The 54,881-nt window shown below is 73.3% G+C and carries 53 protein-coding genes and 1 riboswitch; of the genes, 26 read left to right on the forward strand and 27 right to left on the reverse strand.

From position 1 onward, the window contains the following. Positions 1-466: 466 nt before the first annotated feature. Both ACH4K4_RS34405 and ACH4K4_RS34410 read right to left on the reverse strand, forming a co-directional pair. On the reverse strand, positions 467-1,384 hold the full coding sequence (locus ACH4K4_RS34405) for a DUF3027 domain-containing protein (protein ID WP_398173023.1): 918 nt from the start codon (positions 1,382-1,384) through the stop codon (positions 467-469). Positions 1,385-1,747: 363 nt separating this feature from the next. After that, positions 1,748-2,023: a hypothetical protein gene (locus tag ACH4K4_RS34410; RefSeq protein WP_398173168.1), complete on the reverse strand. Its 276-nt coding sequence runs from the start codon at positions 2,021-2,023 to the stop codon at positions 1,748-1,750. Between ACH4K4_RS34410 and ACH4K4_RS34415 the strand changes: the two genes are divergently transcribed. Genes ACH4K4_RS34415 through ACH4K4_RS34430 form a run of 4 tightly spaced genes read left to right on the forward strand, consistent with a single transcriptional unit; the run spans position 2,010 to position 5,463 of the window. Next, positions 2,010-3,281 carry an MFS transporter gene (locus ACH4K4_RS34415; RefSeq protein ID WP_398173160.1) on the forward strand — a complete coding sequence of 424 codons (1,272 nt, stop codon included), beginning with the start codon at positions 2,010-2,012 and terminating at the stop codon, positions 3,279-3,281. The two genes, ACH4K4_RS34410 and ACH4K4_RS34415, sit on opposite strands and share 14 nt — an antisense overlap. 26 nt (positions 3,282-3,307) lie before the next feature. Further along, a complete protein-coding gene (locus tag ACH4K4_RS34420; RefSeq protein WP_398173025.1) occupies positions 3,308-3,820 on the forward strand; it encodes a DUF2771 domain-containing protein in 513 nt (170 codons plus the stop codon). A 36-nt stretch (positions 3,821-3,856) separates the two neighbouring features. Next, the gene (locus ACH4K4_RS34425; protein ID WP_398173027.1) at positions 3,857-4,615 is read left to right on the forward strand and encodes a futalosine hydrolase; all 759 of its coding nucleotides are present in this window, start codon (positions 3,857-3,859) and stop codon (positions 4,613-4,615) included. Beyond that, positions 4,612-5,463 (forward strand): 1,4-dihydroxy-6-naphthoate synthase, encoded by an 852-nt coding sequence (locus tag ACH4K4_RS34430; protein WP_398173029.1) that lies wholly within the window; start codon positions 4,612-4,614, stop codon positions 5,461-5,463. The genes ACH4K4_RS34425 and ACH4K4_RS34430 overlap by 4 nt, the downstream gene beginning before the upstream one ends. A 30-nt stretch (positions 5,464-5,493) precedes the next feature. Here ACH4K4_RS34430 and ACH4K4_RS34435 read toward each other — a convergent pair whose 3' ends face one another. Next, a complete protein-coding gene (locus tag ACH4K4_RS34435; protein ID WP_398173031.1) occupies positions 5,494-5,877 on the reverse strand; it encodes a cold-shock protein in 384 nt (127 codons plus the stop codon). 191 nt (positions 5,878-6,068) lie between these two features. On the opposite strand from ACH4K4_RS34435, the gene ACH4K4_RS34440 reads away from it, so the two are divergent. Then, complete coding sequence (locus tag ACH4K4_RS34440) at positions 6,069-6,308, forward strand: hypothetical protein (RefSeq protein ID WP_398173033.1); 240 nt, start codon at positions 6,069-6,071, stop codon at positions 6,306-6,308. Between the two features lie 5 nt (positions 6,309-6,313). Here the strand turns inward: ACH4K4_RS34440 and ACH4K4_RS34445 are convergent, their stop codons facing one another. Further along, positions 6,314-6,997 (reverse strand): HAD family hydrolase, encoded by a 684-nt coding sequence (locus tag ACH4K4_RS34445; RefSeq protein ID WP_398173035.1) that lies wholly within the window; start codon positions 6,995-6,997, stop codon positions 6,314-6,316. A 104-nt stretch (positions 6,998-7,101) separates the two neighbouring features. On the opposite strand from ACH4K4_RS34445, the gene ACH4K4_RS34450 reads away from it, so the two are divergent. The 4 genes from ACH4K4_RS34450 to ACH4K4_RS34465 all read left to right on the forward strand — a co-directional run bounded on the left by ACH4K4_RS34450 (position 7,102) and on the right by ACH4K4_RS34465 (position 11,198). Next, complete coding sequence (locus tag ACH4K4_RS34450; RefSeq protein ID WP_398173037.1) at positions 7,102-8,130, forward strand: FecCD family ABC transporter permease; 1,029 nt, start codon at positions 7,102-7,104, stop codon at positions 8,128-8,130. Then, positions 8,127-9,215, forward strand: a complete 1,089-nt coding sequence (locus ACH4K4_RS34455) for a FecCD family ABC transporter permease (RefSeq protein WP_398173039.1) — start codon at positions 8,127-8,129, stop codon at positions 9,213-9,215. The genes ACH4K4_RS34450 and ACH4K4_RS34455 overlap by 4 nt, the downstream gene beginning before the upstream one ends. Before the next feature lie 80 nt (positions 9,216-9,295). Next, the gene (locus ACH4K4_RS34460) at positions 9,296-10,096 is read left to right on the forward strand and encodes an ABC transporter ATP-binding protein (protein WP_398173162.1); all 801 of its coding nucleotides are present in this window, start codon (positions 9,296-9,298) and stop codon (positions 10,094-10,096) included. Between the two features lie 31 nt (positions 10,097-10,127). Then, the gene (locus ACH4K4_RS34465; RefSeq protein WP_398173041.1) at positions 10,128-11,198 is read left to right on the forward strand and encodes an ABC transporter substrate-binding protein; all 1,071 of its coding nucleotides are present in this window, start codon (positions 10,128-10,130) and stop codon (positions 11,196-11,198) included. A 39-nt stretch (positions 11,199-11,237) separates the two neighbouring features. On the opposite strand, the gene ACH4K4_RS34470 is transcribed toward ACH4K4_RS34465, so the two are convergent. Beyond that, on the reverse strand, positions 11,238-12,476 hold the full coding sequence (locus ACH4K4_RS34470) for a hypothetical protein (protein WP_398173043.1): 1,239 nt from the start codon (positions 12,474-12,476) through the stop codon (positions 11,238-11,240). A 199-nt stretch (positions 12,477-12,675) separates the two neighbouring features. Between ACH4K4_RS34470 and ACH4K4_RS34475 the strand changes: the two genes are divergently transcribed. Continuing rightward, positions 12,676-15,264 carry a helicase-associated domain-containing protein gene (locus tag ACH4K4_RS34475; RefSeq protein WP_398173045.1) on the forward strand — a complete coding sequence of 863 codons (2,589 nt, stop codon included), beginning with the start codon at positions 12,676-12,678 and terminating at the stop codon, positions 15,262-15,264. 42 nt (positions 15,265-15,306) lie between these two features. On the opposite strand, the gene ACH4K4_RS34480 is transcribed toward ACH4K4_RS34475, so the two are convergent. Continuing rightward, complete coding sequence (locus ACH4K4_RS34480) at positions 15,307-15,531, reverse strand: hypothetical protein (RefSeq protein WP_398173047.1); 225 nt, start codon at positions 15,529-15,531, stop codon at positions 15,307-15,309. Positions 15,532-15,609: 78 nt separating this feature from the next. On the opposite strand from ACH4K4_RS34480, the gene ACH4K4_RS34485 reads away from it, so the two are divergent. Together ACH4K4_RS34485 and ACH4K4_RS34490 are read left to right on the forward strand one after the other, a co-directional pair. Beyond that, positions 15,610-16,602 carry a hypothetical protein gene (locus ACH4K4_RS34485; RefSeq protein ID WP_398173049.1) on the forward strand — a complete coding sequence of 331 codons (993 nt, stop codon included), beginning with the start codon at positions 15,610-15,612 and terminating at the stop codon, positions 16,600-16,602. Positions 16,603-16,774: 172 nt separating this feature from the next. Beyond that, positions 16,775-18,418: a DNA repair helicase XPB gene (locus ACH4K4_RS34490; protein WP_398173051.1), complete on the forward strand. Its 1,644-nt coding sequence runs from the start codon at positions 16,775-16,777 to the stop codon at positions 18,416-18,418. Positions 18,419-18,464: 46 nt separating this feature from the next. Here the strand turns inward: ACH4K4_RS34490 and ACH4K4_RS34495 are convergent, their stop codons facing one another. Both ACH4K4_RS34495 and ACH4K4_RS34500 read right to left on the reverse strand, forming a co-directional pair. Next, a complete protein-coding gene (locus tag ACH4K4_RS34495) occupies positions 18,465-19,799 on the reverse strand; it encodes a glycosyltransferase 87 family protein (protein ID WP_398173053.1) in 1,335 nt (444 codons plus the stop codon). Positions 19,800-19,995: 196 nt separating this feature from the next. Continuing rightward, positions 19,996-20,187 carry a hypothetical protein gene (locus ACH4K4_RS34500; protein ID WP_398173055.1) on the reverse strand — a complete coding sequence of 64 codons (192 nt, stop codon included), beginning with the start codon at positions 20,185-20,187 and terminating at the stop codon, positions 19,996-19,998. 329 nt (positions 20,188-20,516) lie between these two features. Between ACH4K4_RS34500 and ACH4K4_RS34505 the strand changes: the two genes are divergently transcribed. Continuing rightward, positions 20,517-22,628 carry a HelD family protein gene (locus ACH4K4_RS34505; RefSeq protein WP_398173057.1) on the forward strand — a complete coding sequence of 704 codons (2,112 nt, stop codon included), beginning with the start codon at positions 20,517-20,519 and terminating at the stop codon, positions 22,626-22,628. 27 nt (positions 22,629-22,655) lie between these two features. On the opposite strand, the gene ACH4K4_RS34510 is transcribed toward ACH4K4_RS34505, so the two are convergent. Further along, positions 22,656-23,360, reverse strand: coding sequence for a copper homeostasis protein CutC (locus ACH4K4_RS34510; protein ID WP_398173059.1), 705 nt, complete (start codon positions 23,358-23,360; stop codon positions 22,656-22,658). Positions 23,361-23,636: 276 nt separating this feature from the next. Here ACH4K4_RS34510 and ACH4K4_RS34515 point away from each other — a divergent pair, with 276 nt between their 5' ends. Further along, positions 23,637-24,368, forward strand: coding sequence for a hypothetical protein (locus ACH4K4_RS34515; RefSeq protein WP_398173061.1), 732 nt, complete (start codon positions 23,637-23,639; stop codon positions 24,366-24,368). Here the strand turns inward: ACH4K4_RS34515 and ACH4K4_RS34520 are convergent. Then, positions 24,355-25,161 (reverse strand): cytochrome c oxidase assembly protein, encoded by an 807-nt coding sequence (locus ACH4K4_RS34520; protein WP_398173063.1) that lies wholly within the window; start codon positions 25,159-25,161, stop codon positions 24,355-24,357. The two genes, ACH4K4_RS34515 and ACH4K4_RS34520, sit on opposite strands and share 14 nt — an antisense overlap. After that, positions 25,158-25,628 carry a DUF2243 domain-containing protein gene (locus tag ACH4K4_RS34525; RefSeq protein WP_398173065.1) on the reverse strand — a complete coding sequence of 157 codons (471 nt, stop codon included), beginning with the start codon at positions 25,626-25,628 and terminating at the stop codon, positions 25,158-25,160. Before ACH4K4_RS34525 ends, ACH4K4_RS34520 begins: the two co-directional genes overlap by 4 nt. A 198-nt stretch (positions 25,629-25,826) precedes the next feature. On the opposite strand from ACH4K4_RS34525, the gene ACH4K4_RS34530 reads away from it, so the two are divergent. Continuing rightward, positions 25,827-27,050: a Cmx/CmrA family chloramphenicol efflux MFS transporter gene (locus tag ACH4K4_RS34530; RefSeq protein WP_398173067.1), complete on the forward strand. Its 1,224-nt coding sequence runs from the start codon at positions 25,827-25,829 to the stop codon at positions 27,048-27,050. A gap of 82 nt (positions 27,051-27,132) precedes the next feature. On the opposite strand, the gene ACH4K4_RS34535 is transcribed toward ACH4K4_RS34530, so the two are convergent. Together ACH4K4_RS34535 and ACH4K4_RS34540 are read right to left on the reverse strand one after the other, a co-directional pair. Beyond that, positions 27,133-27,405 (reverse strand): DUF4031 domain-containing protein, encoded by a 273-nt coding sequence (locus ACH4K4_RS34535; protein WP_398173069.1) that lies wholly within the window; start codon positions 27,403-27,405, stop codon positions 27,133-27,135. Between the two features lies 1 nt (position 27,406). Continuing rightward, the gene (locus ACH4K4_RS34540) at positions 27,407-27,769 is read right to left on the reverse strand and encodes a hypothetical protein (protein ID WP_398173071.1); all 363 of its coding nucleotides are present in this window, start codon (positions 27,767-27,769) and stop codon (positions 27,407-27,409) included. 123 nt (positions 27,770-27,892) lie between these two features. Here ACH4K4_RS34540 and ACH4K4_RS34545 point away from each other — a divergent pair, with 123 nt between their 5' ends. The 3 genes from ACH4K4_RS34545 (at position 27,893) to ACH4K4_RS34555 (ending at position 31,440) form a co-directional block, all read left to right on the forward strand. Then, on the forward strand, positions 27,893-28,840 hold the full coding sequence (locus tag ACH4K4_RS34545; protein WP_398173073.1) for a MurR/RpiR family transcriptional regulator: 948 nt from the start codon (positions 27,893-27,895) through the stop codon (positions 28,838-28,840). Positions 28,841-28,906: 66 nt separating this feature from the next. Continuing rightward, the gene (gene murQ, locus ACH4K4_RS34550; RefSeq protein WP_398173075.1) at positions 28,907-29,866 is read left to right on the forward strand and encodes an N-acetylmuramic acid 6-phosphate etherase; all 960 of its coding nucleotides are present in this window, start codon (positions 28,907-28,909) and stop codon (positions 29,864-29,866) included. A 62-nt stretch (positions 29,867-29,928) separates the two neighbouring features. Then, positions 29,929-31,440: a PTS transporter subunit EIIC gene (locus ACH4K4_RS34555; protein ID WP_398173077.1), complete on the forward strand. Its 1,512-nt coding sequence runs from the start codon at positions 29,929-29,931 to the stop codon at positions 31,438-31,440. Positions 31,441-31,485: 45 nt separating this feature from the next. Here the strand turns inward: ACH4K4_RS34555 and ACH4K4_RS34560 are convergent, their stop codons facing one another. The 6 genes from ACH4K4_RS34560 to thrC form a co-directional block, all read right to left on the reverse strand. Next, on the reverse strand, positions 31,486-31,977 hold the full coding sequence (locus ACH4K4_RS34560; protein WP_398173079.1) for a Uma2 family endonuclease: 492 nt from the start codon (positions 31,975-31,977) through the stop codon (positions 31,486-31,488). Between the two features lie 127 nt (positions 31,978-32,104). Then, entirely contained in the window at positions 32,105-32,917 is an 813-nt protein-coding gene (locus ACH4K4_RS34565) for an SDR family NAD(P)-dependent oxidoreductase (protein ID WP_398173084.1), read from the reverse strand. A 153-nt stretch (positions 32,918-33,070) separates the two neighbouring features. Beyond that, the gene (gene groL, locus ACH4K4_RS34570) at positions 33,071-34,696 is read right to left on the reverse strand and encodes a chaperonin GroEL (RefSeq protein ID WP_030254570.1); all 1,626 of its coding nucleotides are present in this window, start codon (positions 34,694-34,696) and stop codon (positions 33,071-33,073) included. A 374-nt stretch (positions 34,697-35,070) separates the two neighbouring features. Next, positions 35,071-35,274, reverse strand: a complete 204-nt coding sequence (locus ACH4K4_RS34575; RefSeq protein WP_003986833.1) for a cold-shock protein — start codon at positions 35,272-35,274, stop codon at positions 35,071-35,073. Between the two features lie 433 nt (positions 35,275-35,707). Continuing rightward, positions 35,708-35,986 (reverse strand): MoaD/ThiS family protein, encoded by a 279-nt coding sequence (locus tag ACH4K4_RS34580; protein ID WP_398173086.1) that lies wholly within the window; start codon positions 35,984-35,986, stop codon positions 35,708-35,710. Positions 35,987-36,103: 117 nt separating this feature from the next. Further along, positions 36,104-37,393, reverse strand: a complete 1,290-nt coding sequence (thrC, locus tag ACH4K4_RS34585) for a threonine synthase (protein ID WP_398173088.1) — start codon at positions 37,391-37,393, stop codon at positions 36,104-36,106. Between the two features lie 17 nt (positions 37,394-37,410). After that, a riboswitch (SAM riboswitch) is annotated at positions 37,411-37,568 on the reverse strand. 163 nt (positions 37,569-37,731) lie between these two features. Between thrC and ACH4K4_RS34590 the strand changes: the two genes are divergently transcribed. Further along, on the forward strand, positions 37,732-38,679 hold the full coding sequence (locus ACH4K4_RS34590) for a glucosyl-3-phosphoglycerate synthase (RefSeq protein ID WP_398173090.1): 948 nt from the start codon (positions 37,732-37,734) through the stop codon (positions 38,677-38,679). Positions 38,680-38,766: 87 nt separating this feature from the next. After that, entirely contained in the window at positions 38,767-40,221 is a 1,455-nt protein-coding gene (locus tag ACH4K4_RS34595; protein ID WP_398173092.1) for a trehalose-6-phosphate synthase, read from the forward strand. 13 nt (positions 40,222-40,234) lie between these two features. Here the strand turns inward: ACH4K4_RS34595 and otsB are convergent, their stop codons facing one another. The 3 genes from otsB to ACH4K4_RS34610 all read right to left on the reverse strand — a co-directional run bounded on the left by otsB (position 40,235) and on the right by ACH4K4_RS34610 (position 42,754). Further along, positions 40,235-41,092: a trehalose-phosphatase gene (otsB, locus tag ACH4K4_RS34600; protein WP_398173094.1), complete on the reverse strand. Its 858-nt coding sequence runs from the start codon at positions 41,090-41,092 to the stop codon at positions 40,235-40,237. 89 nt (positions 41,093-41,181) lie between these two features. Continuing rightward, positions 41,182-41,451, reverse strand: a complete 270-nt coding sequence (locus ACH4K4_RS34605; RefSeq protein WP_398173164.1) for a DUF3263 domain-containing protein — start codon at positions 41,449-41,451, stop codon at positions 41,182-41,184. 79 nt (positions 41,452-41,530) lie between these two features. Further along, on the reverse strand, positions 41,531-42,754 hold the full coding sequence (locus ACH4K4_RS34610) for an extracellular solute-binding protein (protein ID WP_398173096.1): 1,224 nt from the start codon (positions 42,752-42,754) through the stop codon (positions 41,531-41,533). 308 nt (positions 42,755-43,062) lie between these two features. Here ACH4K4_RS34610 and ACH4K4_RS34615 point away from each other — a divergent pair, with 308 nt between their 5' ends. The 3 genes from ACH4K4_RS34615 (at position 43,063) to ACH4K4_RS34625 (ending at position 46,416) form a co-directional block, all read left to right on the forward strand. Beyond that, a complete protein-coding gene (locus ACH4K4_RS34615; RefSeq protein WP_398173098.1) occupies positions 43,063-43,995 on the forward strand; it encodes an ROK family protein in 933 nt (310 codons plus the stop codon). After that, the gene (gene nagA / locus ACH4K4_RS34620; RefSeq protein ID WP_398173100.1) at positions 43,995-45,206 is read left to right on the forward strand and encodes an N-acetylglucosamine-6-phosphate deacetylase; all 1,212 of its coding nucleotides are present in this window, start codon (positions 43,995-43,997) and stop codon (positions 45,204-45,206) included. The genes ACH4K4_RS34615 and nagA overlap by 1 nt, the downstream gene beginning before the upstream one ends. A 283-nt stretch (positions 45,207-45,489) precedes the next feature. Next, positions 45,490-46,416, forward strand: coding sequence for a 1-phosphofructokinase family hexose kinase (locus ACH4K4_RS34625; RefSeq protein ID WP_398173102.1), 927 nt, complete (start codon positions 45,490-45,492; stop codon positions 46,414-46,416). A gap of 24 nt (positions 46,417-46,440) precedes the next feature. Here the strand turns inward: ACH4K4_RS34625 and ACH4K4_RS34630 are convergent, their stop codons facing one another. Further along, positions 46,441-47,367, reverse strand: coding sequence for a carbohydrate-binding protein (locus ACH4K4_RS34630; RefSeq protein ID WP_398173104.1), 927 nt, complete (start codon positions 47,365-47,367; stop codon positions 46,441-46,443). 235 nt (positions 47,368-47,602) lie between these two features. Then, positions 47,603-49,291 (reverse strand): diguanylate cyclase CdgB, encoded by a 1,689-nt coding sequence (gene cdgB / locus ACH4K4_RS34635; protein WP_398173106.1) that lies wholly within the window; start codon positions 49,289-49,291, stop codon positions 47,603-47,605. 302 nt (positions 49,292-49,593) lie between these two features. On the opposite strand from cdgB, the gene ACH4K4_RS34640 reads away from it, so the two are divergent. Beyond that, a complete protein-coding gene (locus tag ACH4K4_RS34640) occupies positions 49,594-50,196 on the forward strand; it encodes a flavin reductase family protein (protein WP_398173108.1) in 603 nt (200 codons plus the stop codon). 158 nt (positions 50,197-50,354) lie between these two features. Here the strand turns inward: ACH4K4_RS34640 and arfB are convergent, their stop codons facing one another. Further along, positions 50,355-50,792, reverse strand: a complete 438-nt coding sequence (arfB, locus tag ACH4K4_RS34645) for an alternative ribosome rescue aminoacyl-tRNA hydrolase ArfB (protein WP_398173110.1) — start codon at positions 50,790-50,792, stop codon at positions 50,355-50,357. Positions 50,793-51,018: 226 nt separating this feature from the next. Here arfB and ACH4K4_RS34650 point away from each other — a divergent pair, with 226 nt between their 5' ends. Continuing rightward, on the forward strand, positions 51,019-51,594 hold the full coding sequence (locus ACH4K4_RS34650) for a TerD family protein (RefSeq protein ID WP_030022317.1): 576 nt from the start codon (positions 51,019-51,021) through the stop codon (positions 51,592-51,594). 168 nt (positions 51,595-51,762) lie between these two features. Here the strand turns inward: ACH4K4_RS34650 and ACH4K4_RS34655 are convergent, their stop codons facing one another. Beyond that, positions 51,763-53,106, reverse strand: coding sequence for an SGNH/GDSL hydrolase family protein (locus ACH4K4_RS34655; protein WP_398173112.1), 1,344 nt, complete (start codon positions 53,104-53,106; stop codon positions 51,763-51,765). Positions 53,107-53,433: 327 nt separating this feature from the next. On the opposite strand from ACH4K4_RS34655, the gene ACH4K4_RS34660 reads away from it, so the two are divergent. Next, positions 53,434-53,931, forward strand: coding sequence for a hypothetical protein (locus tag ACH4K4_RS34660; protein WP_398173114.1), 498 nt, complete (start codon positions 53,434-53,436; stop codon positions 53,929-53,931). A gap of 187 nt (positions 53,932-54,118) precedes the next feature. Here ACH4K4_RS34660 and ACH4K4_RS34665 read toward each other — a convergent pair whose 3' ends face one another. Continuing rightward, positions 54,119-54,820: a pentapeptide repeat-containing protein gene (locus ACH4K4_RS34665; RefSeq protein ID WP_398173166.1), complete on the reverse strand. Its 702-nt coding sequence runs from the start codon at positions 54,818-54,820 to the stop codon at positions 54,119-54,121. Between the last annotated feature and the right edge of the window lie 61 nt (positions 54,821-54,881).

Raw genomic sequence — 54,881 nt, forward strand, 5'->3', positions numbered from 1 at the left:
GGCTCGACTGGTACAACTACCACCGACCCCACACCGGCATCGGCGGCCACACCCCAGCCAGCCGCGTCACCAACCTCCTCAAACAACACACCTAGGGCCCGGTGGGTGGGGGCCGGGCCCCGGGCCCGGTAGGCGGCTACCCCGCCGCCGTGGCCGAGGCCCCCGGGTGGCGGTTGCATTGCCGCACCTGGTTGCTGCGCTGCTGGTGGTTTTTCTTCTTCCCCCACCCCCACCGCGCGGGGGTGCAAAACCGGCCGGAGGGGACGCGTAGGGGGGTGTCCCCGCAGCCGACAGCTCGCTCCTGCCAGGTTCAGTGTTCAAGGCATGGTTCTCGCGAGTGCGGTGTGGGGGTCCCCCCGGCCGGAGGCTGGGGGAGAGTCACCCCCCTGCGCGGCCCCGGCCCCACCACCAAACCAGTGCAACCCCGCGCGAAGCGCGACGCGCAAACCCGCGCGCACAGCGCGCCTCAGCTGTGGCCGAACTCCTCCGCCGGCCCCGCCTCCTCCACGGACCCTCCCGTCCGGTCAGGACGAAGCGGCAACGGATCGACAATGGTCTCGTCGATAACGGGAGCCGCCGGCCGCGGAGGCTTGGGCATGACGGCGGCCTCGGAGTGGCCCCCGCAGCCGTAGCCGAGGGACACCACGTGGCCGTCCGCGGGACCGAACTCGTTGGCGCAGATGCCGAACGCCTGGCGCAGGGAGCCGTCCAGCGGGACCAGGAAGCCGCAGGAGACGCAGTTGGCGGGGGCGGCCTGGGCCATCGCGGTCTTGGGGCCGTACGCCTCGTCCCAGCGGTCCGCCGCCGCGTGCAGGCCGTAGCGGGAGAGGACGCGGGCGCGTCGCATGCCCAGTTCCTCGGCGACCGCGGCGATGCTGCCGCGGGTGGTCGTGTCGGGCTGGTCGGCGGGCGAGCCGGGGACGACGTCGGCGTCCTCCGCGTCGGCGAGCTCGGCGACGCCGGTCGGTACCTGGGCTTCGTCCGGCCCGCCGGCGGCCTCCTGGGCCGCCTCCACGTAGCCGGGTTCCAGCCGGATGTCTTCGGCCTCGGTGGGCAGCAGGTCGCCGGGGCCCATGTCGCCGGGGCGCAGCCGTTCGCTCCAGGGCACCCACTCGGGGGCGAGCAGCGCGTCGGGGCCGGGGAGCAGGACGGACTCGTCGAGGGTGACGTGTTTGGCGCGGGAGGCGCGGGCGACGGTCACGGCCCAGCGCCAGCCCCGGTAGCCGGGCTCCTTGCATTCGAACAGGTGGGTGACGACGCGGTCCCCGTCGGCGACGGCGTCGACGTGCTCGCCGACCGTCCCGGGCAGCGCGGCCTCCTCGGCCGCCGTGCGGGCAAGGTCGACCGCCTCGGCGCACAGGCGGTCAGGGGTACGGCTTCGCATCGCAGCACTCACAAGAATCGATTCTCTCTTCCACGCCGTCTCACGAGTGCGCCAGCCGGAGCTGTCCTGTCCTGTCCGGACGACCGGCGTGCCGGGGGCGGGCGGAGCGGACCTGGGGACCGCGTCGACGTCCGCGCCCGATCATCTCGGTCGAGCGCACCTATTACGAACCATTCTGAAGGATCGCGGCAAGGCGCGCGGCCAAGAACGACCGCCGGTGGCGCGCTACACACGCTACCCCTTCAACGGTGTACGACCCCTCGGCGGGAGCGGCAAATGTCACGGGCAGCGGCCGCCGGCCGTGGCGCCCGGCGCGGGAAGCGGCGGAAAGAGCCATGTCCCGGGCGAGTTGGGGCAGTATTTTCACGTGGCTGCCGGACGGGCGTCGAGAAAGCCGAGGCTGCCGCGGATGTCGCGGGCGTCGCGGATCTCCAGGGCGAGGTCTTCGAAGGCGGCCCGGGGCCCGCGGATCGCCAAGGCTTCGCGTATCTCCACCGGCCCGCGTGTCCCCAAGGGAACGCGGGTCTCGACGGCGTCCACGAAACCCGGCGGGGGCCGGGCGGGGCGCGCGTGCCGGGCGGCCGGCCGGGCGCTGCGGCGCCCGTTCGCGGCGGCGGGGCGCGGCATACGGCGCGCCACGCACGCGCACGGTGCGGGCGAGTCGGGTCTCGGCAAGCTGATCGAGTTGCACGCGGTGAACTCGGCCGGCGACATGATGATCACGGTGGCGCTGGCGTCGACCGTGTTCTTCTCCGTGCCGACGGACCAGGCGCGCGGCCGGGTGGCGCTCTACCTGGCGGTGACGATGGCGCCGTTCGCGCTGCTGGCGCCGGTGATCGGGCCGCTGCTGGACCGGGTGCCGCACGGCCGCAGGGCGGCGATGGCGGGCTCGATGCTGGCCCGTGCGCTGCTCGCGCTGACCATGGCGGGCGCGGTCGCGGGTGGCGGTCTCGAGCTGTATCCGGCGGCACTGGGCGTATTGGTGTCTTCGAAGGCGTACGGGGTGGTGCGGAGCGCCGTCGTCCCGCGCCTCCTGCCGCCCCGGATCTCTTTGGTGAAGGCGAATTCGCGGGTGACGCTGGCGGGGCTGCTGGCGACGGGGGCGGCGGCCCCGGTGGGCGGGGCGCTGCATCTGGTCGGGCCGGAGTGGCCGCTGTACGGGGCGTTCACGGTGTTCGTGGCGGGTACGCTCCTATCGTTCTCGCTGCCGCACAAGGTGGACTCGGCGAAGGGCGAGGGGCGGGCGCTGCTGGCGTCGGAGGAGGCCGGTGAGCGCCCCGCGGGGCGCCGTCCCGGGCTGCGGACGGTGGGGCCTTCCGTGCTGCACGGCCTCCAGGCCAATGCCGCGCTGCGGTCGCTGTCCGGGCTGCTGACGTTCTTCCTGGCTTTCTTGTTGCGGGAGCATCCGCTGGGCGGGCTGGGGCCGCAGGTGTCGCTGGGGCTGGTGGCGGTCGCGGCCGGGGCGGGCAACGCGCTGGGGACGGCGGTCGGCGCCTGGCTGCGGGCCCGAGCGCCCGAGCTGATCATCGCGGTGGTGCTGGGGCTGGCCCTGGCGGTCACGGTCACCGCTGCGGCCTTCTACGCGGTGCTGGCGCTCGTGGTGGTGACGGCCGCCGGGGCGGCGGCGGGGCTGTGCCAGGCGCTGGCGAAGCTGTCGCTGGACGCGGTGATCCAGCGCGATGTGCCGGAGCAGGTCCGTACGTCCGCCTTCGCCCGTTCCGAGACGGCGCTACAGCTGTCCTGGGTGGTCGGCGGCGCCGTCGGCATCATGCTGCCGCTCAACGGGACGGTGGGGATGGCGGTCGCCGCGACCCTGGTGGCGACGGGCGCGCTGCTGGCCGTACGCGGCCTGCTGGGAGCGGCGCGGCACGGCGCGCCCCACCCTCGTGTGGCGTGACGGGGGCCGACCGATAGCCTGCCCGCATGACCGCGTTCTCTTCTTGGGGCACAGGCCGCCGCGCCGCTGCCGCCCTCGGTGCCGTGTCCCTGGGACTCGTCACCCTCTCCGCCTGTGAGAAGCCGACTCCGCTGGCCACGGTGACCGTGGGCAAGGACACCGTGACCGCCGAGGCCGCCTGCTACGACGACGGCAAGGTGCTCGGCGACCTGGCCGCCAGCGACAAGAAGGCGCAGGCCGAGTTCACGAAGTGCCTGACGACCGAGCCCAAGAAGACGATCACCGTGCACCCCGGTGACAAGCTGCGGCTCGGCGTCGAGCCGGACGTGGCCGAGGACGGCTGGCTGGCGCTGTCCAACAGCAGCCCGGTCACCAACATCAGCAAGCAGACGTACCAGGTCATCCCCAACGCCGACCAGCTCTTCGTCAACCAGCAGACCCGCAGCCTGGCCGATTCCACCGTGGTGTCCGTCGTGGCCTCCAAGGGCGGCAAGTACACGGGCGTGTGGAACGTCAAGCTCAAGCGCGCGGAAAGCTGAGTCCGCTGACGTACGCGTGCGGCCGGTGGTGGTGAGGTGTCCGTGACCCGTGTCCTGGTCGTCACCGCTGTCGCGGCCGAGCGCGACGCGGTCGTCGCGGGCCTGCCCGGCGGTGCCGGCGCCGAGGTCGTCGCGCTGCCGGCGGGCGGCCGCGCGCTGCACCGCGTACGGGCGGACGAGCGGTCCGGGGTGGTTGTCGACGCGCTCGCCGCCGGTGTCGGCCCGGCCGCCGCTGCCGCCGGCGCGGCCACCGCGCTGACCGCCGCCGGGTGCGGCGGAACGGGCTACGACCTCGTGATCTCCGCCGGCATCGGCGGCGGTTTCGCGCCCGGCGCCCCGGTGGGCGCCACCGTCGTCGCGGACGAGATCGTCGCCGCCGACCTGGGCGCCGAGACGCCGGACGGCTTCGTTCCGGTGACCGAGCTCGGCTTCGGGACCGTCGTGCACACCCCGCCGCCGGTCCTCGTGGGAGCGCTGGCCGAGGCCACCGGTGCCGCGTGCGGCGCGGTGCTCACCGCCTCGACCGTGACCGGCAGCGCGGAGCACGCCGCGCGGCTCGCAGCCCGGTACCCGCGTGCCCTCGTCGAGGCGATGGAGGGCTTCGGGGTGGCCGAGGCCGCCGCCGCGCAGGGCCTGCCGGTGCTCGAAATCCGTACGGTCTCCAACCCCGTCGGCCCGCGGGACCGCGCCGCGTGGCGCATCGGGGACGCGCTCGGCGCGCTCTCCGCCGCCTGCGCCGCCCTCCCCCGCGTCCTGACGGCGGCCGGGACCCCGACCTCCTGGAGGACGCCATGAGCGACGCGCTCAAGATCGCCTATTCGCCGTGCCCGAACGACACCTTCGTCTTCCACGCGTGGGCGCACGGCAAGGTCCCCGGCGCGCCCGCGCTGGACGTCACCTTCGCCGACATCGACGTCACCAACGGTATGGCCGAGCGCGGCGAGTTCGACGTACTGAAGGTGTCGTACGCGGTGCTGCCGTGGGTCCTGGAGGAGTACGCGCTGCTGCCGTGCGGCGGCGCGCTCGGGCGCGGCTGCGGGCCGCTGGTGCTGACCCGGGAGCCGGGCGAGGCGAAGGACCTGGCCGGCAAGACGGTGGCGGTGCCCAGCGAGCGGTCGACCGCGTACCTGCTGTTCCGGCTGTGGGCGGCCGACCAGGTGCCCGGCGGCGTCGGCGAGGTGCAGGTGCTGCCGTTCGACGAGATCATGCCGGCGGTGCGGGACGGCCGGGTGGACGCCGGGCTGGTCATCCACGAGGCACGCTTCACGTACCGGAACTACGGGCTCAGCCGCCTCGCCGACATGGGCGAGCACTGGGAGGACACCACCGGGCTGCCGATCCCGCTGGGCGCGATCATCGCCAAGCGGTCGCTGGGCGCCGAGCGGCTGCGCGAGCTGGCCGCGGCGGCCCGCGAGTCCGTGCGGATGGCCTGGGACGACACCGAGGCGTCCCGCGCGTACGTACTGGAGCACGCGCAGGAGATGGACCCGGCCGTCGCCGACCAGCACATCGGGCTGTACGTGAACGAGTTCACCGCCGACCTCGGCGAGAACGGCTACGCGGCGGTCCGCGGCCTGCTCACACGCGCTGCGGCCGAGGGGCTCGTACCGCCCCTCGGCCGCGATGCGCTGAACTTCGGTTAGCCGGGTTCCGCCCGGCTCACGGGCCGGTCGTCAGACGTCCAGCTGGTCGGCGACCGCCCGGAGCATGCCGGCGATCTTCGAGCCGTGCGCCTTGTCGGGGTAGCGGCCGCGCTCCAGCTGCTGGGCGACGTTCTCCAGGAGCGTGGTGAGGTCCTGCACGATCGACGCCAGCTCGTCCGGCTTGCGGCGCTGGGCCGCCGCCACCGACGGTGCGGGGTCGAGGATCGTCACCGAAAGCGCCTGGTCGCCGCGCTGGCCGGCCACCACGCCGAATTCGACGCGCTGGCCCGGCTTGAGTGCGTCCACGCCGTCGGGCAGCACCGACGAGTGCACGAAGACGTCACCGCCGTCGTCGCGGGAGAGAAAGCCGAAGCCCTTCTCGCTGTTGAACCACTTGACCTTGCCGGTAGGCACGTCTGTCCTCGTCCTCGTACTCGTCGGAAAACTGCTGGGTCTGGTTACGGTGTTTCCTGCGGAACAGCTCTGGATAGCAGTGCAGCGGGCCACCGGACCCGCCACCCCCCAAGGCTAATGGTCCGATGCCCGGTGACAAGACGTCGCCGGGTGGTTCCCCCGCGCTTCTGGCCCGGACTTACCCTGGTCACGTGTCTGACGAAACTCCCCAGGCCGGGGATCTGCTGGTCCGGATCGGCGCGATTGTTTTCCTGATTGGCGCGGTGGCCACACTCGCCACCGTGGCCCCGCTGTTCATCGGGGCCGATCCGCTGCCGTCCGTTTTCTACTGGGTCTGCATGCTCATGGGCGCGGGCTTCCTCATCGCCGGGGCCGGAGTGGTGCGCTCGGTCGCGGCGCAGCGGCGGCAGGCGAGGTCGTCCACGGCGTAACGGACCTACGCGCTCCGCCGGTCCCGCTCCGCCGCGTACTCCGCCAGCCAGGCCGGGAACGCGGTCAGGTCGTCGAGGAGCACGTGCGCGCCTGCCGCCCGCAGTTCGTCCGCGGCGCACGGCCCGGTGGCCACGGCGACGGACAGCGCGTCGGCGGTGTGCGCGCCGCGGACGTCCCCGGTGTGGTCGCCGACGTAGACCGACGCGCCGTGCTCGCGCAGCGCCTCGGCCTTGGCCTCCGCCCACAGCGAGCCGATGACGGCGTCCGCGTCGATGTCCAGGTGGTCCAGGTGCAGCTTGGCGTTCGGCTCGTACTTCGCGGTCACCACGATCGCCCGCCCGCCGTGGCGCCGCACGGCGGCCACCGCCTCGCGGGCGCCCGGCATCGCGAGCGTCCCGGTGATCGCGTGCTCGGGGTACATCGCGCGGTACAGGTCGCTCATCTCCGCCACCCGCTCCTCGGGGAACCACCGGCGGATCTCCTGCTCCAGCGGCGGCCCGAGCCGGGTGATCGCCTGGTCCGCGTCGATGTACGTCCCCGTCGCGGCGGACAGCGCCTGGTAGGCCGCCTTGATGCCGGGGCGGGAGTCGATCAGCGTCATGTCCAGGTCGAAGCCGACCGTGAGCGTCTTCGAGGCCGTGGCGACCGTGGGATCCGGTACGGGGGTGTGCGAAGCCATGGTGGCCATTGTGGCCGATGCCCGGGGTGGGACGAGCCCTACACTTGGCCGCTCCCGACCTCACCCCGCCGGTCCGCGCGAGCACCCCGCCCGCGCCCCGCGAGAGGGAGCCGATGCCAGTCGCACGGGCCAGTATTCCCAAAGCCTCCCTGACGAGGCGCCGCATCGGCTGGACGGCGGTGGCGGTGTTCGCGCTGCTGCTGGCGGTGCTCCTCTCGCTCGCGTTCGGCAGCCGCCAGTTCGCGCCGTCCGAAGTACTCGGCGCGCTGCTGTACGGCGGCGACGGCGACGCCGCGCAGGTGGTGCGCTTCCTGCGGCTGCCGCGCACGCTGATCGGCCTGATGGTCGGCGCCGCGCTCGCCCTGGCGGGCACGGTCATGCAGGGCATCACCCGCAACCCCATCGCCGACCCGGGCGTCCTCGGCATCAGCCAGGGCGCCTCGGTGGGCGTGGTCCTCGCACTGTCCTTCCTGGGCGTGCACACGCTCAGCGGGTACGTGTGGTTCGCCTTCGCGGGGGCGGGGGCCGCCTCGGTCGCCGTCTACGCGATCGCCTCCGGCGGGCGCGATGGTGCGACGCCGGTGAAGCTGGCGCTGTCCGGGGCCGCCGTCAACGCGCTGCTCGTCGCGGTGACGATGGCGGTGCTGACGACGAAGGCGGCGGCGCTGGACGAGTTCCGGTTCTGGCAAGTCGGGTCGCTGACCGGCCGGGACAGCGAGGTCGCCGCGCAGATCTGGCCGTTCCTGCTGGCGGGCACGGTGCTGGTGCTGTCCGTCGCGCGCGGCCTGGACGCGCTGGCGCTCGGCGAGGACGTCGCAAGGGGGCTCGGGCAGCGGGTCGCGGCCGTACGGATCGCCGGCGGCCTCGGGGCGACGGTGCTGACCGGCGCGGGCGTCGCGGCGGCCGGTCCGATCGCGTTCGTCGGCCTGGCCGTACCGCACCTCGCCCGCGCGGCCGTGGGCGGCGGCCACCGCTGGGTGCTGCCGATGGCCGCCCTGCTCGGCCCGGTCGTCGTGCTGGTCTCGGACACCGTGGGCCGGGTCCTGTTCCCGCCGTCCGAGGTTCCGGTGGGTGTGCTGACGGCGCTGATCGGCGTGCCGTTCCTGGTGGCGCTGGTGCGGCGGAAGGGGGTGCCGGCATGACGGCACCGGCCGGCGGCTCCGGTAGCGCGGTACGGCGCGTGCGCGCGCGGCCCGCGGGGTACGCCCTCGTGCGCGCCGGGCGCGGCTCCTTTCTCGTACACCGGCGCGCGGCCTCGGTCGCCGGCGTGCTCGCCGCGCTGCTCGCCGCCGGCTGCCTGGCATACCTGTGCGTCGGCGAGTCCTTCGTGTCCCCCGGCGAGGCGCTGAAGGCCGCCTTCGGGCGGCCCTCGCCGGCCGAGCTGGTCGTCGGGACGCTGCGGCTGCCGCGGATGACGGTCGGGCTGCTGGTCGGCGCGGCCTTCGGGATCGCGGGCGCGCTGATCCAGACCGTCGCCCGCAACCCGCTCGCCAGCCCGGACGTCATCGGCGTCACCCAGGGCGCGAGCGCGCTCACGGTGGGCGCGCTGACGTTCGGCGTGACCTCGTACGCCGTACTGCCGTACCTGTCGGTCGCCGGCGGCGTCCTGGCCGCCGTCCTGGGCTACGTCTTCGCCTGGCGCGGCGGCCTGCACGCCACCCGCTTCGTCCTGATCGGCATCGGCTTCGCCATCGCCCTGCGCTCCGTCACCCAGCTGTTCCTGACCAAGGGCGACTACCTCGTCGCCCAGCAGGCGCAGGTGTGGCTGACCGGCTCGCTCAACGGGCGCGGCTGGACCGAGGCCGCGCCGCTCGGCTGGGCACTGCTGGTCCTGCTGCCCGCCGTCCTGTGGGCGGCCCGCGCGCAGCGCACCGTGTCCATGGACGACGACACCGCGACCGCGCTCGGCGTACGGCTGAACCGCACCCGGCTCGGCCTGGTCGCGCTCGGCGTGGTGCTGGCGTCGATGGCGACCGGCGCGGCAGGTCCCGTCGACTTCGTGGCGCTGCTCGCCCCCCAGGTCGCCCGCCGGCTGACGCGTACGGCGCAGCTCCCGCTGCTGTCCTCGGCGCTGCTGGGCGCGGTCGTCGTCGTGTTCGGCGACCTGCTCGCCCGCAAGCTGCTCGCGCCGACCGAGCTGCCGGTGGGCGTGCTGACCGCGGCCGTCGGTGCCCCGTACCTGATCCACCTGATCATCCGCAGCCGTGCCGTGGGAGGACGAGCGTGACCGAGGACACCGGGAGCGCCGCGGGCGCGGGCGGCGCCGGGGAGGCGGCACCCGGCCGCAGCCGGCTCACGGCCCGGGACCTGACGCTCGCCTACGAGGACCGCACGGTCGTCGACGGGCTCGACCTCGACGTCCCGCACGGCGCGGTCACCGTCGTCGTCGGCCCCAACGCCTGCGGCAAGTCCACACTGCTGCGGGCACTCGGCCGGCTGCTCAGACCGCGCCGCGGCGCGGTCCTGCTGGACGGTACGGACCTGGCGCACATCCCCACCAAGAAGATCGCCCAGTCCCTGGGGCTGCTGCCGCAGACCCCCGTGGCGCCCGAGGCGATCACCGTCGCCGACCTCGTCTCGCGCGGCCGCCAGCCGCACCAGCACTGGTGGCGGCAGTGGTCCGGCACGGACGAGCGGGCCGTGGCCGAGGCCATGGACCGTACAGACGTGGCACAGCTGGCGGACCGGCCGGTCGACGAGCTGTCCGGCGGGCAGCGGCAGCGCGTGTGGATCGCGATGGCGCTCGCGCAGGAGACCGACCTGCTGCTCCTGGACGAGCCGACGACGTACCTGGACATCTCGCACCAGGTGGAGGTGCTGGACCTGATCCGGCAGCTCAACCACGACCGGGGGCGCACCGTCGTCGCCGTCCTGCACGACCTCAACCAGGCCGCCCGGTACGCCGACCACCTGGTGGCGATGAAGCAAGGGCGCATCGTCGCGCAGGGGCGCCCGGCGGCGGTCGTCACGGCGGAACTGGTGCGCGAGGTGTTCGGGCTGGCGTCGGTGGTGGTACCGGACCCGGTGACGGGCTCGCCCCTGGTGGTGCCGGGGCGGCCTTGGCAGGCTCCGGGCGGGGGCGGGCCTGCCGCGCCCGGGTCCGGGTGACCGCGCCGCTCCCCAGACGAAAGGGCTTGTCATGCAGCTCTCCGCAATTCCCCGTCCGGTTCCGCGGGCCGGGCGCCGCCGTGCCCGTGCCCTGCTCGCCGTGGGCACCGCTCTGGGGACGTCCCTGACACTGGCCGCCTGCGGCTCGTCCGGATCGGATGGGTCAGGCGGGTCGGGCTCTTCGGCCAAGGCGGCCGACTGCCCGGCCCAGCCCGTCACCACCTGGGCGCGGCCCGCGTCCGGCGGAGGCGGGCACACGGTGCGTACGGCCATGGGCGAGGTCGAGGTTCCCGACGCGCCCCGGCGCGTGGTGGTGCTGGACACCGCGGAACTGGACTCGGCCGTCACGCTCGGGGTGAAGCCGGTCGGCGCCACCCGCTCCGACGTGGCCGGCGGCTTCCTCGGCTACCTGCCGGCGGACAAGACCGCCGGCATCAAGGACGTCGGCAAGATCGGCGCGCCGAACCTGGAGGCGGTCGCCGCCCTCAAGCCCGACCTGATCCTGACCAGCAAGGTGCGCGACGGCGGGCGGTACGCGCAGCTGACGGCCATCGCCCCCACGGTCATGACGGAGACCACCGGCTACCCGTGGAAGCAGAACTTCGCCACCCACGCCGACGCGCTGGGGAAGATCCCCGAGGCGAAGCGGGCGGTGGCCGCGTACGAGGCGCACGCCAAGCGGGTCACCGCGGCGCTCGGCGGGGCCGCCGCGGCGAAGCGGACCACGACCAACGTCGTCCGCTTCGTCGAGGGCGCCGACACCCGCATCTACGGCTGCCGCAGCTACATCGGCACGGTCCTCGACGACGTCGGCACCGGCCCCACCAGCGTGGTGCAGGGCGCCCGCGACGGCATGATGATCGAGGTCAGCGCGGAACAGATCAGCAAGGCCGACGCGGACGCGGTCTTCTACACGGCGTACGGCAGCCCGGAGAAGTCCAAGGAGGCGCAGATCACCGGCGGGGCGCTGTGGAAGAACACGAACGCGGCCAAGAACGGCCGCACCTTCCGCGTCGACGACCAGCTGTGGATCCAGGGCATCGGCTACACGGCGGCGGACAAGATCCTGAACCAGTTGCAGCAGAAGCTGGCGAAGAAATAGGCGGCCGAGGCGCGGCGGGCCGGCCGGGCCCGCCGCCTCTCAACGCGGCACCCGCCGCATCCGCCACACCAGGAACAGGGCGGAGGCGACGGCCGCGACGCGGACCACCACCGGCAGCACACCGGTCAGCTCGTGCCCCAGCTGTCCGTCGGCGATGGGCTCGCCCCACTGCTCGTTCACCCGGCCCCACAGCCACACCACCAGCCCGCCCACGATCAGTCCCGGCACGCCGAGCGCCGCGAACTTCGCCTCTCCCCGCGGCAGCCGCCGTGAGGTGTACGCGAGCACCCACCCCCCGGCGAGCGCCAGCCAGGAACCCAGCACCGCGCCCGCCACCAGCAGGAGGACGGCCAGCAACAGGACGGGGCTGAGCGGGGGCCGCGCGGCCTGCACGTACTCCACCGGTTCGGGCTCCTCGGCGTACGGCTCGGCGGCACCGGTCCGCCGCCGCCACGCGAGCACGCGTGGCAGCACGCGCGGCAGCATCCCGCGCCGGGGCGCCTCCGCGGCCTCCTCCCCGTGCTCGCCGCCCTCTTCCTCGCCCTCTTCCTCGCCCTCTTCCTCCTCGCCGAACGCGTCCTCGTCGAACGCGTCCCGCTCGCCCCTCTCCGGCTTCTCCGCCTTCTCCGGCTTCTCCAGGGACAGGGGGCGGTCCTTGCGCTCGCCCGGCGGGCGCTCGCGGATCTCGGGGATCTCGATGCCGCCGATGAAGCCGGGCACGGTCTCGCCCGGCCCGTAGGGCCCGTAAGGCCCCGGTTCCACGCGCCACCAGTCGGGCTCGTCGATGCCCTCACCCAGCTCGTCGAAGCCCGCGAGGTGCGGCGGCGAGGCCGTCGGCGGGGGCTCCGGTGGCTCCTCGGGGCGGGCGGAGCGCCGCTTGCCGTCGCGCGGCGCCGGTACCTTCCCGGCGAGGCCGCGCAGCCCTTCGCCCAGGTTGGACAGACCGGATAGACCGGACAGGCCGGATAGACCGGGTAGGCCGGGCAATCCCCCAGTCCTGCCGCCGGGCTTGTCACCAGGCGCGCCGCCGGATGTGCCGCCGGTGCCCTGGCCGCTCGGCGCGCCGCCGCCCGCGGCCGCCACCACCGCCTCGGGTGTCCCGAGCCGGGACAGCACCCGTTTGACCCCGGGCACCGTGTCCGCCTTCGCCGAGTCCACCTGGGCCCGCAACTCGGCCACCAGGCGCATCCGCGCGCCGGAAGGCAGCCCCCGCTGCTGGGCCAGATCACCGACCCGGCTCAGATAGTCAAAGACCAGCTGGTCGCTCTCGATCCCCACGAAATCCCCTGTGGCACAGCCCGGTTCCTCCCGAGACGGTACCCCCGATCGCCCCTCCCACGGGGGCGACGGCGCCGACCGGACGGGGCCGGGTACGCGCCCCCGCCGCCGATGCGGTCCCGCACCGCCCCGGTTCCGGGTGCCGGACCGCACGGCGCTGCACCCGACAACGTCACATGCCCCCGCTACCGTGTAGCGGATGAGTGAAACACCCCGCACGCTCGCCGAAGAGCTCCGCACCCGCCCCGACAGCGGGCTCGCCGACCTGCTGCGGGCCCGCCCCGATCTCCTCAACCCGGTCCCCGGCGACCTGACCCAGCTCGCCACCCGGGCCGGCACCCGCGCCTCGGTGGTCCGGGCCGTGGAGCGCCTGGACCGGTTCGCGCTGCAGACCGCCGAGGCGCTGGCGGTCGCGCCCGACCCGTGCCCGTACGAGACGCTGCTCGGCCTGATGGCGGGCGACACGGAGACGGACGGGACGGACGGGACGGACGGCCCCGCCGTCTCTCCCTACCCCACCGCCTCCGCCATCGCCGCCGAACTTCCCCGCGCCCTGCGGACGCTGCGCGAGCAGGCGCTGGTCTGGGGCGGCGACGACCGGCTGCGCCTGGTCCGCACGGCGCGCGAACTGCTCGCGCCCGGCCCCGCGCACCCCTCCCCCACCGGCCTCGGGCCGACCGTCGCGGAAGCCACGTCCGGCATGTCGCCGGGCCGCCTCCAGGACATCCTGGCCGCCGCCGGACTGCCCGCGACCCACGACCCGGTGACCGCCGTCGCCGCGCTGACCGGCCTGTTCGAGGACCGTACGCGCATGGCCGAGCTGCTCGGAGCCGCGCCCGCCGAGGCGCGCGCCGTCCTGGACCGGCTGGTCTGGGGGCCGCCGTACGGCGCCGTCACCGACCGGCCCGCCGCCCACCTGCAATGGCTGCTGGACCGCGGACTGCTGCTGCCCGCCGGGCCGCGTAACGTCGTCCTGCCCCGCGAGGCGGCGCTGCACCTGCGCGCGGGGCGCGCGCACCGTGTCCCCGAGCCGCTGCCGCCCGCCCTCGCGCCCGAAACCGCACGCGATCCACACCTTGTGGACAACGCCGCCGCGAGCCAGGCGTTCACCGCGCTGGCCACCGTCGAGGAACTGCTCAAGGAGTGGGACCTCGGCGGTCCGGGCGTACTGCGCGCCGGCGGCCTGTCGGTCCGCGACCTCAAGCGGACCGCCACCGCCCTGGACAGCACCGAACAGCTCGCCGCGTTCTGGCTGGAACTCGCCTACGGAGCGGGGCTGCTGGCCTCCGACGGCGAGGCCGACGAGCGGTACGCGCCCACCCCCGCCGCGGAGGACTGGCGCCGGCTGCCGGCCGAGGAGCGCTGGGCGCGGCTGGCCGCGTCCTGGCTCGCGGCGACCCGTACGGCCGGACTGGTCGGCACCCCCGACCCGAAAGGCCGCACCCTGTCCGCGCTCGGCCCCAACCTGGACCGGTCCGCGGCGCCCGAGGTACGGCGCCGGACGCTCACCCTGCTCGCCTCCCTCGCGCCCGGCACGTCCGTACCGGCCGAAGCCGTACTGGACCGCCTGCGCTGGGAACACCCACTGCGCGGCGCGGCCCGGACAACGGCGGACCCCGCCGCCAACAGCGGCGCCAAAACGCCCGCCCGCCGACCGGATCCGGCCACCGCCGCCGACGCCGACGCCGCCCGCAACGCGGGCCCGGCCGGCGCCGACGACCTGCGCACACGCATCGCCCGCTGGACGCTCGCCGAGGCCGAACTCCTCGGCGTCACCGGCCGCGGCGCCCTCGCGTCCCACGCCCGCGCCCTCCTGGAAACCGCCCCGGGCACCGACCCCGCGACGCACGCCGCCGCCCTCCTCGTCCCCCTCCTCCCCGAACCCCTCGACCACGTCCTCCTCCAGGCCGACCTGACCGCCGTCGCGCCCGGCCCCCTGGAACGCCCGCTCGCCGACGCGCTCGGCGTGCTCGCCGACGTCGAGTCCAAGGGCGGCGCCACCGTCTACCGCTTCACGCCCGGCTCCGTACGGCGCGCCCTGGACGCCGGCCGGTCGGCAGCCGAGCTGCAGACCTTCCTCACCCAGCACTCCCGCACGCCGGTCCCGCAGCCGCTCGCCTACCTCATCGACGACGTGGCGCGGCGCCACGGCCGGCTCCGCGTCGGCGCGGCCTCCGCGTACGTACGCTGCGACGACGACGCCCTGCTCGCCGAGATCCTCGCCGACCGCCGCGCCGTCGCCCTGCGCCTGCGCCGGCTCGCACCGACCGTACTGGCCTCCGCCGCCCCGCCCGACCAGCTCCTGGACGGCCTTCGCGCGATGGGCTACGCCCCGGCCGCCGAGTCCGCCGCCGGCGACGTCCTGATCGCCCGCCCCGACGCCTACCGCACCCCGCCGCGCACCGCGCCCTCCCCGGTCCCCGACGGCCCGCCCGCACCCGACGCCGCCCTCCTCGAAGCGGCGGTCCGCGCCATCCGCGCCGGCGACCTGGCGGCAACCGCCGAACGCAAGCCGGCCGGCACCCCCGCCACCCCGGCCCCCGGCGGCCTCCCGCGCACCACCTCCGCCGAAACCCTCGCCACCATGCAGGCCGCCGTCCTGACGAACGCCACCCTCTGGATCGGCTACGTCAACGCCGACGGCGCCGCCAGCCAGCGCGTCATCGCCCCGGTCCGCGTCGAAGGCGGCTTCGTCACCGCCTACGACCACACCGCCGACGAGGTCCGCACCTTCCCCCTCCACCGCATCACCGGCGTAGCCGAACTGGCGGACGAAACGGCTTCGTGAGGGGCCGGTGAGCGGCAGCGCGCCTCGGCCGCCCCTGGACCGTCACCGCCGCTGCCGCACCAGAGCCCCCGGGTCCACCTCGACCGGAAACGGCTTCTCGATCAGCGTCGTACGCCCGGCCTCGGCCGGCGCTCCTGCTGCCCCGATGGCGTCGTCGAGAAGGCGGCGCAAACGCGACAGCGCATCAGTGTGGCCCCCGCCACTGACATCGCGCCGCTCGTCGGGCAGGCCCTCCAAATCGGATGTCGCCGCCCCAATTGCCGACATACCATGATCACCGCTCAGGAGGGCCGCACGGCCCCTTGGCGCCTGCTTCCGTACCTCGACACCAGGTGGTCACCTCACGTGAAGTCACATCGCATCGCAGTTGCCGTCGCCGCGGCCGCGATAGCCCCGGCCCTTCTTCTGTCGGCTCCGGCCGTGGCGGCCGGGAAGCCGGCGGCCGCGGCCGGTTCGCAGACCGGCGTTGCCGCGGAAACCGGGCGTGCCGCCCTCTCCGCCAAGGGCCCCGGGAACGTCACCGCGGGTGCCTGGACGGAGCTGCAGCTGACCGTCGACAACCGCGCGGGCAGGACCATGGAGGACTTTTACGCGGGTCTCGACACCTTTGTGGTGGCCGACGACTTCAAGGGTGGCGATTCCGAGCTCGAATACCGGGCCAAGGACGGTTCCTGGCAGCAGCCCTTCGCCTTCGGCGGCAACTCCTACTCGATCGACTGGGGCCGGGTGGAGAAGGGCGCCGTGTTCACCATCGACGTGCGCGTACGGTACGCGTCGCATGTCGCCGGCCACGGCGTCATCAACGCCTCGGTGGGTTCGCGCGCCCACACCGGGTGGGGCGGCAACACCTTCCTGAGCTTCGACGTCCAGCCCGCCGACGGGGTCCGGGTTCCCCTGGACAAGGCGACGGACCACAGCGCCCGGGTGGCGTTCACGGGGATGCCCCCCGAGTCCGGGATCCGGGCGGGTGGCGGCTGGCGGCAGTTCCAGCTCGTCATGGACAACCGCCGGGGCGAAGCGGACATCGCGAACTTCAAGCTCCTGATGACCGTGGGTCTCGCGGGCCGGATGCAGCCCGGCCAGGCCCTGGTCGATTACCGCACCTCCCCCGGCGCCCCGTGGCAGCCGTGGAAGGTCACCCGCAACGCGCAGATGGGCACCTTCGGCTCCCTGAGCCCGACGAAGCTCGCCAAGGGTGAGCTGCGGACCATGGACGTCCGGCTGCGGATCGCCCACGGCGCCCCCACGGGCAAGGCAGTGGTGAGCGTATGGGGCGGTCCCGAGAAGAAGCCCCAGGCGCGGTCGACGACGCGCGTGCTCGACGTCACCGCCGGCTGAGCGGGCGGGGCCGGGGCCGGTGCCCGCATCCGATGGCGCAGGGTGCTCGTTCCCGGCGCCGCCCCGGTCCTTGCCGCCGATGCGGCACACTGGACGTTTGGCCGTACGGACGGCCGGGTGCCGTGGTCGGGCAGGGGACGGCCGGGTGCAGGTGACGCGAAAGGCGAGGCGCGTGAACGGACCTCTCATCGTCCAGAGCGACAAGACGCTGCTGCTGGAAGTCGAGCACGAGCAGGCGGAGGCGTGCCGGCGGGCCATCGCGCCGTTCGCGGAGCTGGAGCGGGCGCCCGAGCACATCCACACCTACCGGGTGACGCCGCTGGGGCTGTGGAACGCGCGCGCGGCCGGGCACGACGCCGAGCAGGTCGTGGACGCGCTGGTCGGCTTCTCGCGGTATCCCGTACCGCACGCGCTGCTGGTGGACATCGCGGAGACCATGTCGCGGTACGGGCGGCTGACCCTGACCAAGCACCCGGCGCACGGGCTGGTGCTCACCACCACCGACCGGCCGGTGCTGGAGGAGATCCTGCGGTCGAAGAAGGTGCAGCCGCTGGTGGGGGCGCGGCTGGACCCGGACACGGTGGTGGTGCATCCGTCCGAGCGCGGGCAGATCAAGCAGACGCTGCTCAAGCTGGGCTGGCCGGCCGAGGACCTGGCCGGGTACGTGGACGGCGAGGCGCACGCGATCGAGCTGGACGAGGACGGCTGGTCGCTGCGGCCGTACCAGCAGCAGGCCGTGGAGGGGTTCTGGCACGGCGGGTCGGGGGTGGTCGTACTGCCCTGTGGCGCGGGGAAGACGCTGGTGGGGGCCGGTGCGATGGCGCAGGCCAAGGCGACCACGCTGATTCTGGTGACGAACACCGTCTCGGCGCGGCAGTGGAAGCACGAGCTGGTGAAGCGGACCTCGCTGACCGAGGACGAGATCGGCGAGTACAGCGGTACGAAGAAGGAGATCCGGCCGGTCACGATCGCCACGTACCAGGTGCTGACGACGAAGCGGAAGGGCGTCTACCCGCACCTGGAGCTGTTCGACTCGCGTGACTGGGGCCTGGTCGTCTACGACGAGGTGCACCTGCTGCCCGCGCCGGTCTTCAAGTTCACGGCCGATCTCCAGGCCCGGCGGCGGCTGGGACTGACGGCGACGCTGGTGCGGGAGGACGGGCGCGAGTCGGACGTCTTCTCGCTGATCGGGCCGAAGCGCTTCGACGCGCCGTGGAAGGAGATCGAGGCGCAGGGGTACATCGCGCCGGCGGACTGTGTCGAGGTGCGGGTCAACCTGACCGAGTCGGAGCGGCTGGCGTACGCGACGGCCGAGGCGGAGGAGAAGTACCGCTTCTGCGCGACGACGGCCAGCAAGCAGAACGTGACCGAGGCGCTGGTGCGGCGGCACCAGGGCGAGCAGACCCTGGTCATCGGGCAGTACATCGACCAGCTCGACGAGCTGGGCGAGCACCTGGACGCGCCGGTGATCAAGGGCGAGACGTCCAACGCGCAGCGCGAGAAGCTCTTCGACGCGTTCCGGCAGGGGGAGATCTCGGTGCTGGTCGTCTCGAAGGTCGCGAACTTCTCGATCGACCTGCCGGAGGCGACGGTCGCGATCCAGGTGTCGGGCACCTTCGGGTCCCGGCAGGAGGAGGCGCAGCGGCTGGGGCGCGTGCTGCGCCCGAAGGCGGACGGGCACGAGGCGCGCTTCTACTCGGTCGTCGCGCGCGACACCATCGACCAGGATTTCGCGGCGCACCGCCAGCGCTTCCTGGCCGAGCAGGGGTACGCGTACCGGATCGTGGACGCGACGGAGTTGCTGGCGGAGGGCTGAGAGCCGAGCGGACGGACGCCGCGCCGCCGCAGGGCCGAGGCGGCCGTCAGCGGTCGGCGCGGGCGCTCAGTTCGCGGTCCGGGCGGCCGGAGCGGGGCAGCGGGAGGGGGCGGCGGGCCAGGAGGGACGGCGGGGCCGCGGGGCGGCCGCGGCTCCACCAGGCCACCGCCGCCAGCAGCGCGAGCCCGAGGACCGGGTACGGCGCCGCGAGCGGCTGCTGCCACCAGGAGTACCGCAGGTCCAGGTCGCCCTGGTGCGGCAGGACCCACATCGTGCGGGCCGTGAAGGCGGCGGCCGCCACCGCGAGCAGGGCGCGGCGCCACCGTACGCCCCGGGTGTGCGCCCCCAGCGCGACCAGCAGCGGCACGCACCACACCCAGTGGTGGGACCAGCTGATCGGCGAGACGAGCAGGGCCGTGACGGCGGTGCACAGCACGCCCCAGGAGTCCAGGCCGCGCCGCAGGTACACCCGGCGGGCGACGAGCAGGCCGGCCATGCCGGTCAGCAGCGCCGCGCCCGCCCACACCAGGCCCGGTGCCTCCGTGTGCAGGACGCGGGCCATCAGGCCCTGGAGGGACTGGTTGTCGACGATCCACGCCTTGCCGACCCGGCCGGTCTCGAACATCCGCCGCGTCCAGAACTCCACACTCGCGTCCGGCAGGACCAGCGCCCCGAGCAGCACGGAGCACACGAAGCCGGCCAGGGCGGTGAAGGCGGCCCGTACCCGGCCGGTGATCAGCAGATAGACGGCGAACACCGCCGGGGTGAGCTTGACGCCGGTCGCGATGCCGACGGCGAATCCCTTCAGCCGGGCGCCGTCCGGACGGCTCAGGTCCCATAGGACCAGGCAGGTCAGGGCGAGGTTGATCTGGCCGAAGACCAACGTCTGGAAGAGCGGTTCGAGCCAGATGGCGAAGGCGGTGGCGGCGATCACGACGGGCACGGTCCGCGCGCGCCGGAGCCGGGACGCGCCGCGGGACGCACCGGTCCCGGTGGCGTAGGCGGCCTTGTACGAGAGGTGCAGCAGCACCGGGACGAGGGCGACGTTGACCAGGACGGAGGCGACCTTGAGGGCGCCCAGCGGCAGCCAGGTCGTCGGGACGAACAGCAGGGCGGCGAAGGGCGGGTAGGTCGCGGGCAGGTTCCACTCGGTGACGGTGAAGCCGTACAGGTCACCGCCGGCCGCCGCGGCCTCGCCTTCGGCGCGGTAGACCACTATGTCCGACATGGACAGGCTCACCAGCCGGAACACGGCGGCCAGCCCGGCCAGGGACACCACGAGCAGTACCGCCGCGGCGACTGTCTTCTTGTCCGGGTTCGTGAGATGCCGCGTCCACGGCCGTCTGTGCGGTAGCGACCGCGTCCCCTCGGCGGCAGACACTTGTTGGCCCCTCCTCGTCGCCGAACGCACGCTGTCTGCGGCGACGCTAGTCGATCGGGACCGACTGTTTGTAACGGTTTCCGGTCATCCGGATGCTGGTTGCGTATCAGTCGGGGTGGGAGAGGGCCTACGGCCGGGGTTCTCCGCGTCCCGGTGCCTCCCGGAGCGCTCGGAGCCGGCCTCGGTCGAGCCGGGCTCAGTCCTCCGCGTACTCCCCGAGGAGGACGACGCTGACCGCGGCGGCCGCGAAGACCTTGACCGCGCGGAAGACGTTGCCGACCACGTGGCGCTGCTCGTGGGAGTGCGGCGCGCGGGCGGCGTCGGAGCCGAGGGCGGTGGCGCCGTGGACCGGGTGCAGGGTGCCTGGGGTGATGGTTGCGCTGCTCATGTCTCCATGATGGTTTTCGCGGCGGCCCCGCACATCGGCCCACGGGCCCATCCCTGACCGGCCTGCGGTCACCCGCTGGGCCCATGCCGTCCCCTACGGGAGATGTACGAGCCGGGCCGAAGACCCGGGGCCGTCCCACCGTGGAAATCCGTTGGCGCCGCCGGATGCCTGCTGGCTACAATCGCCGGTCTGCCCGCCTCCCTCAGCGGAGTGCCGCCGGCCGCACGGAAACCGGCCGGCTTCTCGCTTCACGCATCTGAACGCATCTGAAGACGCCTACGAGTACGCCGTCACGTACGTACGTAGCCGGATCCGCCGGAGGCAACACCGTGCCCTCGCACGCCCAAGACCAAGCTCCTGCCCAACCCCCTGCCCAGGCCCGGGCCCACGACCAGCAGGACCCCCTGGAGCGCGAACGCGCCCACCTCGCCGCCTCCCGTGCGGCGCTGCGCGCCATGCGCCAGGACGCCGAGGCGCTCAACATCGCGGACGTCACCGCGAACTGGGTCAACGCCGAGGTCCTCCAGGGCGAGGTCGACGCCCGCATCAAGGCGCTGGCCGACCTGGCCCACACTCCCCTCTTCTTCGGCCGCCTGGACTACCTCCACGCGCCGGGCGTGGACGCCGCCGAGGGCGCGGAGGGCGAGAACTTCTACATCGGCCGCCGGCACGTGCACGACGCCGACGGCGACCCCATGGTCATCGACTGGCGCGCGCCGGTCTCCCAGCCGTTCTACCGGGCCTCCAAGAAGGACCCGATGGACCTCAGGCTGCGCCGCAGGTTCGGCTATACGGGCGGGCGGCTGACCGCGTACGAGGACGAGAACCTGGCCGACCCGGCGGAGGCGGAGCAGCACAGCAAGCTGCTCCAGTCGGAGATCGAACGGCCGCGCGTGGGCCCGATGCGGGACATCGTCGCGACGATCCAGCCGGAGCAGGACGAGATCGTGCGCGCCGGGATCGCCGGCACGGTCTGCGTCCAGGGAGCGCCGGGCACCGGCAAGACGGCGGTGGGCCTGCACCGGGTCGCGTACCTGCTGTACGCGCACCGCGAGCGGCTCGCCCGCTCCGGCACGCTCGTCATCGGCCCGAACCGGTCGTTCCTGCACTACATCGAGCAGGTGCTGCCCGCGCTCGGCGAGCTGGAGGTCAAGCAGGCCACGGTCGACGACCTGGTCGCTCGCGTCGAGGTGCGGGGCACGGACGACGCGGCGGCGGCGACGGTCAAGGGCGACGCGCGGCTGGCCGAGGTGCTGCGGCGGGCGCTGCGGTCGCATGTGCGGATGCCGTCCGAGGCGTGTGTGGTGGTGCGCGGTTCGCGGCGCTGGCGGGTGCCCGCGTACGAGATCGAGGAGATCGTCGGGGAGTTGCTGAGCCGCGACATCCGGTACGGCGCGGCCCGGGAGGCCCTGCCGCAGCGGATCGCGCACGCGGTGCTCGTGCGGATGGAGCAGGCGGGGGAGGCTCCCGACGACCGGGTGCAGGACGCGGTGGCGCGCAACGCGGCGGTCAAGGCCGTGGTCAAGGAGGTCTGGCCGCCGGTCGACCCGGCCAAGCTGGTGCTGCGGCTGCTGGGCGACGCGGAGTTCCTGGCCGAGCAGGCAGCGGGCATCCTGACGCCGGAGGAGCAGAAGGCGATCCTGTGGGCGAAGCCGGCGCGCAGCGTGAAGAGCGCCAAGTGGTCGGCGGCGGACGCGGTGCTGATCGACGAGGCGGCGGACCTGGTCTCCCGTACGCACTCCCTGGGGCATGTGGTGCTGGACGAGGCGCAGGACCTGTCGCCGATGCAGTACCGGGCGGTGGGGCGCCGCTGCACGACCGGCTCGGCGACGATCCTGGGCGACATCGCGCAGGGCACCACGCCCTGGTCGACCGACACGTGGGAAGAGGCGCTGGCCCACCTGGGCAAGCCGGGCGCGCGGATCGAGGAGCTGACGCTGGGCTTCCGGGTGCCGCGCGAGGTGATCTCGTACGCCTCGCGGCTGCTGCCCGCGATCGCGCCCGAGCTGACCGAGGCCACCTCCATCCGCGACTCCGCGGGCGACTTCGCGGTACGGGCGGTGCCGGCGGCCGAGCTGGACGACGCGGTCGTCGCCGCCTGCCACGAGGCGCTGGCCAAGGAAGGATCGATCGGCCTGATCGCGGCCGAGGCGCGGCTGCCCGCCCTGCGCGCGGCCCTGGACGCGGCGGGCCTGGCCTGTCTCGACCCCGGCGAGGAGACCTCGGAGGCGGCCCGGCTGACCCTGGTTCCCGCCACCCTCGCCAAGGGCCTCGAATACGACTACGTGGTCCTCGACGAGCCCGCCGCGATCATCGGCGGGGAACCGGACGAGCGCACCGGCCTGCGCCGCCTGTACGTCTGCCTGACCCGCCCGGTCTCCGGCCTGGCGGTGGTCCACTCGGCCCCGCTGCCGGACCGGCTCGACCGGGCCGCCGGGTAGCCCGGCGGCCCGGTTCCGCACGGGTTCCTAGACCGGCACCCCTTCGAGCGCCCCGCGCCACGCCGCCACGGCCTCCGCGTCCACCGGCGCTTCCCAGCCGGACGGGCGCGCCGCCCCGCCGATGTGGAAGGCGTCCACGCCGGCCTCCTGGAGGGTCGACAGGTGCGCGAGCACCAGCCCGCCGCCGACCAGGAGGCGCGGCTCGTAGCCGGGCTCGGCGTCGGCCGTGCGGGCCCGCTCGGCGAGCAGTGTCGGCAGGCCGTCGCCGACACCGGCGGGCGAGCCGGCCGTCAGGTAGGTGTCCAGGCCGGGCAGCCCGGCCAGTTCCTTGCGCAGCGCGTCGCGGTCGGCGGCCCGGTCGATGGCCCGGTGGAACGTCCACCGGCAGCCGTCGACCGCCTCCGCCAGCGCCCGTACGGCCGCCAGGTCCGCCCGCCCGTCCGCGCCGAGGAAGCCGAACACGAACTCGTCGGCGCCCTCGGCCCGCAGTGCGGCGGCCGCCGCGCACAGCGCGTCCACCTCGCCGGCGGCGAACCCGTCGGCGGCCCGCAGCATCACCCGCAGCGGGATGTCCACGGCCGCCCGTACCGCGGCGAAGGTCCGCGGCGACGGGGTGAGGCCGTCGGCGGCCATGTCGCTGACGAGTTCGAGGCGGTCGGCCCCTCCGGCCTGGGCGGCCACCGCGTCGGCGGCGTCGAGCGCGATCACCTCCAGGAGTGCGCGCTTGGTCATGGGACCCCATTCCTTCGACGTGACGACAGAGCAGGACGAGACGGGAAGCCGGCGCGGACAGCGGGAGCAGCGACAGGTCTAGTCCAATATCCAGAGTACGGGCCGACCCGCCCGCGGGAACCGCAACGCCCCGGTACTCGACCGGAAACCCCCTCTTGACCCGCCGCCGCGGTCTGCCGCCGCACCACCGCCCGCCCGGCCGGGCAGCACCGCCGGACGGCCGCCTACGCCAGGAGTCGCCCCCCGGGAGACGCCCGCGCAGGCACAATGGCCCGTATGGCTCGCACGACACCTCCGTCAGGAACGGCGCACACCCACTTCGGTGGCGGTGCCGACCCGTTCCCTGACCTGCACCACCGCTGGGCCGCCGCCGTCGCCGGCGCCCGCGGCGGTGGCGGCCCGGCGGACCCCGACCCGGCTCCGTACGCGGACAACCTGCTCGCCCGCTGGGCCGAGCCGCAGCGCCGCTACCACACCACCGACCACCTCATCGCCGTGCTGGACCGCGTCGACGAGCTGGCCGTGCACGTCGCGGACCGGGACGCCGGGGTGCCGGTGGACTGGGACGCGGTACGCCTCGCCGCCTGGTTCCACGACGCCGTCTACCGGCCCGAGCGCTCCGAGAACGAGGAGCGCAGCGCGGCCCTCGCCGAGCGCGCGCTGCCCGAGCTGGGCATCGGCGAGGCCTGCACGGCCGAGGTCGCCCGCCTGGTGCGCCTCACCGCGAGCCACGACCCGGCGCCGGACGACCACAACGGCGCGGCCCTGTGCGACGCGGACCTGGCGGTCCTGGCGGGCTCGCCCGAGCAGTACGCGGCCTACGCCGCCGCCGTCCGCGAGGAGTACGTGTTCGTCCCCGACCGGGACTTCCGCGCCGGGCGCGCCGGTGTGCTGCGGCAGCTCCTGGACATGGAGAGCCTGTTCCGTACCTCGTACGGCAAGGCGCAGTGGGAACGCGTGGCGCGCCGCAACCTCACCACCGAGCTGGAACTGCTCACCACCGGGTAGCGGCGGCCGGGGCCCCCGTTCCGCGGCGCTCGCGCCGCAGGACGCGCCCCTCGGCCCGGTACCACCGGCACGCCACGACGACCGCCAGGGCCAGTTCCACGGCGTCGCCCCCGTAGTACATGACCTGAGAGGCGAGCCGCAGGTCGGCCGCGCCGAAGGACGTGCCGGGCGGGCCCGTGGCGTACAGGGTCTTGGCGAGGACGGCGTGCGCCGCGCCCGCTGCCAGCAGTACGGCGGCCCGCAGGCCGGGCCCGGGGCGGTGGCGTACGGGGTCCAGGGCCGCCAGCCCGAAGGAGAACAGCACTCCGGCGATCAGCAGGTGCAGGTGGACCGCCGCGTCCAGCCAGGGACTGTGGTGGCTCGCGGACATCAGCGGGGTGCGGTACAGCAGCCAGAGCCCGCCGAAGTCGAGCAGGGCCGCGACCGGCGGCAGGACCGGCAGCGTCGCCCAGCGCGAGCGGGTCAGCGCCACCAGGCGGCGGCGCAGCGGTACCGGCGCGGTGCGCAGGGTCAGCGTCAGCGGGCGGCCGAGCACCAGCAGCAGCGGGGCCGCCATGCCCACGCACAGGTGCGTGAGCATGTGCGCGGTGAACGGCGGCGCGGCGCCCCAGGGCCCGGCGAGGCCCGCCACCAGGACCGCGCCGCCCGCGCAGAACACCGTGTCGCGCCCGTACGGCCAGGCGTCGCCGCGGGCGCGCAGCCGGGCCGCGGCGGCCAGGTAGGCGAGGCAGCCGAGGACGGTGGCGGTGGTGACGGCCGCGGTGAAGGGCGGCGGCAGGGCGGCAGCGGTCATCGGGCGCGGGACGCGGTCTGCCGCTCGGTGCCCGCCGCGCCGCGCGGCGCGCTCCGCCGCGCGCGGAGCAGGAGCAGCACGCCGGCCACCAGGAGCAGTACGGCGATCGCGCCCCACGTCCAGTCGTACGGGGCCAGGTCGACGCCGTAGCGGATCTGGTGGATGCGCAGGACCTTGTGCTGGAACGTTCCGTCGTAGAGCTGGAAGCCGCCCAGCCCCAGGCACAGGCCCGCCCACCACGCCATCGGGACGAGCGTTCCGCGCCGCCGCACGTCGGCGTACAGGACCAGGCCCGCCACCATCGCCAGCCAGCTGCCCGCGTGGAAGAGACCGTCGGAGACCAGGCCGGCGTCCGTGGTGGACTTGTCGTAGAAGTGGTGCCAGTGCAGGAGCTGGTGGAACACCGTCTCGTCGATGAACGCAGCCGTTCCGATCCCCGTCAGCACGCCACTGAGCGCCGACCGCATCCGGACCTCCTCGCCTCGTACGCCGGGCCGAGCCGCCGGGGTACCCCGGGCCCGCCGGGCGAAACGCGGCAGGGGTTCGGGCCGGCCACTGCCCGGGACCGGCCGGTGCCCTCTGCGTTTTGCACACCGCGCCCGGGAATGTCAGGTCCACCGGCACTGTTCGTGCCTGTCATGCAAGCCCCACCCGATCGCGCCCGTATGCCCATAGCCGTCTACGTCCTCGGACTCTCCGTCTTCGCCCTCGGCACCAGCGAATTCATGCTGTCGGGCATCCTCCAACCCCTCGCCCGGGACATGGGCGTCTCCATCCCCCAGGCCGGCCTCCTGGTCTCCGCCTTCGCGATCGGCATGGTGGTCGGCGCCCCGGTGCTCGCGGGGGCCACGCTCCAACTGCCGCGCCGTACGACACTGATCGCGCTGCTCGGCGTCTTCGGCCTCGGGCAGGTGGCCGGCGCGCTGGCGCCCACGTACGCCGTGCTGTTCGTCTCGCGTGTCGTCAGCGCGCTCGCCTGCGCCGGGTTCTGGGCGGTCGGCGCGGCCGTCGCGGTGTCCCTGGTGCCCGTCACGGCGCGCGCCAAGGCGATGGCCGTCATGGTCGGCGGACTGAGCGTCGCCAACATCGCGGGCGTGCCGGCCGGCGCGCTGCTCGGCCAGCACGCCGGCTGGCGGTCCGCCTTCTGGGCCGTGGCCGCGCTGTCGGCGATCGGCCTGGTCGGCGTGGTCGCGCTGGTGCCCAGGACGGCCGTGCCGACCGGTGACGAGCGCCCGGTGCTCCGCCGCGAACTGAGCATCTACCGGGACAAGCAGGTCTGGCTGGCACTGATCGGCACCGCCCTGAACGGCGCGGCGGTCTTCGCGCTGTTCTCCTACCTGGCGCCGCTGCTCACCGACACCGCGGGGCTGTCCGAGGGCAGCGTGCCGACCGTGCTCGCGCTCTTCGGCGTCGGCGCGCTGATCGGCACGTTCGTCGGCGGGCGCATCGCGGACGCGCACCCGTTCGGCACCATCCTCGGCGGCATCGGCGCCTCCGCCACCGTCCTGACCCTGCTGGCCCTGACCGCGCACAGCCCCGTCGCCGCCGTCACGCTCTCCCTGCTGCTCGGCGTCACCGCGTTCGCCACGGCGCCGGCCCTGAACGCCCGGATGTTCAACGTGGCGACCGCCGCGCCGACGCTGGCGGGCGCGACCACCACGTCCGCGTTCAACCTGGGCAACACCGTCGGGCCGTGGCTCGGCGGGCTCGTCATCAGCGCGGGCTGGGGCTACCCGGCCGTCGCCTGGACGGGCGCGGGGCTCGCGGCGCTGGGCGTCGGCACCACCGCCGTCGCCCTCAGGCTGCACCGTACGCGCAACGCCTCCCGCGTGGTCGCCTCCTCGGCCGACGCGAAGCGGGTGCCCGTCGAGGCGGCGGACCGGGGCTGAGAGCCCGAGCCGGGGCCGGTCCCGAGGGGCCGGCCCCGGCCTGCCGGCTGTCCTGGCATCACCGGCCTACCGGCCTACCGGCTCACCGGCCCGCCGGGCGCCTCTTCGGGCGGCGCAGGCCGGCCTCGGTGAGGCGGAGCACCAGCTCCTTGCTGCCGACCTCCACCGCTCCCGCGCGCACCGCGTCGGCGTACCGCTCCGCCGGAAGGTCGTAATGATCCCGGTCGAAGGCCCGGCGCGGGGCGCCTATCCGCTCGGCGAAGGCGTGCAGCTCCTCGAACGAGACATCGCTGACCAGGTGGGACCACATACGGCCGTGCCCGGGCCAGGTCGGCGGGTCGATGTAGAGCGCCACGTCAGCCCTTCCCGTTGACGCCCAGCGAACCGACCCTGGCCACCGACACCGCCGTCTTCGCACAGACCCAGTGCGGGTCGGGGCCCAACTCGGGCTCCACGTCGAGCGCGTGCGGGTCGCCGCCGTGTGTGCACACGGGGCACAGCGGCCAGCGGCCGTAGCGCTCCAGCAGCGCGTCCTGGACGTCCTGCGCTATCAGCCCGGCGACGAACTCCGCGCCCTGCGGCCACTGCTCGACCCACCATCGGCGGTGCGTCACGGAATCCTCGACCAGCGAGACGATCTCCGCGTCGGCGACCTCGCCCGCCACCAGGTCCGCGAGGACCAGGGCACGGGCCGCGTGCAGTGCCTGTTCGAGCTCCATGGCCCCATTCTCTCCCCCACCACCGACAACCGCCCCGGCTGCCCGCCCCGGCCCCGCGGACCCGTTGTCCACAGCCGCCCGCGGGGTATTGACGCGGCCCCCCGCTGAAATTATTTTTCAGCTGTGAGCCCTGACGTGAAGGAAACTTTCAAGGACTCCGGCGCCGCCGTACGGGCAGCCCCGGGCCCGCCCGCCCCCGCCGCCCTGGCCGCCAAGGTGCGCACCCTGGCACCCTCCATGACCCGGTCCATGCAGCGGGTCGCGGAGGCGGTCGCCGGCGACCCGGCCGGCTGCGCCGCGCTCACCGTCACCGGCCTCGCGGAGCGCACCGGCACCAGCGAGGCCACCGTCGTGCGCACCTCGCGCCTGCTCGGCTATCCGGGCTACCGCGACCTGCGCATCGCCCTGGCCGCCCTCGCCGCCCAGCAGGCCACCGGCCGCGCACCCGCCGTCACCGCCGACATAGCGGTCGACGACGCGCTCCCCGACGTGGTCGCCAAGCTGGCGCAGGAGGAGCAGCAGTGTCTGGCCGACACCGCGGCCGGGCTGGACCTGACGCAACTGGAGGCGGCGGTCGGCGCGCTGGCCGCGGCCCGCCGCATCGACGTGTACGGCATAGGGGCCTCCAACCTCGTCGGGCAGGACCTGGTCCAGAAGCTGCTGCGGATCGGCCTGATCGCGCACGCCCACTCCGACCCGCACCTCGCCGTGACGAACGCGGTCCAGATGCGCGCCGGCGACGTGGCCATCGCGATCACCCACTCCGGGCGCACCACCGACGTCATAGAGCCCCTGCGGGTGGCCTTCGACCACGGCGCGACGACCATCGCGATCACCGGACGCGCCGACGGCGGCATCGCGTCGTACGCCGACCACGTCCTCACCACCTCCACCGCCCGCGAGAGCGAGCTGCGCCCCGCCGCGATGTCCTCCCGCACGAGCCAGCTCCTCGTCGTGGACTGCCTGTTCGTGGGCGTCGCACAGCGCACGTACGAGACCGCGGCGCCCGCCCTGTCCGCCTCCTACGAAGCGCTCGCCCACCGCCACTCGCCCCGCACCCCCAACCGCTGACCCACCCCGCCCGCCGTCTCCGCCCCCGTACAGAGCCGTACGAGCCCGGAAAGAGCCGCCGCCACCATGACTTCCCCCGCCGAGTACACCCAGCTGCGCGCCCAGCTGGACACGCTGACCACCGAGGCCTTCCGGCCCGAACTCGCGGAGATCGACCGCCTCTCCACCCTGGAGATCGCCCGCACGATGAACGGCGAGGACACCACCGTGCCCGCCGCCGTCGCCGCCCGGCTGCCCGAGATCGCCGCCGCCATCGACGCCACCGCCGAGCGGATGGCCCGCGGCGGCCGCCTGCTCTACGCGGGCGCCGGCACCGCCGGCCGCCTCGGCGTACTGGACGCGAGCGAGTGCCCGCCCACCTTCAACACCGACCCCTCACAGGTCGTCGGCCTGATCGCGGGCGGCCCCGCCGCCATGGCCGCCGCCGTCGAGGGCGCCGAGGACAGCGCGGAACTGGCCGCCGCCGACCTGGACGCGCTGGGCCTGACCGCCGACGACACGGTCGTCGGCATCTCCGCCTCCGGCCGCACCCCGTACGCCGTCGGCGCCGTCGAACACGCCCGTACGGCCTGCGGCGCGCTCACCGTCGGCCTGTCCTGCAACGCGGGCTCCGCGCTGGCCGCGGCCGCCGAGCACGGCATCGAGGTGGTCGTCGGCCCCGAACTCCTCACCGGATCCACCCGGTTGAAGGCGGGCACGGCACAGAAGCTGGTCCTCAACATGCTCTCGACCATCACCATGATCCGGCTGGGCAAGACCTACGGAAACCTGATGGTGGACGTACGCGCCTCCAACGAGAAGCTGCGGGCCCGCTCGCGCCGCATCGTGGCGCTGGCCACCGGCGCCCGGGACGCGGAGATCGAGGCCGCGCTGGCCGCCACGGACGGCGAGGTCAAGAACGCCATCCTCGTCGTCCTCACCGGCGTCGACGGGCCGACGGCGGCCCGGCTGCTGGCCGGCTCGCACGGCCACCTCAGGGCCGCCCTGCGCACCGCCCTGGACCCGGCCGCCCCTCAGGACGGCTGATCCGCCGGGCGTCCACGCGCCGCCTCCCCGTCCGTCCCGGCACGCACAGCAAGGCACCGCACATGTCCGATGACAAGAACCGCGCCACCGCCGCCGCGATCCTCCCGCTGGTCGGCGGCGCCGCCAACGTCACCTCCGTGGCCCACTGCATGACCCGGCTCCGCCTCGGCCTCAAGGACCGCTCCCTGGTCCGGGACGAGGCCCTGAAGGCACTGCCCGCCGTCCTGGGCGTCGTCGAGGACGACACGTACCAGATCGTGCTGGGTCCGGGCGTGGTCGCCCGCGTCACCCCGGAATTCACCGCACTGGCCGACGCCGAACGCGCCGCGCACCCCGCCCCGGAACCGGCACCCGCCACGCCTCCCCCGGGCGCCGCCGCTGCCCCCACCGCCGGAGAACTCGCCGACCGGGGCGCCGCCCTCAAGGCCCGGCAGAAGGCCAGGAACGCCACCCCGGTCAAGCTCTTCCTGCGCCGGATCGCCAACATCTTCGTCCCGCTGATCCCCGCCCTCATCGGCTGCGGCATCATCGCCGGGCTGAACGGCCTGCTGACCAACTTCGGCGTGCTCCCCGCGATCGTCCCGGCCCTGGCCGCCATCGCCGCCGGCTTCCTGTCCCTGATCGCGGTCTTCGTCGGCCACAACACCGCGAAGGAGTTCGGCGGCACCCCCATCCTGGGCGGCGCGGTCGCCGCGATCATCGTGTACGCGGGCGTCGCCCAGGTCACCGCCTTCGGACAGCACCTCTCGCCCGGCCAGGGCGGCGTCCTCGGGGCGCTGGGCGCGGCCCTGCTCGCCGTACGGATCGAGAAGTGGTGCCGCAGGCACGTCCCCGAAGCGCTCGACGTCCTCGTCACCCCCACCGTGACCGTGCTGGTCGCCGGCCTGGTCACGCTCTTCGGCCTGATGTTCCTGGCCGGCGAGGTCTCCACCGCCATCGGCAGCTGCGCGAACTGGCTGCTCGCCCACGGCGGCGCCGCGGCCGGCTTCCTGCTCGGCGGCCTCTTCCTGCCGCTCGTCATGCTGGGCCTGCACCAAGCCCTGATCCCCATCCACACCACGCTGATCGAGCAGCAGGGCTACACCGTCCTGCTGCCCGTCCTCGCCATGGCCGGCGCGGGCCAGGTGGGCGCCGCCCTCGCCGTCTACGCCCGCCTGCCGCGCAATCGCTCGATCCGTACGACCATCAAGTCCGCGCTGCCCGCCGGCTTCCTCGGCGTCGGCGAACCCCTCATCTACGGCGTCTCGCTCCCCCTGGGCCGCCCGTTCGTCACGGCCTGCGTGGGCGGCGCGTTCGGCGGCGGTTTCGTGGGCCTGTTCAACCAGCTCGGCACGGCGGCCGGCGCCACCGCCATCGGCCCGTCGGGCTGGGCCCTGTTCCCCCTCCTCAAGGGCAACCACCCCCTGGGCGCCACCCTCCTCGTCTACGCCCTGGGCCTCATCACCGGCTACGTGACCGGCTTCCTGGCGACGTACTTCTTCGGCTTCGCCAAGCCGGCCTTGCGGGACCTGAACACCGCCGACGCTTCCGCGCCGGCCCCCACCCGGCAAAAGCACCAGCCGACGACTGCCTGACGCGGTCCGGCCCCGACCCGGCACCCGCCGTTCCCGCGCTCCGTCTCAGCGCGGGAACGGCGCCGTGTGCAGCGTGCCGAAGAACGGCCCGGGCAGCTCCACCGCCTCACCGAACGGCGCCCGCTCGGCGTGCTTGTACGCACCGTTCTGCGGCTCCGTGAACAGCGACGTCGTCGGTCCGTGCTCGTCGAACCGGTCGACCAGCAGATACGCCGGGACCGGCGCGTGCGCGTACGCCCAGAGCTTCTTGGTCCGGTCGGTCTTCGCAGGGACGTACAATTTGTCCAACGGCGCCACGTGGACGCCGAGCGTCCGGTAGATCCCCAGGTCGTCGGGGAGCACCCGGTAGAGCAGGCGCTGCACCGCGTCGGCGATGCCGTTGTGGTGCGGGTGGGGCGGTGGTACCAGCACGATCTGCTCTTCGTCGATCTCGGCGCGCCAGCCCTCGGGCACGTCCGGCTCGCGCCACGTCTGAAGCAGGTAGTCCCACGGGCGACCGTGGGGTGCCCGGCCGGTCTCGGCCATCGCGGCGGTCATCGCGAGTCCCTTCCGCAGGGGCCTGAGGAGCCGAGCGTAGATCGACATTCGGGCGGCACCGGGCCGCTCGTCCCAGCGTCCCACGATCGCGTGAACCACACACCGAGCCGCCTCGGCACGACGGCCCTCACACAGCGCACCCGTGCAACCCGCCGTCCACGACCAGGTCCTGGCCGGTGACGTACGACGCCTCCTCGGAGGCGAGGAAGGCGACCGCGTCGGCGATGTCCTCGGGGCGGCCGAGGCGGCCCGCCGCCGTCTGGGACCGCAGGTCCGCCGCCTGTGCGTCGCCGATGTCCGACCCCGCGAGCATCGGCGTCTCCACGTAGCCGGGGCTGACCGAATTGACCCGGACGCGGCGCCCGGCGAGCGCGGCCGCCAGCGTCCGGGCGAGATTGTGCGCGGCGGCCTTGGTCGCGGAGTGCAGCGTCGCGTCGGCCCGCCCGCGTTGCAGGAGCGACGAGGCGTTGATGACGACGGAGCCGCCGTCCCGCAGCAGGGGCAGCGCCCGCTGGACGGTGAAGAAGACGCCCTTGAAGTTCACGCCGACCGCCCGGTCGAAGTCGTCCTCGGTGATCTCTTCGAAGGGGGCGGCGGCGTACACCCCGGCGTTGGCGAAGACGATGTCGAGGTGTCCGAAGCGGTCGCGTACGGCTCGCATGACGGCGTCGAGGTCGGCGACGGACGCGGTGTCGCCCCGTACGCCCAGCACCCGGTCCGCGCCGCCGCCCGCGGCCGCCGCCTCCGCCTGTTGCGCCAGCTCGGCCACGGCGGTGTCGAGGCGGCGCGCGTCGCGTCCGCAAACGACCACCCGCGCGCCGTCCGCGAGCAGCCGCCGCGCGGCCGCCAGGCCGACCCCGCTGGTGCCGCCGGTGACCAGGGCGACGGTGTCCGCGCCGAATCGAGCCGTACGGGCGTTCTGCCGGTTCCGTGTCGTCATGGGGCGAGCGTGCCCCGCCGGGCCGGGGACGACGCATGCCACGCGCGAACCCGGCGCCCGCGGCCGTCAGGACGGGGAAACGCCGCTGGGGCGGCACCCCCCTGGGAGGAGGAGTGCCGCCCCAGCGATCTGAGGACAGATGATCCGGGAGGATCAGAAGTCCATGTCACCGCCCGGCATGCCGCCCGGAGCGCCGCCCGCGGCGGCCTTCTCCGGCTTGTCGGCGATGACGGCCTCGGTGGTCAGGAACAGCGCGGCGATCGACGCGGCGTTCTGCAGCGCGGAGCGCGTGACCTTGGCGGGGTCGATGATGCCCTCGGCGATCATGTCGACGTACTCGCCGGTCGCTGCGTTCAGACCGTGGCCGACGGCCAGGTTGCGCACCTTCTCCACGACAACGCCGCCCTCAAGGCCGCCGTTGACGGAGATCTGCTTCAGCGGGGCCTCCAGGGCCAGCTTCACAGCGGCGGCACCGGTGGCCTCGTCGCCCTCCAGCTCCAGCTTCTCGAAGACCGAGGAGGCCTGCAGCAGGGCGACGCCACCGCCGGCGACGATGCCCTCCTCGACGGCCGCCTTCGCGTTGCGAACGGCGTCCTCGATGCGGTGCTTGCGCTCCTTGAGCTCGACCTCGGTGGCGGCACCGGCCTTGATGACGGCCACGCCGCCGGCCAGCTTCGCCAGACGCTCCTGGAGCTTCTCGCGGTCGTAGTCCGAGTCGCTGTTCTCGATCTCGGCGCGGATCTGGTTGACACGGCCCTGGACCTGCTCGCTGTCACCGGCACCGTCGACGATGGTGGTCTCGTCCTTGGTGATGACGACCTTGCGGGCGCGGCCCAGCAGGTCGAGACCGGCGTTCTCCAGCTTGAGGCCGACCTCCTCGGAGATGACCGTGCCGCCGGTGAGGATGGCGATGTCGCCGAGCATGGCCTTGCGGCGGTCGCCGAAGCCCGGGGCCTTGACGGCGACGGACTTGAAGGTGCCGCGGATCTTGTTGACGACCAGGGTCGACAGGGCCTCGCCCTCGACGTCCTCGGCGATGATCAGCAGCGGCTTGCCCGACTGCATGACCTTCTCCAGCAGCGGAAGGAGGTCCTTCACGTTGGAGATCTTCGAGTTGACGATGAGGATGTACGGGTCGTCGAGCGACGCCTCCATACGCTCCATGTCGGTGGCGAAGTACGCCGAGATGTAGCCCTTGTCGAAGCGCATACCCTCGGTGAGCTCCAGCTCCAGACCGAAGGTCTGGGACTCCTCGACGGTGATGACGCCTTCCTTGCCGACCTTGTCCATGGCCTCGGCGATCAGCTCGCCGATCTGGGTGTCGGCGGCGGAGATGGAGGCGGTCGAAGCGATCTGCTCCTTGGTCTCCACGTCCTTGGCCTGCTCCAGCAGGGCGGCGGAGACGGCCTCGACGGCACGCTCGATGCCGCGCTTGAGGGCCATCGGGTTGGCGCCGGCGGCCACGTTGCGCAGGCCCTCGCGGACCAGGGCCTGGGCCAGGACGGTCGCGGTCGTCGTGCCGTCACCGGCGACGTCGTCCGTCTTCTTCGCGACCTCCTTGACCAGCTCGGCGCCGATCTTCTCGTACGGGTCCTCGAGCTCGATCTCCTTGGCGATGGACACACCATCGTTGGTGATCGTGGGGGCGCCCCACTTCTTCTCGAGGACGACGTTGCGGCCCTTGGGGCCAAGGGTGACCTTGACGGCGTCGGCGAGCTGGTTCATCCCGCGCTCGAGACCGCGCCGTGCCTCCTCGTCGAACGCGATGATCTTGGCCATGTGAAGTGGTCCTCCCGGACTGGGGGTCCCCCCGGACTGCGTCTGGGGGAGGGTGGATACTCCGGACCGCGCTGGCGCCCGCGACGGACGGTCTGCGAGCCTGTGGTTCCTTGCCCCACCTGCCCGCGGACCTCACCGAGTCGGTCCTTAGCTGTCACTCTCACTCGTAGAGTGCTAACGCAATGATTAGCACTCGACCCAGGAGAGTGCAAGCGCGTTGGCGGGAGCCATCCCCATCGAGGCCGGGTGTCAAACCAGGCGCGGCCGGGTGACCTGCGGACCCTGGCGGGCACGCCCCCGACCCCACCCGAACACAGAAGGCCCGCGCCCCCTCAAGGGACGCGGACCTTCGTACGCAGCAGTCGGTCGGCGCTTCAGCCGGCCACGCGGACCATGTCCGCCTGCGGCCCTTTCTGGCCCTGCGAGATCTCGAACTCGACCCGCTGACCCTCCTCAAGGGTGCGGTAGCCGTCCATCTGGATCGCGCTGTAGTGGACGAAAACATCCGCACCACCGTCGACCGCGATGAAGCCGTACCCCTTCTCCGCGTTGAACCACTTGACGGTGCCCTGAGCCATGCCTAACTCCCCTATTACTGGCCCTTGCACAGGACCGCACTCCGCGGACCCGGGTCAGACCTCACCCCCCGACAGGAGGGGGTGTGCGCCGGAACGCGTCGACCGCCGCTGAATGTATCTGTCCAACTGCCCAGCGCAACAGGTCAATCGGACGAGAATTCCGGCTGCGAACAATCGCAAATATGAGGATAAGCGGGGATTCTCCCGGGCAAGTCGGGCCGGGCAAAGCTCACCAACGCGACAAATCATGTCCACACTTCGGGCACAACTTGCCGGGGTCTCCCTGGCGGCCGACGGCCGCAGAACGCGGGATCACCACAACTGTATCGCCTTTAACAACACGGAATCGCCCCGTCCACTTTTGTGCGGACGGAGCGATTCCAGCCGAACTACGCAGCGAACCCCAAAAAGATCCGTACGGCTTCTTGACAGTTCAGCAGCCGCCGGCCACCGCGGGAATGATCGAGACGCCCGCGCCGTCCGGCGTCGGCGTCGCCAGGCCCTGCTCGAACCGCACATCGTCGTCGTTGACGTAGACGTTCACGAAGCGGCGCAGCTTGCCGGTGTCGTCCAGGACGCGGGCCGCGATGCCGCTGTGGTTCTTCTCCAGGTCCGCGATGACCTCGGAGAGGGTCGTCCCTTCGGCGGCGACCTCGGCCCGCCCGCCGGTGTAGGTGCGCAGGATGGTCGGGATACGGACGTTGACGCTCATGGTGCTCTGCCTTCCGGCTCGGAGGATGCGAAGAGGCGGGTACGGGCGCACCGGCGCCCGGGCGCGCGTGCGGGAGCCCGCCTCGCGTGACGTTGTGTACCGGCGCGTACGGGGAGGTCAGCCGGCCAGACCGGCGGCGCGGAACGCGTCCAGGCTCGGCCGGATCGTGGCCGTGGGCCCGGTCGTCGGCGCGACGGCGTCCAGCGTCTTGAGCCCGTCGCCGGTGTTCAGCACGACGGTGGTCAGCGCCGGGTCGAGCAGGCCGTCCTCGATCAGCTTCTTCGTGACGCCCACGGTCACCCCGCCGGCGGTCTCGGCGAAGATGCCCTCCGTACGGGCCAGCAGCTTGATCGCGTCGACCACCTGCGCGTCGTTGACGTCCTCGACGGCGCCGCCGGTGCGGCGGGCGATGTCGAGCACGTACGGCCCGTCGGCCGGGTTGCCGATGGCCAGCGACTTGGCGATGGTGTCCGGCTTCTGCGGCCGTACGACGTCGTGGCCCGCCTTGAAGGCCGTGGAGACCGGCGAACAGCCCTCGGCCTGGGCGCCGAAGATCTTGTACGGCTTGTCCTCGACCAGGCCGAGCGCGATCAGCTCCTTCAGCCCCTTGTCGATCTTCGTGAGCTGGGAGCCGGAGGCGATCGGGACGACGATCTGGTCCGGCAGCCGCCAGCCGAGCTGCTCGCAGATCTCGTAGGCGAGGGTCTTGGAACCCTCGCCGTAGTACGGGCGCAGGTTCACGTTGACGAAGCCCCAGCCCTCGCCGAGCGGGTCGCCGATCAGCTCCGAGCAGAAGCGGTTGACGTCGTCGTAGTTGCCCTCGATGCCGACCAGCTCGCCGCCGTACACCGCGGCCATGACGACCTTGCCCGCCTCCAGGTCGTGCGGGATGAACACGCAGGAGCGGAAGCCGGCGCGGGCCGCCGCGGCGCCGACCGCGCCCGCGAGGTTGCCGGTGGAGGAGCAGGACAGCGTGGTGAAGCCGAAGGCGCGGGCGGCCTCGACGGCGATGGCGACGACCCGGTCCTTGAAGGAGTGCGTCGGGTTGCCGGAGTCGTCCTTGACGTACAGGCCGCCGGTGACGCCCAGCTCCCGGGCCAGGTTGTCGGCCTTGACCAGCTTGGTCAGGCCGGGGTTCAGGTTGGGCTTGTCCGCGACGTCGGCCGGCACGGGCAGCAGCGGCGCGTACCGCCAGATGCTGTTGGGGCCGGCCTCGATGCGCTTGCGCAGGCCCTCGGGGTCGCCCGTCGGCAGGTCGTACGCCACTTCCAGCGGCCCGAAGCAGACGGCGCACGCGAAGATCGGTCCGAGGCCGAAGCGCTCGCCGCACTCGCGGCAGGACAGCGCGACGGCCGGGCCCAGGGAAACGGTGGCGGAAGTGGTGCTCTCAACGGATTGCACAGCCATGGAGGCGAGGCCCTTTCTCCTCATCTTCCTCGTGGCGCATCTCGCCACGAGACGGAATTGGCACCTTCCCTAGCCGGGAGCCTCGCGGGCCGCGCGTGACGCGCGGCGACGGAGACCGGCTGGAGGGTTGCCGGGGCTTCAACGGGCCGTATCCCTCTGCCCCTCTGGATGAGCGGTATGGCGCTGGGCCGTGGCCCAGGCGTTTGTCGCGGCGACCCCGGCATGTCCGGGACGATCGCGTTGTTCAAGACTGTAGCTGAAGGCATGGGCGGTTGAGACAGCCGTCCGCACCGCGAGATGGATCACATCGCTGGTCCGGGAACTAAGGAGACGCGCAGGTGCTGCAAGAGGTGGAGCGCTGGCTGGCCAGCCGGTCCTGGTCGGCCGCGGACCGCCCGCTCGACCGGCTGCTGGCCGCCAAGCGCGAGACGGGGCAGACGGTCTCCGTCGTGCTGCCGGCGCTCGACGAGGAGGCGACGGTCGGCGCGATCGTCGAGGCGATCCGTGCCGGGCTGATGACGCCGTCGGTGCCGCTGGTCGACGAGCTGGTGGTGCTGGACTCCGGGTCCACGGACGGCACGGCCAAGGTTGCGGCCGAGGCCGGGGCGCGGGTCGTCCACCGGGACGAGGTGCTGCCGAGGCTGCCCGCGCTGCCCGGCAAGGGCGAGGTGCTGTGGCGTTCCCTGCTGGCCACCGGCGGCGACATCGTCTGCTTCGTCGACGCGGACCTGCGCGAGTTCGACGCCGGTTTCGTCTCCGGCATCGTCGGTCCGCTGCTGACCGACCCGGGCGTGCAGTTCGTCAAGGGCATGTACGACCGTCCGCTGGGCGAGGCGGCCGGGCAGGGCGGCCGGGTCACCGAGCTGGTCGCCCGGCCGCTGCTGAACCTGCACTGGCCGCAGCTCGCCGGGTTCGTGCAGCCGCTGGGCGGGGAGTACGCGGCCCGCCGGTCGCTGCTGGAGCGGCTGCCGTTCCCCGTGGGCTACGGCGTGGAGCTGGGCCTGCTGGTGGACGCGCTGCACACGGCCGGGCTGGACGCGCTGGCCCAGGTCGACGTCGGCGTACGCAAGCACCGCCACCAGAGCGGCCAGGCGCTCGGCAGGATGGCGGCGGCGATCTACCGCACCGCGCAGCTGCGGCTGGCCAGGGGCCACCTGGTGCGCCCGCGGCTGACCCAGTTCGAGCGCGGCGAGGCCGGTTTCGTGCCGCGCACCTGGGACGTGGACACCGAGGAGCGCCCGCCGATGGCGGAGATACCGGAGTACGCGGAGCGCCGCGCGGCCTGAGAGGAGCCTTGGGGCGCCACGGCATGCGCGGCGTTCCGCCCGGCCTTGGCACGTTTGAGCGGATCGGTGGCGGGCTAGTCTCGCAACATGGTCTCCGAGCGTTCTGGTGCCCAGGTTCTCGTCGCGTCCAACCGCGGCCCGGTCTCCTACTCCCTGGGGGAGGACGGCGCGCTGACCGCCAAACGGGGCGGCGGCGGGCTGGTCTCGGGCCTGTCCGCCATCGGGTCCGGCGCCGGCGCGGTGTGGGTGTGCGCCGCCCTGGGCGACGGCGACCGGAAGGCGGCCCGGCGCAGCGGCGGTCACCTGGACACCGCCGACACGGGCGGCCAGCACGTACGGATGCTGGACATTCCCGCCGACGTCTTCGGCGACGCCTACAACGGCATCGCGAACTCGGTGCTCTGGTTCGTCCACCACATGCTCTACCAAACGCCGCTGGAGCCCGCCTTCGACGACGGTTTCCGGGCCCAGTGGGCGGCGTACGAGAGCTACAACGCGGCCTTCGCCGACGCGCTCGCCGACGAGGCCGCGCCGGGCGCCGCCGTCCTCGTGCAGGACTACCACCTGACGCTGGTGCCGGGCCTGCTCCGCGCCCGCCGTCCCGACCTGCGCATCGGGCACTTCTCCCACACGCCGTGGGCGCCGGCCGACTACTTCCGGATGCTGCCGGACGACGTGGCCGAGGCGGTGCTGCGCGGAGTACTGGGCGGCGACCGGGCCGCGTTCCTGACCCGGCGCTGGGCCGAGGCGTTCGCGGACTGCTGTGCGGCGGTGCTGGGTGCCGAGGTCACGCGCGAGGGCGGGGAGCCGAGCGTCACGTACGAGGGCCGTACGACCCGGCTCGGGGTGCACGGCCTGGGCGCCGACGCGGAGTTCCTGCGGGAGCGGGCACACCGGCCCGACGTGGACGAGCGGCTGGCGGCGCTGCGCGAGCAGATCGGCCCGGACCGCAAGACGATCGTGCGGGTGGACCGTACCGAGCTGTCCAAGAACATCGTGCGCGGCCTGAAGGCGTACCGGGCGCTGCTGGCCGGGCGCCCCGAGTGGCGCGAGCGCGTCGTGCACGTCGCGTTCGCCTACCCCTCCCGGCAGGACCTGGCGGTCTACCGCGCGTACACCGACGAGGTCGGGCGGCTGGCCGAGGAGATCAACGCCGAGTTCGGTACGCCGGGCTGGCAGCCGGTCGTGCTGCACGTGAAGGACGACTTCGCGCGGTCGCTGGCCGCCTACAGGATCGCCGACGTGGCGCTGGTCAACCCGATCAGGGACGGGATGAACCTGGTCGCAAAGGAGATCCCGGTGATCTCGGAGACGGGCTGCGCGCTGGTGCTCTCCCGTGAGGCCGGCGCCTACGCGGAGCTGGGCGAGGACGCGGTCTGCGTCAATCCGTACGACGTCACGGGGACCGCACGCGCCCTGCACGAGGCGCTGTCCATGGAGGACGGCGAGCGGGCCGAGCGCACGAAGCGGCTGGCCGCTGCCGCCACCGCGCTGCCGCCGGACCGCTGGTTCCTCCAGCAGCTGCGGGCGCTGGAGCGGTAGCGGCGCCGGGCCCTCAGGCGGGCGGCGCCCCCAGCCGGTCCGCGAGGGCGTCGAGCAGCGCGACGACGCCGGGCGGCCCGTCGACGACGAGGTCCGCGCGGCCGGCCAGCTCGGCCACCTCCGCGCTGCCGCTGCACACCAGCACGCCGGCCAGGCCGTCCGAGCGCAGCTTGTCCACGGCGGAGTAGGCCGCGAGGTCGCCGAGGTCGTCGCCCCCGTACAGGACGGTGTTGGCGCCGGTCTCGCGTACGAAGTCGGCGAGCGCGACGCCCTTGTCCATGCCGGGCGGGCGCAGTTCGAGGACGTACCGGCCCGGTTCGACGATCAGGCCGTGCCGCTCGGCGAGCGCGTACAGGGGCCCGCGCAGCAGGTCGAAGGCGGCCTGCGGGTCCTGGGCGCGGCGGGTGTGGACGGCGATGGCGCGGCCCTTGTCCTCCACCCACGAGGCGTGCCAGGCGCCGAGTTTGTCCAGTACGCCGGGGAGTTCGGCCTGTACGGCGGCGACGCCGGGGGGCGGCGCGGGGGCCCGCACGGTGCCGGTGGCCGCGTCCCAGCGCTCGGCGCCGTAGCCGCCCAGGACGACGAGCCGGTCCAGCCCTGCCGCGCCCGCGAAGCCGCCGAGGCGGACCGCGACGCCGGCCGGGCGGCCGGTGACGACCACCAGCGCGCCGAGCAGCGGTGCCAGGCGGGCGAGCGCCGCCATGGCGCCGGGGTGGGCGCGGGCCTTTTCGGGGTCGGGCACGATGTCGGCGAGCGTGCCGTCGTAGTCGAGGGCGATCACGGCTCGGTCCGGCCGGTCCAGCAGCGCGGCGAGACCGTCGCGGCCGGCTTCGGTGGTCGGCTTCGGCAAGGAGTTCGGGGGGCTGCCCATGGCGACGAGATTACCGGTCGGGCGCGGGCGCGTGCCGGGCGTACGGGGTCATCGGCGGCCCGCGCCGTCGCCGCCGTCCGGGGGCCCGGTCAGCGGCGGTCGCGCCGGGCCTCGCGGACGCGGCGCAGCCGGTTGACCGTGACCGGGTCGTGGGCGAGCGCCCGCGGGTCGTCCAGCAGCGCGTTCAGCAGTTGGTAGTAGCGGGTCGGCGAGATGCCGAGCCGCTCCCGGATGACCCGCTCCTTGGCGCCGGGCCGGGGCCAGGAGCGGCGCTCGACACCGAGCACCGCCTCGTCCTGCGCGGACAGTGCCCCCATGCCACCGCCCCCGGTGGCGCCGTCGGTGCCGTCACTCGTCATCACCCGTCCACGATAAGGCCGCGGTACGACAATCCTCCGCCGCTCCCGCCGGGCGTGCGGCGGCTGAGAGCCCGTGTCGTCACTTGGCGGTGTTGTCCGCCTCGTTCGCGGTGTTCTGCATGTCGCTGAGCACGCCGGCCGGGTTGCCGTTCGCGCCCACCGCGGTGCCCATCTTCGCCTTGACGGTCTTGCTGACCAGCGGCCAGGAGGTCTTGTTCGCGGGGTAGAACTCGGCGTTGTCCAGCTGGCGCAGGAAGCTGTGCAGCTTGGCGTACTTGTTGTCGGCGAGCATCGCCTGCGAGCCGGAGGTGGTGACGGGCAGCAGGCCGTAGCCGCCGGAGAAGTCCATGACGTTCTTCTCGTTGTAGACGAAGTCCAGGAACTTGCCGACCTGGCTGCGGTGGCCGCCCTGCTTGAACGCCGTCATCCAGTCGGCGACGCCCATGGTCGCCTTGGCCTTGCCGGAGACGCCCGGCAGGTCGACGGTGCCGTAGTCGATGCCCTTGGCCTCGGCCTGCTTCATCAGGGTGGGGTGGCCGTTGAGCATGCCGACCTCGCCGGCCGCGAAGGCGTTGAAGGCGTCCTGGCGGTTGAGCTTGGCCGGGTCGGTGCCGGTCAGGCCCGGGGCGACCAGGTCCTTCTTCAGCCACTCGAAGGTCTTGACGTTCTCCGGCGAGTCGATCGTGTACTTGCCGATGCTGTCGGTGTAGCTGCCGCCGCCGCTGAGCATCCACATCAGCGTCTCGGCCTGCGTCTCCTCCGGGCCGAAGGGCAGCGCGTACGGCATCTTGACGCCCTTGGCCTTGAGCTTGGCCGCGTCCGCCGCGATCTCCGACCAGTTCTGCGGCGGGTCGGTGATGCCGGCCTCGGCGAAGAGCTTCTTGTTGTAGAAGAGGCGGCGGGTGCTGGCGCCGAAGGGCATGCCGTACTGGCGGCGCTGGTACTCCCCGGCCTGGGCGAGGGCGGGCACGAAGTCGGCCTGCACGGGGATGCTGAGCAGCTGGTCGGCTCCGTAGAGCTTGCCTTCGGCGGCGTAGTCCGCGTACGCGCCGATCTGTGCCATGTCCGGTGCCTTACCGGCCTTGACCAGGTCCTCGACCTTCTTGTCGACGTCCTTCCAGCTGTAGACCGAGACGTCGACCTTGATGCCGGGGTTCTGCTTCTCGAAGTCCTTGACGAGCTTGTCCCAGTAGTGCTGGGAGGAGTTCGCCTCGTTGTCGCCGTAGTCCGCCGCGATGAGCTTGAGCGTGACGTCGCCGCCGTCGCCCGTGCCGCTGCCGCAGGCGGACAAAGAGAGCGTCATGGCCGTGGTGAGTCCCGCTGCCGCCAGGCTCAAGTACCGCCGCTGCACTGCCATTACCGCCTTTTGTCCCGAATGTTCCGTGCTTGCCGGGGAATGCCCCGTGGCTTCAGGGGTCCGCCCTCAACCGGCATGAACGACGAGTCTCCCCCGTTTACCCACACAAGGTCTACACCACCCCTCATATCGCTTGCGTATCGCCTGTCACACACGCAGGTCACGACGGTGCAACGGCGGCCGGTCGAAGCGGAACCACGCCATCCCCGCGAGTGGACTAGACCTTTCACGGCGACTCGCGCGAAACTGTTCCCGTGAGACACGTCATCGCCCTCGATGTGGGCGGCACCGGAATGAAGGCCGCCCTGGCAGGCGCGGACGGCACGCTGCTGTACGAGGCACGGCGCCCCACCGGCCGCGAGCGCGGCCCCGAAGCCGTCGTCGCCTCGATCCTGGACTTCGCCGAAGAACTGCGCGACACCGGGCTGCGGCGGTTCGGCGGCCCGGCGGCCGCGGCCGGCGTCGCCGTACCCGGCATCGTCGACGACACCCAGGGCATCGCCGTCTACGCCGCCAACCTGGGCTGGCACGACATCCCCCTGCGCGACCTGCTGTCCGAACGCCTGGGCGGCGTCCCCGTCGCACTCGGCCACGACGTACGCACCGGCGGCCTGGCCGAGGGCCGCATCGGCGCGGGCCGCGGCGCCGACCGCTTCCTGTTCGTGCCGCTCGGCACCGGCATCGCGGGCGCGATCGGCATCGAAGGCCGCATCGAGGCGGGCGCGCACGGCAGCGCGGGCGAGATCGGCCACATCGTCGTACGGCCCGGCGGGCCCGCGTGCGGCTGCGGGCAGCGCGGCTGCCTGGAGACGCTGGCCTCGGCCGCCGCCGTGGGCCGCGCGTGGGCCGAGGTCTGCGACGACCCGCAGGCCACCGCGGCGGACGCCGCCAAGGCCGTCGAGTCCGGCGACGTACGGGCCCGGGCCGTGTGGCAGGACGCGGTGGCCGCGCTCGCCGACGGCCTGGTCACCTCGCTCACCCTGCTCGACCCGCACACGCTGATCATCGGCGGCGGGCTCGCCGAGGCGGGCGACACGCTGTTCGAGCCGCTGCGGGAGGCGGTCCGCGCGCGGGTGACCTTCCAGCGGCTCCCCCTCATCGTTCCGGCGGCGCTCGGGGACGCCGCCGGCTGCCTGGGCGCAGGTCTGCTCGCCTGGGATCTTCTCTCCACGGAGGTAACTGCCTGATGCCGCTGCAACAGTCCGGGGACAGCGCCCCGAGCCCCCGACGGACCGTCCTGACCGGCGCCCGCGTCGCCCTGCCGTCCGGCGTGGCCGACGAGGGCGTGGTGGCCTTCGAGGGCACGCGGATCACCGGCGCCGCGCGGTCCGCCGGGGCGGCCGCCCCGGCCCCCGGCGACCGGGTGATCGACCTGGCCGGCCACCTCGTCGTCCCCGGTTTCGTCGACATGCACGTGCACGGCGGTGGCGGCGGCTCCTTCTCGTCCGCCGACGCCGAGGAGTGCCTGACGGCGGTCCGCACCCACCGGCAGCGCGGCACCACCTCCCTGCTCGCCTCGACCGTCACCGGCGACCTGGACGACCTGGCCCGGCAGGCCGCCGTCCTGTCCGAACTGGTCGAACAGGGCGACCTGGACGGCATCCACTTCGAGGGCCCGTTCATCTCCCCGCACCGCTGCGGCGCCCACCAGCCCGGCCTGCTGCGCGACCCCGACCCGGCGGACGTGCGCAAGCTGGTCGACGCCGCGCGCGGCACCGCGAAGATGCTGACCCTGGCGCCCGAGCTGCCCGGCGGCCTGGAGTCCGTACGGCTGCTCGCGGACACCGGCGTGATCGCCGCCATCGGCCACACCGACTCCTCGTACGACGCGACCCGCGAGGCCATCGACGCGGGCGCGACCGTCGCCACCCACCTGTTCAACGCGATGCCGCCGCTGGGGCACCGCGCGCCGGGGCCGATCGCCGCGCTCCTGGAGGACGAGCGGATCACCGTCGAGCTGATCAACGACGGTACGCACCTGCACCCCGCCGTCCTGGAGCTGGCCTTCCGGGACGCGGGCGCGGACCGGGTCGCCTTCATCACGGACGCGATGGGCGCGGCCGGCATGGACGACGGCATGTACCCGCTCGGCCCGATGACCGTCGAGGTCAAGGACGGCGTCGCCCGCATCAGCGACGGGCCGACCGCCGGCTCCATCGCGGGCTCCACGCTCACCCTCGACCGCGCCTTCAAGCGCGCGCTCACCATCGACGGGCTGACCGTCGCCCAGGCCGTACGGGCCCTGTCCGCAAACCCGGCCCGGCTGCTCGGCATCGACGGCCGCACCGGCTCGATCGCGGCGGGCAAGGACGCGGACCTGGTCATTCTGGACGCGTCGTACGACCTGGTGGGCGTGGTACGGCGGGGCGCTTGGGTGGTGCGGCCGCAGGGAGTGTGAGGAGGGCCTGCGGGTACCCGCCCGACGCGCCCACAGGGCGGGCGGCAGGGGACTTGCGGGACGGGTGAGCAGGCCGCGCCCCGCGTGGCACATGGCCGGTTCGGCGCCGCCGGACCGGTACCGACCGTGCGGCGGTCGGCCCAAGGGCTGGGCCAACCGCCGTCGGCGATGGCATGATCGCTGCGCACTCGCGCACCCGCGCACCTGTCCGTCCCGCACGGGTCCACCGGCCGCAGGCCCGGTGGACCGCCGTCCGCCCACGTACGTTCCGGGGAGGGGGAACATGATCCTCACGGTCACGCTGAACGCCGCCCTCGACATCACCTACCGCGTACCCCGGCTCCAGCCGCACACCACCCACCGCGTCACCGAGGTCTCCGAACGCCCCGGCGGCAAGGGGATCAACGTCGCCAGGGTGCTCACCGCACTCGGCCACGAGACGGTCGCCACCGGCTTCGCGGGCGGCGGCACCGGCGACGCGCTGCGCGCGCTGCTCGCGCAGGAGACCGAGGTGACGGACGCGCTGGTCCCGGTCGGCGGCGCGACCCGGCGCACCGTGGCCGTCGTGGACGCGTCCACCGGCGACACCACGCAGCTCAACGAGCCGGGCCCGATCGTGACGCCCGCCGAATGGGACGCGTTCACGGCCACCTACCGCGAACTGCTGTCCGGCGCGCGGGCGGTGGCCCTGTGCGGCAGCCTCCCGCCGGGCGTCCCCGTCGACGTCTACGCGCGGCTGACCCGCGCCGCCCACACGGCGGGCGTACCCGTACTCCTGGACACCAGCGGCGAACCGCTGCGCCGCGGCCTCGCCGCCCGCCCCGACCTCGCCAAGCCCAACGCGGACGAACTGGCCGCCCTCACCGGCTCCACCGAACCCCTGCGCGCGGCCCGCGACGCCCGGCGCCGCGGCGCCCACACGGTCGCCGCCTCGCTGGGCGCCGAGGGCATGCTCGTGGTCACCGCGGACGGCGCCTGGCAGGCCGCCCCGCCCGAGCGCATCGCCGGCAACCCGACCGGCGCCGGCGACTCCGCGGTGGCCGGGCTGCTCTCCGGCCTCGTCGAAGGCCTCCCCTGGCCGGCCCGCCTGGCCCGCGCGGTGGCCCTGTCGGCCGCCACGGTACGGGCCCCGGCGGCTGGCGAGTTCGACCGCCCGACCTACGAGGGGCTGCTGGGCCAGGTCACGGTCGCAGAGCATCCGGCGGGCTGAGGACCCGACCGGCGGTGTCCCCGGTCACCGCTTGACGTGCCCCGCCTTGAGGAAGACACGGTCGAGGTTGACCTCGCACTGGTCGCCCTGCTCGCAGGAGATCTTGATCGTGTTGGTGCCCTTGTTGAGGGTGATCCAGCGGAACGTGGTCGTCCAGCCCTTGTCCCACGCGCCCTCGGAGGCATGGGCGAAGTTCGACATGTTGATCTTGTCGCTCTTGCCCCCGTTCACCCCGAGCGTCGTCTTCGCGTCCTTGCCCGGCACGCCGTAGTCGATGAGCAGCGTGTAGTCACCGCTCTTGGGGACGTCGACCGACCAGGTGGCGGAGGCGCCGACCTTGTTCAGCGACACATACGCGCCGTCCGCGGCCTTGGCGCCCGGCACCGACTTGTCCGTGCTCGCCTCCGGGCTGAGCGAGAGCGACGCCGCGGCCTCCTTGGGCAGCGGGCCCTGCGACGGCTTGCCGGACGGCTTCTCGCTGGGCTTGACGGACTCGCCGGCCGTCGGGGTCGGGTCGGCGCCCGCCTCGTCCTTCTTGTCGCCGTTCTTGTTGGTGAGCATCGCCACGCCGATACCGATGCAGACCACCGCGACGACCGCGACCGCGCCGATCAGCAGGCCCTTGTGGTTGCGGCGGGGCGCACCGCCGTGGCCGTGGCCGGGGGGCGGGCCCTGCCGCGCGTTGTCGCCGCCCGGGAGCGTCTCGGGGGCCGCGTAGTGCGCGTTCTGCTGCCCGTACGGCTGCTGGGCGGGGACCTGCCGCTGTCCGTACTGCCGCTCGCCGACCGCGCGCACCTGGTTGTACGAGGCCCGCGGTACACCCGGCCGACGCGCCGCCGAGCCGTTGCCCGCCGCGCCCTGGGCGCCGTTCTCGCCGCCTTCGGAGCGGTAGAGGTGGGCGAACGGGTCGTCGTCCTCGGGCGTGCCCGCGCCGTTGTTGCCGGCCGTCATTCCGTGTCACTCCCAGCGGTCTGTACGAGTTGGCTGTGCTGATCCTCGGCCCCCAGGCGGCGCCGCGCCGCATCGGCGCAGCCTACCCCGTTCGAGGGATGCCACGCCGTCGCGGAACGGCCACAGGATCGCTACGGATGCGCGCTCCGGAGGCACGGCGCGGGCGTGGTGCGGACGCCGCGACAATACGGTCCGGCGCGCGGCACGGCGCGTCGAAGCACGTCGGCGCGCCCGGTCAGCCCGCGCGCCGGTTCGCCTTCGAACGGGACCGCTTCTCGACGTACATCCGCTGGTCGGCGGATTGCAGGACTTCCTCGGCCGACATCCCGCAGGCCGCCCAGCCGATGCCGAAACTGGCGCCGACCCGCACCGCCCGGCCGTCCACCCGGATCGGTGGGATGATGCCGTTGCGCAGCCGGACCGCGAGGTCCTGCGCGTCGGCCTTGCCGAGGCCGTCCGCGAGCACCACGAACTCGTCACCCCCGAGCCGGGCGACCGTGTCGCCGTCCCGGACGCCGCCCGTCAGCCTGCGGGCCACCTCGATGAGCACCGCGTCACCCGTGTGGTGCCCGAAGCGGTCGTTGATGGACTTGAAGCCGTCCAGGTCGCAGAAGAGGACCGCGAGGCCCTTGGCCCCGTCGTCCTCCGGCCCGTCCGACGGCGCGATCACGTGCACGTGATGGTCGTACGGGCCCGCCGGCACCCGCTCCGGGCCGTCGGCGGTGTCGTACGCGTCGAAGACCTCCGGGCCGTCGGACCGGAAGCCGTGCGCCTCCTGGAAGGCCGCGACCGAGGCGGCGGACGCGGCGGAGGCGTAGGCGTCCGCCTCCGACCCCGGCGGCCGCGAGCACAGCCGGGCGCCGAGCCGGGCGCGCAGCTCGGCGGCGTTGGGCAGGCCGGTCAGCTGGTCGTGGCTGGCGCGGTGCGCGAGCTGCAGCTCGTGGCGCTTGCGCTCCTCGATGTCCTCGACGTGGGTGAGCAGGAAGCGCGGGCCGTCGGCGGTGTCGGCGACGACGGAGTTGCGCAGCGAGACCCACACGTACGTGCCGTCGCGGCGGGCCAGGCGCAGCTCGGCGCGCCCGCCCTCGGCGGACGTGCGCAGCAGGGTGCCGATGTCCTCGGGGTGGACGAGGTCGGAGAAGGAGTAGCGGCGCATGGCGGACGCCGGGCGCCCCAGCAACCGGCACAGCGCGTCATTCGTACGGTGCAACCGTCCGTGCTGGTCACCACCCATTTCGGCGATGGCCATACCGCTCGGCGCGTAGTCGAACGCCTGCCGGAAGCTCTCCTCGCTGGCCCGCAGCGCCTGCTGCTCGCGCTCCAGGCGCACCAGCGCGCGCTGCATGTTGGCGCGCAGCCGGGCGTTGCCGATCGCGATGGCGGACTGGAACGCGTACATCTGGAGGGCTTCCTGCCCCCACGCCCCGGGGCGGCGGCCGTTGCGCGGCTTGTCTACGGAGATCACGCCGAGCAGTTCGCCGCTGCCGTTCGCGGCCGCGTACATGGGCGCGAAGAGACGGTCCATCGGGTGCCACTCGTCGGGGAAGCGCGGTTCGGGCCCGGCGGCGTGCCACTGCGGCACATCGTCGTCGTCCAGCACCCAGCCCTCGGTGTGCGGGATGAAGCACAGGCCGCCCCAGCGCTCGCCCATGCTCAACCGGCGGTCCCAGGAGGCGCGCGAGCCGACCCGGCCCGCCATCAGGGCCTCGGCACCGGCGCTGCCGGCGACCGCGGCGACGACGAGGTCACCGTCCGGCCGTACGAGGTTGACCGCGGCCAGCTCGTACCCGAGCCCGGTGATCACTCCGTCGGCGACGGTCTGCAGGGTGTCCGCAAGGCTGCGTGCGGTGTTCAGCTCGGCGACCACTTGGTGCAGCTGCCGCAGGGTCGCAAGACGGACGTATGGCTCCGACTCGGTCTCCATCGCTCGCTCTCCCCGAGACCTCGACAGCAACTCCAGGATTCTGTGTCGTCCGATTGCCACGGCCACTGAATCACAGTGAGCTGTTCACTCGGTACACAGGGTCAACAATTACTGCCTGCTGTGACTCAAGTCACAGAGCGTGGCGGCCACTTGGTGATCTTTACGGGAGGGCCGCTGGAGGCACTTCTACAATTCCTGAACGCAAATCCGGACGCAAGGGCAGTCTCGGCCGCCGGACCTAGGGCGCGCCTGGTCCCCGGGCCCGATGCGAGCCACCCACGGCCCCCGTTAGCGTTCATGGCGTGTTCACGAAAACCTCCGCCGCCACGCCAGGCGATCGCTCCGCCGCGCCCGTCGCGCCACTCTCCGCGCCCGGTAACGGCGCGATCCCCCATCCTGGAGGGGTGAGTGACGAGGAGTTCCGCGCCGCCCTGTCCCGGCTCGCCGCCGGAGTCGTACTGATCACCGCACATGATCCGGAGGACGGGCCGCGCGGCGAGGACGTGGGCATGACCGCCACCGCCTTCCTGTCCGTATCGCTCGAACCGCCCCTGGTGATGGTGAGCGTTCGCAACGACTCCCGGATGGACGACCTCCTGGAGCGACAGCCGCTATGGGCGGTTTCGGTGCTGTCGGAGGGCCAGCGGAACATTGCGGGCCGGTTCGCCATGAAGAACCGCATCAGCGACCGACTGCTCTTCGAAGACATTCCCACCGAACGGGGCGAAGAGTCCGGAGCACCACTGATCGGCGGCGCGCTGGCCCGCCTGGAATGCCGTACGGAACAACGCGTCGTCGCCGGCGACCACACGCTGGTCATCGGCCGGGTCCTGTCGGCCGGCATCCCGGCCGGCGACGGAGGACCGCTGCTGTACTTCCGGGGGAAGTACCGGCACGTGGGGTGAGGGAGCGAGCCGCGGGGGCGCTGGGGCGAGGGCCTGAGGCGGGAGAGAGAAGAGGGGCGGGCTGGTCCACGTCCAGCCTTCCGTGCTCGGGCTCACGTCCGGCTTCCAGCCTTCCGGGCTCGGGCTCACGTCCGGCTTCCAGCCTTCCGGACTCGGGCTCACGTCCAGTCGCGGCCGGAGCGGCCGCGCTTCGTGTCGCCGCGCTGCTTCTTCTCCCGCAGCCGGCGCTCGTTGATACCGCGCGGAATACGGCTTTTGCGCCGCGGCTTGGGCGGCGGCGCGGTGACCTCCGCGAGGAGCGCGGCGAGCCGCACGGCGGCGGTCTCCCGGTTGCGCCACTGCGAACGGTGCTCGGAGGCCCGTACGGACACCACGCCACCGTTCAGCAGCCGGCCGCGCTCGGCCAACCGCGCGAGCGCCCGTTCCTTCCACACCTCCGGCAACGCCTCGGTGCCCGCGACGTCGAAGCGCAACTCCACCTGGCTGTCCGAGGTGTTGACGTGCTGACCGCCGGGGCCCGAGGAACGCGTGAACCGCCACACGAGCTCGGCCTCCGGAAGAGCGACCGCACCGCGGATGACATAAGGCCCTGACATGCCCCCTATGATCCCGCGTCCACCCGCCCGCGTCACCTTCTTTTGCCCGGCCGCCACTGCCACACCCCCTGTCCCTCTCGCCCCGCACGGCCACCCGGCATCAGAGATTGGCAAAGAAAGTAAAAGGAGCTGGAACCCGACGGTCCCCTCATCTCGTTTAGCAGGGTGACGGTAGCTTCGTCCGCAGTACGAAGCCCGACGATTCGACGAGGAAAGGGACATCCCCATGGCTGTAAGCCTGTCCAAGGGCGGCAACGTCTCGCTCACCAAGGAGGCACCGGGCCTGACCGCCGTCACGGTCGGCCTCGGCTGGGACGTCCGCACCACCACCGGCACGGACTTCGACCTCGACGCGAGTGCCATCGCCGTCAACACCAGCGGCAAGGTCTACTCGGACCAGCACTTCGTCTTCTTCAACAACAAGGTCACGCCGGACCAGTCCATCGAGCACACCGGTGACAACGTCACCGGTGAGGGCGAGGGCGACGACGAGCAGATCAAGGTCAACCTGGCCGCCCTCCCGGCCGACATCGACAAGATCGTCTTCCCGGTCTCGATCTACGACGCCGAGAACCGCAGCCAGAACTTCGGCCAGGTGCGCAACGCGTTCATCCGCATCGTCAACCAGGCCGGCGGCGCCGAGATCGCCCGCTACGACCTGAGCGAGGACGCGGCGACCGAGACCGCCATGGTCTTCGGCGAGCTGTACCGCAACGGCGCCGAGTGGAAGTTCCGCGCCGTCGGCCAGGGCTACGCCTCCGGCCTCGTCGGCATCGCCAAGGACTTCGGCGTCAACGTCTGACCCAGAGCGACCCCCAAGGGCGCGGCCCGCAGCTGAGCGGCCCGCCTCCTGGACGTCTCCCCACCGCGCCCCACCGAGAGCTTCACCTCGGTGGGGCGCGGTGCTGGTCGGGGGCTGCCGGGCCGCACCCCACCACCCGGCAGCCCCGCACCCCGCCGCCCCCTGGCCTCAGAGCTCGTCGAGATCCACCGCTGCGGCCATCGCCCGGTACCCGGCGTTGCTCGGGTGCAGGTGGTCGCCGCTGTCGTACGCCGGGGCCAGCCGGTCCCGGTCGGCCGGGTCGGACAGAGCCCGGTCCAGGTCGATGACCTCGTCGTACTCACCGGAGGTGCGTATCCAGTCGTTGAGCGCGTCGCGCTTGGCCTCACCGCGCTCGGAGTAGTACGCCGCGCCCTTGAACGGCGTCACGGTCGCACCGATCACCTTCACTCCCGCGGCGCGCGCCTGCCGGATCAGCTCCCGGTGGCCCTTGACGAGCTGGGCAGCCGACACGTCGGGGGCCGAACCGTCGGGCCAGTTCGGCGAGGCGCTGGCGCCGATGTCGTTGATGCCCTCCAGCACGATGACCGTGCCCACGTTCGGCTCGCCGAGCGCGTCGTGCCGGAAGCGGGCGACGCCCTTCTCCCCGGCCCACATCGAGTCCACGGTGACCCGGTTGCCGCCGATGCCCTGGTTGAGCACGCTGCGCGGACGCCCGGTGGCCGCGAAACGCTCCGCCAGTACGTCCGGATACCGGCGGTTCGTGTCGACGGAGGAGCCGTAGCCGTCGGTGATGGAGTCGCCGAAGGCCACCACCGCGCTCCGGCGTGCGGCGTCCTTGCCTCCGGAGACCTCGACGCCCGACAGGTAGTACCAGGACACGGACTTCTCCGTGAACGCGGCGGCCCCGGTGTCCGACCGGTGATCACCGGCGGCCCGGTAGGACGTGGCCAGGGCCGCCTGGTGGAACGTGGCCGGTCCGGTCGGCCCCGCCAGGTACAGCGTCACGGTCAGGGACTCCAGCGCCCGTACCTTCATCGGCAGCCCGTCGCTGCGCACCTCGCCACCCGCGGGCACGGTCACCGACCGCTTCCCGCCGAAGAGCAGGTCCCGTACGGAACCGTTCTGCACGGCCGCCCCCTTGCCCGCACGGGCGAGGGTCGCGCCGGTCACCGTCAGCGGCGTACGGCCGTACCTGTTGGACAGTTCGATCCGGGCCTCGGCGCCGCCCGTGCTGACCCGCACGACCTGCCGGACCGTCTGGTGGGCGAAGCCTTGCGTCGACCAGTTGGGGATCACCGCGTGCGGCGCCTGCGGCGAGGCCGCCCAGCCGCCCCGCCACTCCTTCCCGCTGCCGTGAGCACCGCCTCCATGCTCACCCCCGGCTTGTGCGGCGCTGTCCTCCCCTGCTCCCGCGGCCCCCACCGCAGGCGCGGCCGCCGCCACTGCGACCGGAGCCCCCTCCGTACCGAACGCCGGAACCGCCGCCAGTGCCGCGGCGGCGAGCAGCGCGACACCCGAGCGTCTGGCCATGGAACCCTTCATGATCCATCCCCACCCTCTGACTCGTGGCTTCTCCGGGGCACGTCCGCTGACGTACCCGTTTCCCTACGGTCACCGGCCTGCCGACCGGCCATAAGGCGTACGGCTCCCCCATGGCTCCCCCGCGATTCCCCCGCGCCTCCTCTGCATCTCTCCCCGCACCTCCCCCGTGCCTCCCCTGTATCTCCCCCGCATGGACGATCAGTACGGCGCACACGGTCGACTGTGGTCTGCCTCGGACGACCACGGACGACCGCAGAGGACCACGGATGACCGCAGAGGCGCGGCCGTACGTACGAACGTGACACCATCAAAGACGTGATCGACCTCGGCTACTCCCTCTCCCGTCGCTTTCCGGACCCGCCACAAACGGACTACCGCACCGCCGACGTACGTGCCCTGCGGTACGACCTCTTCTGCGGCGACGTCTATATCGCCGACACCAAGGAGGACCGCGAGGTCTCCACCGCCTGGGGCTGGGTGCCGGTGCTGGACTTCGCCTGGGCGCTGTGCGACATCGTCGAACGGATCGACCGCGACCCGCGCGGCAGCCGCGCCGCCCAACCGCAGTTCGCCGAACTGGACTTCACCGAGTCGGCAGACCGGATGTATTTCGAGCGCCGCTTCGGCTGGGTGGACGTCGACGCCGACTGGATGCCGGCCGACGAGCCCCCGCTGACCTTCCAGCACTCCGCGCTGCGCCGCGAGGCCCGCGACTTCCTGCACGACCTGATCGCCGACCTCACCGACATGCACGACGGGCTCGCCGACAACCCGGCCGTATGGGACCTCCAGGCCCGCTTCCCCCGCGTCTGACCCGCACCCGACAGCCCTCCTTTTCGTCAGTCCTCCCTGGTCCGGAGCCCGGCCCGGAACCGGCCCAGAACCCGGCCACGACCCCGGACCCGCCCCTGGTTCCGACCCCGGGCCCGCCCCCCGGCTCCGGGCTACCGCCCAGCGCCCGGCCCCGAGCCACCGCCCGGCCCCGCCCCGCCTCGCCCCGTCACTCCACCCGCACGCCTATCTCCGCCGCGAACGCCGGCGCCAGGTCCATCAGCTGGGCCGCGCTGATCACCGCGCCCGACAGCCGGTCGATCCCCCGCGCGATGTCCAGCCGGGCCACCCCCCGCAGGTCGACATCGCGCATCCGCACCCCGCTGAAGTCCACCCGGGACAGCGTGCAGTCGTCGAAGCTGACCCGCTCCAGCTCCGCGCCGCCGAAGTCCGCCTCCACCAGCACGCATCCCTCAAAGGCGACGTCCTTCAGCTTCGCCTTGCGCAGATTGAGGAAGTCGATCTTCCCGCCGCGCACCACGACCCGCTCCAGCGCCGCCGCGTGCATCTGAACGCCGCCGAGCCGCGCGTCCAGGACCTCGACGTCCCGCAGCGACACCTGTGACAGGTCCGTACCGACCCCGCGCACCTCGTCCAGCACGCTGTCGATGAACCGCGCCCGGCTCAGCACCGTCTCGTCCAGCGCGCATCGCCGCACCGCGCAGTCCATGAACCGCGCCCCGCGCCCCGCCTGCCCGGCCAGGTCGGCGTCCGCGAGCTCCAGCCCGTCGTAATCCCCCTCGGCCGCCAACTCCGCGTCCGCGTACGGCCTCAGCTCCGGCAACCGCACCGTCGGCCGCCGCACCGCCCGTACGGCCTGACCGGCCCGCGCCGACTGCCCCGGCCGCCCCGACTTCCCGCCCCGCTCCATCACCGCGTCCACCGCCTTTCCCTACCGCCTGTCCCGCACACCGCCATCTGCACCCATCGTG

Origin of the sequence: Streptomyces sp. NPDC017529, assembly GCF_044329785.1 — a bacterium.
Classification (GTDB): domain Bacteria; phylum Actinomycetota; class Actinomycetes; order Streptomycetales; family Streptomycetaceae; genus Streptomyces.

Excerpts from the sequence above, each read along its gene's own strand:
- ACH4K4_RS34405 (WP_398173023.1), bottom strand. The coding sequence starts at position 1,384 with ATGCGAAGCCGTACCCCTGACCGCCTGTGCGCCGAGGCGGTCGACCTT.
- ACH4K4_RS34420 (WP_398173025.1), top strand. The coding sequence starts at position 3,308 with ATGACCGCGTTCTCTTCTTGGGGCACAGGCCGCCGCGCCGCTGCCGCC.
- ACH4K4_RS34430 (WP_398173029.1), top strand. The coding sequence starts at position 4,612 with ATGAGCGACGCGCTCAAGATCGCCTATTCGCCGTGCCCGAACGACACC.
- ACH4K4_RS34445 (WP_398173035.1), bottom strand. The coding sequence starts at position 6,997 with ATGGCCACCATGGCTTCGCACACCCCCGTACCGGATCCCACGGTCGCC.
- ACH4K4_RS34450 (WP_398173037.1), top strand. The coding sequence starts at position 7,102 with ATGCCAGTCGCACGGGCCAGTATTCCCAAAGCCTCCCTGACGAGGCGC.
- ACH4K4_RS34455 (WP_398173039.1), top strand. The coding sequence starts at position 8,127 with ATGACGGCACCGGCCGGCGGCTCCGGTAGCGCGGTACGGCGCGTGCGC.
- ACH4K4_RS34465 (WP_398173041.1), top strand. The coding sequence starts at position 10,128 with ATGCAGCTCTCCGCAATTCCCCGTCCGGTTCCGCGGGCCGGGCGCCGC.
- ACH4K4_RS34475 (WP_398173045.1), top strand. The coding sequence starts at position 12,676 with ATGAGTGAAACACCCCGCACGCTCGCCGAAGAGCTCCGCACCCGCCCC.
- ACH4K4_RS34480 (WP_398173047.1), bottom strand. The coding sequence starts at position 15,531 with ATGTCGGCAATTGGGGCGGCGACATCCGATTTGGAGGGCCTGCCCGAC.
- ACH4K4_RS34500 (WP_398173055.1), bottom strand. The coding sequence starts at position 20,187 with ATGAGCAGCGCAACCATCACCCCAGGCACCCTGCACCCGGTCCACGGC.
- ACH4K4_RS34510 (WP_398173059.1), bottom strand. The coding sequence starts at position 23,360 with ATGACCAAGCGCGCACTCCTGGAGGTGATCGCGCTCGACGCCGCCGAC.
- ACH4K4_RS34515 (WP_398173061.1), top strand. The coding sequence starts at position 23,637 with ATGGCTCGCACGACACCTCCGTCAGGAACGGCGCACACCCACTTCGGT.
- ACH4K4_RS34520 (WP_398173063.1), bottom strand. The coding sequence starts at position 25,161 with ATGACCGCTGCCGCCCTGCCGCCGCCCTTCACCGCGGCCGTCACCACC.
- ACH4K4_RS34525 (WP_398173065.1), bottom strand. The coding sequence starts at position 25,628 with ATGCGGTCGGCGCTCAGTGGCGTGCTGACGGGGATCGGAACGGCTGCG.
- ACH4K4_RS34530 (WP_398173067.1), top strand. The coding sequence starts at position 25,827 with ATGCCCATAGCCGTCTACGTCCTCGGACTCTCCGTCTTCGCCCTCGGC.
- ACH4K4_RS34540 (WP_398173071.1), bottom strand. The coding sequence starts at position 27,769 with ATGGAGCTCGAACAGGCACTGCACGCGGCCCGTGCCCTGGTCCTCGCG.
- murQ (WP_398173075.1), top strand. The coding sequence starts at position 28,907 with ATGACTTCCCCCGCCGAGTACACCCAGCTGCGCGCCCAGCTGGACACG.
- ACH4K4_RS34555 (WP_398173077.1), top strand. The coding sequence starts at position 29,929 with ATGTCCGATGACAAGAACCGCGCCACCGCCGCCGCGATCCTCCCGCTG.
- ACH4K4_RS34560 (WP_398173079.1), bottom strand. The coding sequence starts at position 31,977 with ATGACCGCCGCGATGGCCGAGACCGGCCGGGCACCCCACGGTCGCCCG.
- ACH4K4_RS34565 (WP_398173084.1), bottom strand. The coding sequence starts at position 32,917 with ATGACGACACGGAACCGGCAGAACGCCCGTACGGCTCGATTCGGCGCG.
- groL (WP_030254570.1), bottom strand. The coding sequence starts at position 34,696 with ATGGCCAAGATCATCGCGTTCGACGAGGAGGCACGGCGCGGTCTCGAG.
- ACH4K4_RS34575 (WP_003986833.1), bottom strand. The coding sequence starts at position 35,274 with ATGGCTCAGGGCACCGTCAAGTGGTTCAACGCGGAGAAGGGGTACGGC.
- ACH4K4_RS34580 (WP_398173086.1), bottom strand. The coding sequence starts at position 35,986 with ATGAGCGTCAACGTCCGTATCCCGACCATCCTGCGCACCTACACCGGC.
- thrC (WP_398173088.1), bottom strand. The coding sequence starts at position 37,393 with ATGGCTGTGCAATCCGTTGAGAGCACCACTTCCGCCACCGTTTCCCTG.
- ACH4K4_RS34595 (WP_398173092.1), top strand. The coding sequence starts at position 38,767 with ATGGTCTCCGAGCGTTCTGGTGCCCAGGTTCTCGTCGCGTCCAACCGC.
- otsB (WP_398173094.1), bottom strand. The coding sequence starts at position 41,092 with ATGGGCAGCCCCCCGAACTCCTTGCCGAAGCCGACCACCGAAGCCGGC.
- ACH4K4_RS34605 (WP_398173164.1), bottom strand. The coding sequence starts at position 41,451 with ATGACGAGTGACGGCACCGACGGCGCCACCGGGGGCGGTGGCATGGGG.
- ACH4K4_RS34610 (WP_398173096.1), bottom strand. The coding sequence starts at position 42,754 with ATGACGCTCTCTTTGTCCGCCTGCGGCAGCGGCACGGGCGACGGCGGC.
- nagA (WP_398173100.1), top strand. The coding sequence starts at position 43,995 with ATGCCGCTGCAACAGTCCGGGGACAGCGCCCCGAGCCCCCGACGGACC.
- ACH4K4_RS34625 (WP_398173102.1), top strand. The coding sequence starts at position 45,490 with ATGATCCTCACGGTCACGCTGAACGCCGCCCTCGACATCACCTACCGC.
- ACH4K4_RS34630 (WP_398173104.1), bottom strand. The coding sequence starts at position 47,367 with ATGACGGCCGGCAACAACGGCGCGGGCACGCCCGAGGACGACGACCCG.
- cdgB (WP_398173106.1), bottom strand. The coding sequence starts at position 49,291 with ATGGAGACCGAGTCGGAGCCATACGTCCGTCTTGCGACCCTGCGGCAG.
- arfB (WP_398173110.1), bottom strand. The coding sequence starts at position 50,792 with ATGTCAGGGCCTTATGTCATCCGCGGTGCGGTCGCTCTTCCGGAGGCC.
- ACH4K4_RS34650 (WP_030022317.1), top strand. The coding sequence starts at position 51,019 with ATGGCTGTAAGCCTGTCCAAGGGCGGCAACGTCTCGCTCACCAAGGAG.
- ACH4K4_RS34655 (WP_398173112.1), bottom strand. The coding sequence starts at position 53,106 with ATGGCCAGACGCTCGGGTGTCGCGCTGCTCGCCGCCGCGGCACTGGCG.
- ACH4K4_RS34665 (WP_398173166.1), bottom strand. The coding sequence starts at position 54,820 with ATGGAGCGGGGCGGGAAGTCGGGGCGGCCGGGGCAGTCGGCGCGGGCC.